Source organism: Nonomuraea sp. NPDC049028 (assembly GCF_043197735.1).
In the GTDB taxonomy this organism is placed as follows: domain Bacteria; phylum Actinomycetota; class Actinomycetes; order Streptosporangiales; family Streptosporangiaceae; genus Nonomuraea.
This window is the reverse complement of the sequence record NZ_JBICTR010000005.1, coordinates 53,882-108,525: the sequence shown is the minus strand read 5'-3', so window position 1 is coordinate 108,525 and position 54,644 is coordinate 53,882. Positions and strand designations below refer to the sequence as shown.

The 54,644-nt window shown below is 69.8% G+C and carries 59 protein-coding genes, 1 tRNA gene and 1 riboswitch (2 of these 61 running past the window's edge); of the genes, 20 read left to right on the top strand and 40 right to left on the bottom strand.

The window, feature by feature from the left end:
* Positions 1-478, top strand: the 3' portion of a protein-coding gene (gene hypF, locus ACGFJ2_RS20055; protein ID WP_393470251.1) for a carbamoyltransferase HypF. It extends 1,886 nt beyond the left edge of the window; 478 of the gene's 2,364 nt are visible here — the last part of the coding sequence; its start codon lies off the left edge, out of view; it ends in the stop codon at positions 476-478.
* 15 nt (positions 479-493) lie between these two features.
* Here the strand turns inward: hypF and hypE are convergent, their stop codons facing one another.
* The 13 genes from hypE to ACGFJ2_RS19990 are packed head-to-tail and all read right to left on the bottom strand — an operon-like array spanning position 494 to position 10,275.
* Positions 494-1,567: a hydrogenase expression/formation protein HypE gene (gene hypE / locus ACGFJ2_RS20050; RefSeq protein WP_393470248.1), complete on the bottom strand. Its 1,074-nt coding sequence runs from the start codon at positions 1,565-1,567 to the stop codon at positions 494-496.
* Positions 1,564-2,691, bottom strand: coding sequence for a hydrogenase formation protein HypD (gene hypD, locus ACGFJ2_RS20045; protein WP_357938466.1), 1,128 nt, complete (start codon positions 2,689-2,691; stop codon positions 1,564-1,566). The genes hypE and hypD overlap by 4 nt, the downstream gene beginning before the upstream one ends.
* A 21-nt stretch (positions 2,692-2,712) precedes the next feature.
* A complete protein-coding gene (locus ACGFJ2_RS20040; protein ID WP_357938464.1) occupies positions 2,713-2,985 on the bottom strand; it encodes a HypC/HybG/HupF family hydrogenase formation chaperone in 273 nt (90 codons plus the stop codon).
* Positions 2,963-3,325 carry a hydrogenase maturation nickel metallochaperone HypA gene (locus ACGFJ2_RS20035; RefSeq protein ID WP_393470243.1) on the bottom strand — a complete coding sequence of 121 codons (363 nt, stop codon included), beginning with the start codon at positions 3,323-3,325 and terminating at the stop codon, positions 2,963-2,965. Before ACGFJ2_RS20035 ends, ACGFJ2_RS20040 begins: the two co-directional genes overlap by 23 nt.
* A 7-nt stretch (positions 3,326-3,332) precedes the next feature.
* A complete protein-coding gene (locus ACGFJ2_RS20030; protein WP_372470685.1) occupies positions 3,333-3,440 on the bottom strand; it encodes a DUF6893 family small protein in 108 nt (35 codons plus the stop codon).
* Positions 3,441-3,491: 51 nt separating this feature from the next.
* Entirely contained in the window at positions 3,492-4,274 is a 783-nt protein-coding gene (locus tag ACGFJ2_RS20025) for a hydrogenase maturation protease (RefSeq protein WP_357938460.1), read from the bottom strand.
* Positions 4,258-5,286, bottom strand: a complete 1,029-nt coding sequence (locus ACGFJ2_RS20020; protein WP_393470240.1) for a hypothetical protein — start codon at positions 5,284-5,286, stop codon at positions 4,258-4,260. Before ACGFJ2_RS20020 ends, ACGFJ2_RS20025 begins: the two co-directional genes overlap by 17 nt.
* 3 nt (positions 5,287-5,289) lie before the next feature.
* Positions 5,290-5,985, bottom strand: a complete 696-nt coding sequence (locus tag ACGFJ2_RS20015; RefSeq protein WP_393470237.1) for a DUF6084 family protein — start codon at positions 5,983-5,985, stop codon at positions 5,290-5,292.
* Positions 5,982-6,194 (bottom strand): hypothetical protein, encoded by a 213-nt coding sequence (locus ACGFJ2_RS20010; protein WP_358176556.1) that lies wholly within the window; start codon positions 6,192-6,194, stop codon positions 5,982-5,984. Before ACGFJ2_RS20010 ends, ACGFJ2_RS20015 begins: the two co-directional genes overlap by 4 nt.
* Positions 6,191-6,886: a DUF5947 family protein gene (locus ACGFJ2_RS20005; protein ID WP_393470233.1), complete on the bottom strand. Its 696-nt coding sequence runs from the start codon at positions 6,884-6,886 to the stop codon at positions 6,191-6,193. Before ACGFJ2_RS20005 ends, ACGFJ2_RS20010 begins: the two co-directional genes overlap by 4 nt.
* 11 nt (positions 6,887-6,897) lie before the next feature.
* Positions 6,898-7,413: a NifU family protein gene (locus tag ACGFJ2_RS20000; RefSeq protein ID WP_357938450.1), complete on the bottom strand. Its 516-nt coding sequence runs from the start codon at positions 7,411-7,413 to the stop codon at positions 6,898-6,900.
* 9 nt (positions 7,414-7,422) lie between these two features.
* Positions 7,423-9,216 (bottom strand): nickel-dependent hydrogenase large subunit, encoded by a 1,794-nt coding sequence (locus ACGFJ2_RS19995; RefSeq protein WP_357938448.1) that lies wholly within the window; start codon positions 9,214-9,216, stop codon positions 7,423-7,425.
* Between the two features lie 18 nt (positions 9,217-9,234).
* Positions 9,235-10,275, bottom strand: coding sequence for a hydrogenase expression protein HypE (locus ACGFJ2_RS19990; protein ID WP_357938447.1), 1,041 nt, complete (start codon positions 10,273-10,275; stop codon positions 9,235-9,237).
* Positions 10,276-10,557: 282 nt separating this feature from the next.
* Between ACGFJ2_RS19990 and ACGFJ2_RS19985 the strand changes: the two genes are divergently transcribed.
* On the top strand, positions 10,558-11,463 hold the full coding sequence (locus tag ACGFJ2_RS19985; RefSeq protein ID WP_357938445.1) for a hypothetical protein: 906 nt from the start codon (positions 10,558-10,560) through the stop codon (positions 11,461-11,463).
* 40 nt (positions 11,464-11,503) lie between these two features.
* Here ACGFJ2_RS19985 and ACGFJ2_RS19980 read toward each other — a convergent pair whose 3' ends face one another.
* Together ACGFJ2_RS19980 and ACGFJ2_RS19975 are read right to left on the bottom strand one after the other, a co-directional pair.
* Entirely contained in the window at positions 11,504-12,466 is a 963-nt protein-coding gene (locus ACGFJ2_RS19980) for a sulfotransferase (protein ID WP_358176562.1), read from the bottom strand.
* A 104-nt stretch (positions 12,467-12,570) separates the two neighbouring features.
* Positions 12,571-13,545 carry a Gfo/Idh/MocA family oxidoreductase gene (locus tag ACGFJ2_RS19975; protein ID WP_358176565.1) on the bottom strand — a complete coding sequence of 325 codons (975 nt, stop codon included), beginning with the start codon at positions 13,543-13,545 and terminating at the stop codon, positions 12,571-12,573.
* A 128-nt stretch (positions 13,546-13,673) separates the two neighbouring features.
* Between ACGFJ2_RS19975 and ACGFJ2_RS19970 the strand changes: the two genes are divergently transcribed.
* Complete coding sequence (locus ACGFJ2_RS19970; protein WP_393470227.1) at positions 13,674-14,291, top strand: TetR/AcrR family transcriptional regulator; 618 nt, start codon at positions 13,674-13,676, stop codon at positions 14,289-14,291.
* Positions 14,292-14,436: 145 nt separating this feature from the next.
* On the opposite strand, the gene ACGFJ2_RS19965 is transcribed toward ACGFJ2_RS19970, so the two are convergent.
* Positions 14,437-14,763: a hypothetical protein gene (locus tag ACGFJ2_RS19965; protein ID WP_393470224.1), complete on the bottom strand. Its 327-nt coding sequence runs from the start codon at positions 14,761-14,763 to the stop codon at positions 14,437-14,439.
* A gap of 664 nt (positions 14,764-15,427) precedes the next feature.
* Here ACGFJ2_RS19965 and ACGFJ2_RS19960 point away from each other — a divergent pair.
* Positions 15,428-16,993 carry a hypothetical protein gene (locus ACGFJ2_RS19960; protein ID WP_393470221.1) on the top strand — a complete coding sequence of 522 codons (1,566 nt, stop codon included), beginning with the start codon at positions 15,428-15,430 and terminating at the stop codon, positions 16,991-16,993.
* Here ACGFJ2_RS19960 and ACGFJ2_RS19955 read toward each other — a convergent pair.
* Positions 16,990-18,270, bottom strand: a complete 1,281-nt coding sequence (locus tag ACGFJ2_RS19955) for a tetratricopeptide repeat protein (RefSeq protein WP_393470218.1) — start codon at positions 18,268-18,270, stop codon at positions 16,990-16,992. The genes ACGFJ2_RS19960 and ACGFJ2_RS19955 overlap by 4 nt on opposite strands.
* Positions 18,270-19,070: an NB-ARC domain-containing protein gene (locus tag ACGFJ2_RS19950; RefSeq protein ID WP_393470215.1), complete on the bottom strand. Its 801-nt coding sequence runs from the start codon at positions 19,068-19,070 to the stop codon at positions 18,270-18,272. The genes ACGFJ2_RS19955 and ACGFJ2_RS19950 overlap by 1 nt, the downstream gene beginning before the upstream one ends.
* Before the next feature lie 138 nt (positions 19,071-19,208).
* On the opposite strand from ACGFJ2_RS19950, the gene ACGFJ2_RS19945 reads away from it, so the two are divergent.
* Entirely contained in the window at positions 19,209-19,577 is a 369-nt protein-coding gene (locus ACGFJ2_RS19945) for a hypothetical protein (protein ID WP_357938432.1), read from the top strand.
* A gap of 155 nt (positions 19,578-19,732) precedes the next feature.
* Entirely contained in the window at positions 19,733-21,547 is a 1,815-nt protein-coding gene (gene asnB, locus ACGFJ2_RS19940) for an asparagine synthase (glutamine-hydrolyzing) (protein ID WP_393470212.1), read from the top strand.
* A gap of 12 nt (positions 21,548-21,559) precedes the next feature.
* Here asnB and ACGFJ2_RS19935 read toward each other — a convergent pair whose 3' ends face one another.
* From ACGFJ2_RS19935 to ACGFJ2_RS19885, 11 genes are all read right to left on the bottom strand, one after another.
* Positions 21,560-23,794, bottom strand: a complete 2,235-nt coding sequence (locus tag ACGFJ2_RS19935; protein ID WP_393470209.1) for a polysaccharide lyase 8 family protein — start codon at positions 23,792-23,794, stop codon at positions 21,560-21,562.
* Between the two features lie 7 nt (positions 23,795-23,801).
* Positions 23,802-24,305 (bottom strand): hypothetical protein, encoded by a 504-nt coding sequence (locus tag ACGFJ2_RS19930; RefSeq protein ID WP_393470206.1) that lies wholly within the window; start codon positions 24,303-24,305, stop codon positions 23,802-23,804.
* 495 nt (positions 24,306-24,800) lie between these two features.
* Positions 24,801-25,538, bottom strand: a complete 738-nt coding sequence (locus tag ACGFJ2_RS19925) for a YcnI family protein (protein WP_393470203.1) — start codon at positions 25,536-25,538, stop codon at positions 24,801-24,803.
* Between the two features lie 68 nt (positions 25,539-25,606).
* Complete coding sequence (locus tag ACGFJ2_RS19920; protein WP_393470200.1) at positions 25,607-26,185, bottom strand: MFS transporter; 579 nt, start codon at positions 26,183-26,185, stop codon at positions 25,607-25,609.
* Positions 26,186-26,187: 2 nt separating this feature from the next.
* Positions 26,188-26,709: a DUF305 domain-containing protein gene (locus tag ACGFJ2_RS19915; protein WP_357938421.1), complete on the bottom strand. Its 522-nt coding sequence runs from the start codon at positions 26,707-26,709 to the stop codon at positions 26,188-26,190.
* 238 nt (positions 26,710-26,947) lie between these two features.
* Positions 26,948-27,772: an anti-sigma factor domain-containing protein gene (locus ACGFJ2_RS19910; RefSeq protein ID WP_393470196.1), complete on the bottom strand. Its 825-nt coding sequence runs from the start codon at positions 27,770-27,772 to the stop codon at positions 26,948-26,950.
* Complete coding sequence (gene sigK, locus ACGFJ2_RS19905; RefSeq protein ID WP_357938417.1) at positions 27,769-28,296, bottom strand: ECF RNA polymerase sigma factor SigK; 528 nt, start codon at positions 28,294-28,296, stop codon at positions 27,769-27,771. The genes ACGFJ2_RS19910 and sigK overlap by 4 nt, the downstream gene beginning before the upstream one ends.
* Positions 28,297-28,707: 411 nt before the next feature.
* Positions 28,708-29,523 carry an SAM-dependent methyltransferase gene (locus ACGFJ2_RS19900; RefSeq protein WP_393470193.1) on the bottom strand — a complete coding sequence of 272 codons (816 nt, stop codon included), beginning with the start codon at positions 29,521-29,523 and terminating at the stop codon, positions 28,708-28,710.
* Between the two features lie 430 nt (positions 29,524-29,953).
* Positions 29,954-30,394 (bottom strand): PaaI family thioesterase, encoded by a 441-nt coding sequence (locus tag ACGFJ2_RS19895; protein ID WP_393470190.1) that lies wholly within the window; start codon positions 30,392-30,394, stop codon positions 29,954-29,956.
* A 422-nt stretch (positions 30,395-30,816) separates the two neighbouring features.
* Positions 30,817-31,539 carry a glycosyltransferase family 2 protein gene (locus tag ACGFJ2_RS19890; RefSeq protein WP_357938411.1) on the bottom strand — a complete coding sequence of 241 codons (723 nt, stop codon included), beginning with the start codon at positions 31,537-31,539 and terminating at the stop codon, positions 30,817-30,819.
* Positions 31,536-31,883 (bottom strand): STAS domain-containing protein, encoded by a 348-nt coding sequence (locus tag ACGFJ2_RS19885; RefSeq protein WP_214635395.1) that lies wholly within the window; start codon positions 31,881-31,883, stop codon positions 31,536-31,538. The genes ACGFJ2_RS19890 and ACGFJ2_RS19885 overlap by 4 nt, the downstream gene beginning before the upstream one ends.
* 325 nt (positions 31,884-32,208) lie before the next feature.
* On the opposite strand from ACGFJ2_RS19885, the gene ACGFJ2_RS19880 reads away from it, so the two are divergent.
* Positions 32,209-32,508 (top strand): hypothetical protein, encoded by a 300-nt coding sequence (locus ACGFJ2_RS19880; protein WP_393470186.1) that lies wholly within the window; start codon positions 32,209-32,211, stop codon positions 32,506-32,508.
* Between the two features lie 22 nt (positions 32,509-32,530).
* Here ACGFJ2_RS19880 and ACGFJ2_RS19875 read toward each other — a convergent pair whose 3' ends face one another.
* Together ACGFJ2_RS19875 and ACGFJ2_RS19870 are read right to left on the bottom strand one after the other, a co-directional pair.
* Positions 32,531-33,643 (bottom strand): HAMP domain-containing sensor histidine kinase, encoded by a 1,113-nt coding sequence (locus tag ACGFJ2_RS19875; protein WP_357938407.1) that lies wholly within the window; start codon positions 33,641-33,643, stop codon positions 32,531-32,533.
* Positions 33,640-34,377 carry a response regulator transcription factor gene (locus tag ACGFJ2_RS19870; RefSeq protein ID WP_393470183.1) on the bottom strand — a complete coding sequence of 246 codons (738 nt, stop codon included), beginning with the start codon at positions 34,375-34,377 and terminating at the stop codon, positions 33,640-33,642. The genes ACGFJ2_RS19875 and ACGFJ2_RS19870 overlap by 4 nt, the downstream gene beginning before the upstream one ends.
* Positions 34,378-34,471: 94 nt before the next feature.
* On the opposite strand from ACGFJ2_RS19870, the gene ACGFJ2_RS19865 reads away from it, so the two are divergent.
* The 3 genes from ACGFJ2_RS19865 (at position 34,472) to ACGFJ2_RS19855 (ending at position 35,569) form a co-directional block, all read left to right on the top strand.
* Complete coding sequence (locus tag ACGFJ2_RS19865) at positions 34,472-34,645, top strand: hypothetical protein (RefSeq protein ID WP_357652817.1); 174 nt, start codon at positions 34,472-34,474, stop codon at positions 34,643-34,645.
* The gene (locus ACGFJ2_RS19860) at positions 34,642-34,863 is read left to right on the top strand and encodes a DUF6412 domain-containing protein (RefSeq protein ID WP_357938401.1); all 222 of its coding nucleotides are present in this window, start codon (positions 34,642-34,644) and stop codon (positions 34,861-34,863) included. Before ACGFJ2_RS19865 ends, ACGFJ2_RS19860 begins: the two co-directional genes overlap by 4 nt.
* A gap of 67 nt (positions 34,864-34,930) precedes the next feature.
* Positions 34,931-35,569, top strand: a complete 639-nt coding sequence (locus ACGFJ2_RS19855) for a YidC/Oxa1 family membrane protein insertase (protein ID WP_393470179.1) — start codon at positions 34,931-34,933, stop codon at positions 35,567-35,569.
* Positions 35,570-35,572: 3 nt separating this feature from the next.
* On the opposite strand, the gene ACGFJ2_RS19850 is transcribed toward ACGFJ2_RS19855, so the two are convergent.
* Complete coding sequence (locus ACGFJ2_RS19850) at positions 35,573-36,004, bottom strand: ATP-binding protein (protein WP_357938397.1); 432 nt, start codon at positions 36,002-36,004, stop codon at positions 35,573-35,575.
* Positions 36,005-36,146: 142 nt separating this feature from the next.
* Positions 36,147-38,015 (bottom strand): PAS domain S-box protein, encoded by a 1,869-nt coding sequence (locus ACGFJ2_RS19845; protein ID WP_357938395.1) that lies wholly within the window; start codon positions 38,013-38,015, stop codon positions 36,147-36,149.
* A 96-nt stretch (positions 38,016-38,111) separates the two neighbouring features.
* Here ACGFJ2_RS19845 and ACGFJ2_RS19840 point away from each other — a divergent pair, with 96 nt between their 5' ends.
* Complete coding sequence (locus ACGFJ2_RS19840; RefSeq protein ID WP_357938393.1) at positions 38,112-38,678, top strand: methylated-DNA--[protein]-cysteine S-methyltransferase; 567 nt, start codon at positions 38,112-38,114, stop codon at positions 38,676-38,678.
* A gap of 9 nt (positions 38,679-38,687) precedes the next feature.
* Here the strand turns inward: ACGFJ2_RS19840 and ACGFJ2_RS19835 are convergent, their stop codons facing one another.
* The 3 genes from ACGFJ2_RS19835 to ACGFJ2_RS19825 all read right to left on the bottom strand — a co-directional run bounded on the left by ACGFJ2_RS19835 (position 38,688) and on the right by ACGFJ2_RS19825 (position 40,914).
* Entirely contained in the window at positions 38,688-40,031 is a 1,344-nt protein-coding gene (locus ACGFJ2_RS19835; RefSeq protein WP_393470174.1) for a purine-cytosine permease family protein, read from the bottom strand.
* Positions 40,022-40,134: riboswitch (TPP riboswitch) on the bottom strand. (Overlaps the previous gene by 10 nt.)
* A gap of 25 nt (positions 40,135-40,159) precedes the next feature.
* On the bottom strand, positions 40,160-40,483 hold the full coding sequence (locus ACGFJ2_RS19830; protein ID WP_357938389.1) for a rhodanese-like domain-containing protein: 324 nt from the start codon (positions 40,481-40,483) through the stop codon (positions 40,160-40,162).
* A complete protein-coding gene (locus ACGFJ2_RS19825) occupies positions 40,480-40,914 on the bottom strand; it encodes a winged helix-turn-helix transcriptional regulator (RefSeq protein WP_393470170.1) in 435 nt (144 codons plus the stop codon). Before ACGFJ2_RS19825 ends, ACGFJ2_RS19830 begins: the two co-directional genes overlap by 4 nt.
* 75 nt (positions 40,915-40,989) lie before the next feature.
* Between ACGFJ2_RS19825 and ACGFJ2_RS19820 the strand changes: the two genes are divergently transcribed.
* Positions 40,990-42,420 (top strand): MFS transporter, encoded by a 1,431-nt coding sequence (locus ACGFJ2_RS19820; RefSeq protein ID WP_393470167.1) that lies wholly within the window; start codon positions 40,990-40,992, stop codon positions 42,418-42,420.
* A gap of 17 nt (positions 42,421-42,437) precedes the next feature.
* On the opposite strand, the gene ACGFJ2_RS19815 is transcribed toward ACGFJ2_RS19820, so the two are convergent.
* Together ACGFJ2_RS19815 and ACGFJ2_RS19810 are read right to left on the bottom strand one after the other, a co-directional pair.
* Complete coding sequence (locus ACGFJ2_RS19815) at positions 42,438-43,316, bottom strand: Fpg/Nei family DNA glycosylase (protein WP_393470164.1); 879 nt, start codon at positions 43,314-43,316, stop codon at positions 42,438-42,440.
* 43 nt (positions 43,317-43,359) lie between these two features.
* Entirely contained in the window at positions 43,360-43,965 is a 606-nt protein-coding gene (locus ACGFJ2_RS19810) for a TenA family protein (RefSeq protein WP_393470161.1), read from the bottom strand.
* 23 nt (positions 43,966-43,988) lie between these two features.
* On the opposite strand from ACGFJ2_RS19810, the gene ACGFJ2_RS19805 reads away from it, so the two are divergent.
* Positions 43,989-44,654 (top strand): GPP34 family phosphoprotein, encoded by a 666-nt coding sequence (locus ACGFJ2_RS19805; RefSeq protein WP_393470158.1) that lies wholly within the window; start codon positions 43,989-43,991, stop codon positions 44,652-44,654.
* Between the two features lie 106 nt (positions 44,655-44,760).
* Here ACGFJ2_RS19805 and ACGFJ2_RS19800 read toward each other — a convergent pair whose 3' ends face one another.
* On the bottom strand, positions 44,761-46,008 hold the full coding sequence (locus tag ACGFJ2_RS19800; RefSeq protein ID WP_393470155.1) for an LCP family protein: 1,248 nt from the start codon (positions 46,006-46,008) through the stop codon (positions 44,761-44,763).
* 260 nt (positions 46,009-46,268) lie between these two features.
* Between ACGFJ2_RS19800 and ACGFJ2_RS19795 the strand changes: the two genes are divergently transcribed.
* Together ACGFJ2_RS19795 and ACGFJ2_RS19790 are read left to right on the top strand one after the other, a co-directional pair.
* Positions 46,269-47,615, top strand: coding sequence for a hemolysin family protein (locus ACGFJ2_RS19795; protein ID WP_357938375.1), 1,347 nt, complete (start codon positions 46,269-46,271; stop codon positions 47,613-47,615).
* The gene (locus tag ACGFJ2_RS19790; RefSeq protein WP_357938373.1) at positions 47,612-48,628 is read left to right on the top strand and encodes a hemolysin family protein; all 1,017 of its coding nucleotides are present in this window, start codon (positions 47,612-47,614) and stop codon (positions 48,626-48,628) included. Before ACGFJ2_RS19795 ends, ACGFJ2_RS19790 begins: the two co-directional genes overlap by 4 nt.
* 501 nt (positions 48,629-49,129) lie before the next feature.
* Here ACGFJ2_RS19790 and ACGFJ2_RS19785 read toward each other — a convergent pair.
* Positions 49,130-49,212: transfer RNA gene (locus tag ACGFJ2_RS19785), tRNA-Leu, on the bottom strand.
* A 199-nt stretch (positions 49,213-49,411) separates the two neighbouring features.
* On the opposite strand from ACGFJ2_RS19785, the gene ACGFJ2_RS19780 reads away from it, so the two are divergent.
* The 5 genes in view from ACGFJ2_RS19780 to ACGFJ2_RS19760 are tightly spaced (at most 17 nt apart) and all read left to right on the top strand, a layout consistent with a single transcriptional unit that may run on beyond the window.
* A complete protein-coding gene (locus ACGFJ2_RS19780) occupies positions 49,412-50,152 on the top strand; it encodes a DUF3662 and FHA domain-containing protein (RefSeq protein WP_214635378.1) in 741 nt (246 codons plus the stop codon).
* A gap of 17 nt (positions 50,153-50,169) precedes the next feature.
* Positions 50,170-50,640, top strand: a complete 471-nt coding sequence (locus ACGFJ2_RS19775) for an FHA domain-containing protein (RefSeq protein WP_214635377.1) — start codon at positions 50,170-50,172, stop codon at positions 50,638-50,640.
* Positions 50,637-51,938, top strand: coding sequence for a Stp1/IreP family PP2C-type Ser/Thr phosphatase (locus tag ACGFJ2_RS19770; RefSeq protein WP_358176599.1), 1,302 nt, complete (start codon positions 50,637-50,639; stop codon positions 51,936-51,938). The genes ACGFJ2_RS19775 and ACGFJ2_RS19770 overlap by 4 nt, the downstream gene beginning before the upstream one ends.
* The gene (locus tag ACGFJ2_RS19765) at positions 51,939-53,357 is read left to right on the top strand and encodes an FtsW/RodA/SpoVE family cell cycle protein (RefSeq protein WP_357938369.1); all 1,419 of its coding nucleotides are present in this window, start codon (positions 51,939-51,941) and stop codon (positions 53,355-53,357) included.
* Positions 53,354-54,644, top strand: partial view of a penicillin-binding protein 2 gene (locus ACGFJ2_RS19760; protein ID WP_357938367.1) — the 5' portion only. 173 nt of this gene lie beyond the right edge of the window; 1,291 of the gene's 1,464 nt are visible here — the first part of the coding sequence; it begins with the start codon at positions 53,354-53,356; its stop codon lies off the right edge, out of view. Before ACGFJ2_RS19765 ends, ACGFJ2_RS19760 begins: the two co-directional genes overlap by 4 nt.

The following is a 54,644-nucleotide window of genomic DNA, read 5'->3' as shown; positions in this document are numbered from 1 at the left end:
GACGTCGAGCGCCGGGCGGCTGTTCGACGCGGTGTCCGCGCTCCTCGGGATCCGGGACACGGTCACCTACGACGGACAGGCGGCGGTGGAGCTGGAGCAGCGGGCGGACCCGGGCGTCCGCGGCGGCTATCCGGTCACCGTCGCCGGAACGGTCATCCGCAGCACCGACCTGATCCGCGCGGTCGTCGGCGACCTTCGCCGGGGCGAGGCGGCAGAGGTGATCGCGGCGCGCTTCCACCACGGGCTGGCCGAGGCGGTGGTGACGGCCACGACGCGGGTCGCGGCCGCCAACGGTCTAAAGGTGGCGGCGCTGTCCGGCGGGGTGTTCTGCAACACCCTCATCCTCGGCGCCGTGGTCGACGGGCTGCGCCGCCACGGCCTGCGCGTCCTGCTGCACCGGCGCGTCCCCTGCAACGACGGCGGTATCAGTCTCGGGCAGGCCGTGGTGGCGGGGGCTCAGGACCGAGCGACCCGTTGAACGGGTCGCCGGGCGTCAGCAGATGCGCGGCAGCGGGTCGCCGACCAGCAGGTCCACGATGCGGGTGCCGCCGAAGGCGGTCCTCAGCAGCACCAGGCCGGGCGGGTCCTCCCCGACCCATCCGATGATCGCGGCCCCGGCGCCGACCGGATGGCCGCGCATGATGTCCACCGCCCGCTCGGCGTGCTCGCCGTCGACGACGGCGACCAACCGCCCTTCGCAGGCGACGTACAACGGGTCGATCCCGAGCAGCTCGCACATCCCGGTAACGGCTGGCTGAACCGGTACGGACTCCTCGTCCATCACCACGGAGACACCCGAGGCGCTCGCCACCTCGTTCAGCACCGTGGCCACCCCGCCGCGGGTGGCGTCCCGCATCGTCCGCACCTGGGTGGGGAGGGCGTCCAGCAGCTCGGCCACCAGGCCGTTCAACGGGGCGGTGTCCGAGACCGTGTCCGCCTCGATGCCGAGCTCGCCGCGCGCCAGCATGATGGCGACACCGTGCTCACCGATCGGCCCGGACACGATGACCGCGTCACCGGGCCGGGCCGCGGAGATGGACGGCGTGGCCGGGCGCTCGACGACGCCGACCCCGGCGGTGGTGATGTAGCAGCCGTCGGCCTTGCCCCGCTGGACCACCTTGGTGTCGCCGGTGACGATCGTGACGCCCGCCGCCTCCGCCGCGGCCGCCATCGAGGCGACGATCCGCCGCAGGTCGCCGACCGGGAACCCCTCTTCGAGGATGAACCCGGCGGACAGGTACAGCGGACGGGCCCCGCACACCGCGAGGTCGTTCACGGTGCCGTTGACCGCCAGGTCACCGATGTCGCCGCCGGGGAAGAACAGCGGGGAGACCACGAACGCGTCGGTGGTGAACACCGCGCGGGAACCGCCCAGCGCCAGCGTGGCCCCGTCCTCCAGCGGGGCGAGCAGCGGATTGCGGAACGCCTCCAGGAAGACCGCGTCGATCAGCGTCCGGGTCGCCTTGCCGCCGGAGCCGTGCGCCAGGGTGATGCGTTCCTCCCGGACCACCGCGCGGCGGCGCCGTACGCGCTCGATCCGGTCGAGGACCTGCTTCTCGGTGGTCATGCCCGGGTCGCCTCCCGCACTCGTTCCCGGCTGAACCGGCCGAAGTTGTAGTACGCCGCGCACGCTCCCTCCGACGAGACCATGCAGGTCCCGATCGGCGTCTCAGGGGTGCACGCGGTGCCGAACACCTTGCACTCCCACGGCTTGAGCACTCCCTTGAGCACCTCGCCGCACTGGCACGCCATGGGATCGGCGATGCGGGTACCGGGGATGTCGAAGATCCGCTCCGCGTCGAAGGCGGCGTACTCCTCGGCCATCCCCAGCGCCGAGTGCGAGATGAAGCCGAGCCCACGCCACTCGAAGTGCGGGCGTACGCGCATCACCGTCCCAATCACCTCCATGGCGATCCGGTTGCCCTCCCACGGGACCACCCGCGCGTACTGGTTCTCCACTTCGCCACGGCCCTCGGCCAGCTGGCCGAGCAGCAGGTCGACCGCGTGGAGGATGTCGAGCGGCTCGAACCCGGCGACCACGAACGGCTGCCGGTAGTCGCGCGCGATGAACTCGTACGGCCGGCAGCCAATGATCGTCGAGACGTGGCCGGGCCCGATGAAACCGTCGAGCCGCAGGTCGGGCGAGTCGAGGATCGCCTTGACGGCCGGGATGATCAGGACGTGGTTGCAGAAGACGGAGAAGTTGTCGATGCCCTCCTCGGCCGCCCGCAGCACGGTCACCGCCGTCGACGGCGCCGTGGTCTCGAAGCCGATCGCCATGAACACGACCCGCCGGTCCGGATTGTCCCGGGCGATCTTGAGCGCGTCGAGCGGCGAGTAGACCATCCGGATGTCGGCGCCCTGGGCCTTGGCGTCGAGGAACGTGGCCGCTCCCCCGGGCACCCGCATCATGTCGCCGAACGACGTCATGATCACATCGGGCTGCCGGGCGATGTGGACGGCGTCGTCCACCCGGCCCATGGGAATGACGCAGACGGGACAGCCCGGCCCGTGCACGAGCGTCACGGCCTCCGGCAGATAGTCCTCGATGCCGTGCTTGTAGATGGTGTGCGTGTGTCCGCCGCACACCTCCATGAACTTGTACCGGCGTCCCGGCTCGCACCGGGCGGCTATCCGCGCGGCCAGCGCCCGGGCCGCGTCGGCGTCGCGGAACTCATCGACGAAGCGCATCGCGCTCCTTGCAGAGGAGGGTCATGAGATGTCCGATTCCTTGAGCGCGTCGATCTCGTCGGTGTACGCCTGCCCGAGGCCGTGCAGCATGTCCATCACGGCCTTGGCCTCGGCCTCGGAGATCTTCGACAGGGCGAATCCCACGTGGACGAGCACCCAGTCGCCGGGCTTGAGGTGGTCGTCGGCGAGCAGCCCCATGTTGATGCGGCGGCGTACCCCGCTGACGTCCACCATGGCGAGGTCGGTGTGCTCCTCGACGTCCCCCACCAGCTCACCGGGGATCCCGAGGCACATCGGCTTCCTCCTTGAACTGGACCGATTCCAGGACCAGCTCGTCGCCGCCGCTGACGTCCACGTCGTCGTCGCCGCACCGCGCGCAGACCGCGAGCACGTCGACGGACTCCGACTGGTGACCGCAGGCCCCGCAGTCCACGGTGACGGGCGTGACGACGAGGTCGAGCGCCGCCCCTTCGGCGGCGCTGCCCTCGGCGGCGAGCGCGAAGGCATGGTCGAACGCCTCGCCCACGACGGCGTGGCGGGCGCCGATCCGGACCCGCAGCCCGGTGACCCGCCGGCCGTCCGCCTGCTGCCGGACCAGGTCGACCAGGCCCTCGCACATTCCTAGCTCATGCATGAAGTGCCTACATCCTTCTCATGTTCAGGTAGCGCTTGATCTCCGGCCATTGCGCGGCGATCATCGCGACGGCCGCGCACAGCGTCACCAGAGCCACCACAGGCCCCTTCCTCATCCGTTTCCACCTCCTCGGTTTTCGGTAACCCCGGTCCATCGATGGCTTCGATCAAGTCTCGACAAGGGATCGGACCGTCTTGAGTGCCGGACCGAGGGCCGCGCGTACCGGCTCGCTCAGCTCGACCAGCACGTCTTCGTCCGGCTCCCCGGTCATCACGGTCTCCGGTTCGCAGGCGACGACGAGCACCCGGCGCGGTATCCGGCCCAGCTCGGCGGCCAGCCGGAGCACGCGTACCGGATCCATGCCGTGGGTCTCCATGGGTACGCCCGCCTCCGGCTCGGCCGGTTCGAGTACGGTCAGCGTCCCGGGAGCCTCCCCACGGGGCGCGGCGTCCACGAAGATCACCGTGTCGTAGTCGCGTTGCAGGGCGTAGGCCAGGTCCATGCCGCGGATCCCGAAGTCCACGACGTCCACTCCGGGCGGCAGGTCCTCGGCCGCCAGCAGCCGCGCCACCTCGACGCCGAAGCCGTCGTCGCCCAGGAAGATGTTGCCGATGCCCGCGACCAGGACGCGGGCGGGCCGGCTCTCCGCCACGATCGGCTCCACCTCCTCGGCGGAATAGAAGAACCGGTGTCCGGGCAGCTTCGCCTCTCCCAGGTCGCGGCCGGGGTCCTCCTCAAGGGTGACGGCCAGGTGGAGGGCGCCCGCCTCGTCCTGTTCGACGCTCTCGACGACGGCCACCCGGCCGCCGAGGGCGAGGTCGAAGACGTCCGCCCGCGATCGTGGGCGCAGCCGCACCCGGCTGCCCGCGCCGAGTGTCACGCCGTCCACGATCACCGTGTCCGGGCCCCGTCGTTCCATCCGGGCCCAGAAGTCATCCGTCGCGGTCATGTACCGGCTCCTCTTCGATCAGCGGACGGATCTCGCGTACCGTGCCGTGCAACCGCATGAGCCGCTCGGGTGTGAGCGAGGCGCATCGGTCGAGGATCTCCCTGGCCCGGGGATCGCCGTCGCGGATCTCCCGCCGCTCCTCCTCGGTCAGGGCGAGCACGCTCAGGGTGAGCAACTGGTCGATCTCAGTGGCGTCGAAGAGGTCACCCGGGCTCTCCGGCGCGATCCGGGGGTAGTCGTACAGGATGATCGGCGCCGAGAGCATGGTGTGCCGCTCGCCCTCCTCGCCCACCAGGACCGGCCAGGCGCCGGCGTTGTCGCAGCCTTCCGCGAGCGGCCGCAGTTCCTCCGGCGGGTCGGTCAGGGAGACGAAACGGCCGCGCGGCGCGTGCAGGACCGTGTGCGCGGAGAGGAACGCCTGTTTCAGCCCTTCGGTACGGCTGCCGCCCGCCCAGCCGGTCGTGTTGACGACCTCGACGGTGATCCGGAAGAGGCCGGGCGCCGGGCGTTCCGCGCTGATCTCGACCCACCCGCGCAGCGCCCGCCAGCTGCGCGAAAGCGCTCCGACCCCCCGCCCGTCCGGGCCGATCAGCCATTCGACGTCCCCGCCCTCGGGTATGTCGATGTCCACCACGGCGGCCCGCTGGACGAGACCCGCGAGGTCGAGCCCGAGCGCGGCGACCTCCCGCTCGGTCGCCTCGTCCCTGGCCACGTGACGCTCGCCCCCGGCCGTCAGCTCCGCGACCGGTACGAGCTCCTCGCCGGTGCCGCGCGCGACCTGGCGGGCGACGGAGTGCAGGAAGCACACCCGGACGTCGATCGTGTCGGCCGGGTCCGCCTCGATCAGCACCTGGGTGCGCATCAGCGAGGAGTCGCCCGTCTCGGCGCACCGCTCCGGGTAGACGCCGCCCAGGGTCCAGCGCTGCGCGTTCTTGAGCGCCGAGGGGCGGTAGGGCCACAGCAGGTAGCCCTCGTACAGGACCGCGCGCGCGACCTTTGTCACCTGGTCCATCGATCAGCCACCGTCCTGCTCTTTTCCCTGACGCTCGCGTACCAGCAGCGCCGACACGACGTCGTCCCAGGTCGCCAGCGTGTGCCGGACCTTGTAGTCGTACAGCCGGTCGAAGGCGTCGCGGTCCAGCCGGAGCCAGGCGCTGCGCGGGAAGTAGTGCTCCATGACGTCCTTCCAGACCTGGACCGGCATCCGGAACGCGACGTCGGTGTCCCACGGGATCCGGGCCGCCCGCAGCAGGCCGGCGTCAAGGTAGAAGATCGTCCCGCTGAACAGGAAGGTCAGCGGGACCTCACCGTCCGGCAGGGAGTGGAAGTACTTGGCGACCGCCACCTCGAAGTCATAGGTGCAGGCCACGTCGATGCTCGCCACCGTGTGCCCGTCGAAGCCGGGTACCTGCGTCACCACCCGCGCCCACAGCAGGCTCCTCGACGTCCGGCCCCAATCCTCGGGCGCGCCGAACAGGTCGGTGAGCCGCCGCCGGGTGGGCGGGTCGTACTGGCGCCGGGCGGCGTCGATGCGGATGTGGGTGTCCAGCGCGACGCTGCGGATCGGCGACGGGCCGGCGCCGTCGATCCGCAGCGTGAACCGCACCGTCGGCACCGCGGCGAACTCCACCGCCTCGGCGCTCTCGATCACGAACCTGAGCGCCGGCGGCGGCGCGTCCTCCCGCGTGGCGAAGGCGGAGTCCGGCCTCATGCCGGGGACAGGTTGGGCATGGCCGGGTCGATCGGGTCATGGTCCTTCGGGTTGATCCCGGTGGATCGCGCCGCCGTCGAGCGGCCGTCGGGAAGGTGACCCGGTTGCTGCTCGTAGTTGCCGACCGAGTTGCCCTCATGGACGCCCTTCAGATGCGCGGTCATGTCGGGCCGCGCATCGGGGCGGCCCACCTTGATGGAGCCGGTCATCGTGGAACTCCTTTCGACACGCCCACGGGCATGGGCATGGGCTTGGCTCGGCGCCGCAGTTCGGCGAAGAAGGCGCCGACCTCGTTCCAGACGTCCTGGCCGCCGGCCAGGCCCTTCCAGTGAGACCTGAGCACGGCGACGAGGGCGAAGCAGTCGTCGATCGGCACCAGCCAGTGGTCTCGCGCGTCGCGCGTCCGGTTGACCAGCAGCGCCTCCACGTCGGGGGTCAGCCGCCGCAGCACGGGGTTGGCCTCCTCCACCGCGGCCCAGGCGGCCGGCTCGACCGCGGCCTCGACCGCGCCGGCCGGGCCGGGGTATCGGATCACGGTCCGGCCCTCGGCCGAGTCGTGACAGGCGAAGGCCATCTGTACGGGAATGTCCAGGGACGCCCAGGTGGCGTCGTCGAGGACGAAGTCCGGCAGATACCACCGGCGGTCGGGCACCAGGCGGTAACGGTCCCCTTCGGCCGGTGGATGCTCGAAGAGCAGCGCGCACGGGCGGCAGGCACAGCGCGGTTCGCGGACCGCCGGTTCGAGCAGGTGCCGGTGGTCGGCGGGGATGGGCGCGGCACACAGCTCACACCGGCAGGGGTTGCCGCCGTGGTCGGCCGCATCCTGGTCAGCCGCCGGCTGGTCAGCCGCGCGTCGCTCGGCCGTCCGGTCGATGAGGCCGCGCAGACCCCCTCGTGCCATGCCGCGCTCCCTCACGACGTCCGCGCGCCGGGGTTGCGGCGCAAGGCGTCGATGGAGATCAAGACGGGTGGCGGGCCGATCTCCTCGATCTCCACCCGGTCGAGCTCCGGGGCCGCGTTGCGGATCGCCTCCTCCAGCAGAGCCGCCCGATCGGCAGTGCCGCAGCCGCCGCGACCGCGCAGGAGCCGTACGCTCGCCACGCCGTCCGCCACGGCCACCGTCTCCACGGCCGCGCCGCCGAGCCGGGGCCGTACACCGCTCACGGCCTTCTCCACCCGGGCGGACACGTCCAGCGGGTGCAGGTCGTGCAGCACCAGCAGGTAGGAGACCAGTTCGTCCTGCGCGAGCGCCGGCCCGAGCCGTTCCCCGCCGATCGCGACGATCCGGGCGAGCGCCTCGCCGTACAGGTCGAGCAGCGCCTGGAGCACCTCGATGGTGGACTCCGGGTCGGGCAGCGACTCGACGCCGTCCAGCAGGGCGTCCACCCGGGCCAGCCGGTCGGCCACCTCACGGTCGGTCAGTGACATCGTCCGCCCCTAACCGGAGATGCTCGTGCCCAGCGTCGGGGAGTGCACCTGCTTGAGCACCTTCCCGTCGCCGAGGTACATGTGGACGCCGCACGGCAGGCAGGGGTCGAAGCTGCGGACCGTACGCATGATGTCGATGCCCTTGAAGTTCTCCGGGCCGTTCTCCTCGAAGATGTGCATGCCCTGGACCGCGTCCTCGTACGGACCGGGAGTGCCGTAGACGTCCCGCGGGCTGGCGTTCCACGGCGTGGGCGGGTACGGGTGGTAGTTGGCGATCTTGCCGTCGCGGATCACCATGTGGTGGGACAGAACCCCGCGTACCGCCTCGTGGAACCCGCAGCCGATGGCGTCATCGGGCACGTCGAAGTCGGCGAAGACCCGCGTCCGGCCGGCGCGTACCTCGGCCATCGCCTGGTCCAGGAAGTGGAAGGCCATCGCGGCGGAGTAGGCGACGAAGTAGATGCGGGCCCGGTTGCGCTCGATCGTGTTTGACCATTTGGGGATCTTCCACTCGAACCGCATCTCCGGCAGGACCGCGCTCTTGGGCAGGTTGATCTCCACGCTGCTGCCGGTCGCCCGGACGCCTCCGGTGTCGACGATGCCGGCCAGCGCCGTCGTCCAGAGCCGCGCGAGGGCCCCGCCCCCGGTGTCGAGCGCGAGGTGATCGCCCGTGCGGTCGTCGTACCAGCGGGGGCTCATCACCCAGCTGTAGTTGCCGCCCGCCAGGTCGCGCTTCTGCGGCTTCGGCAGTGTGGTCTGGTTCCACGGATGACGCCGGTCCACCGGGTTGCCCAGCGGGTCGTGGGTGACGAAGACCTCCTCGTTCACCCAGTCGTCGTAGAACGAGCTGCCCAGCAGGATCCGCATGCCGAGGTTGATGTCCACCAGGCTCGTGGTGCGCAGCTCGCCGTCCAGGACGATGCCCGGAGTGACGAACATGCCCCGGCCCCACTCGCCCATGTTCCGGTAGTCGTAGTCGACCACGGCCGGGTCCTGGAACGAACCCCAGCAGCCCAGCATCGTCCGCCGCTTGCCGACCTCCTCGTACCCCGGCAGCGCCTCGTAGAAGAAGTCGAACAGGTCGTCGTTGAGCGGGACGACCTTCTTCACGAAGTCGAGCACCCTGAGCAGCCGGGACAGGTAGTCGGTGAACAGCTGGGGCGTCGCCACCGTGCCCACGCCACCCGGGTAGATCGTCGAGGGGTGTACGTGCCGCCCCTCCATCAGGCAGAACATCTCCCGGGTGACCCGGCTGACCTGCAGCGCCTCGCGGTACATCGCGCCGGTGAACGGGTTGAACGCCCGCATGATGTCGGCGATCGTCCGGTACCCGTGGATGTCGCCGTGCGGTGCCTCGGTGGTCTCCGCCCTGCGCAGCAGGGTGGGGTTGGTCTCCTTGACGATCTGCTCGCAGTAGTCGACGAAGACCAGGTTGTCCTGGAACAGGGTGTGGTCGAACATGTACTCGGCCGCCTCGCCGAGATTGATGATCCATTCGCCCAGCGGCGGCGTCTTGACGCCGTAGGCCATGTTCTGGGCGTAGACCGAGCAGGTCGCGTGGTTGTCGCCGCAGATGCCGCAGATGCGGCTGGTGATGAAGTGCGAGTCCCGCGGGTCCTTTCCGCGCATGAACACGCTGTAGCCCCGGAACAACGAGGAGGTGCTCTTGCACTCGACGACTTCCTTGTTGTTGAAGTCGATCTTCGTGTAGATCCCCAGGTTGCCGATGATGCGGGTGATCGGGTCCCAGGACATCTCGACCAGTTGCCGAGTCTCCTGAGCCTCCTTGGATCGGATGGTCACCGCGACGTTCCCTCTCCCCTAGCTATGGTCCGGTTGGTAGCCGCTGGTCAGCTCAGGCCGGTTGTGGCGCCACTTCGGCTCCTTGTTGACCGTCCTGTTGGTGATGCCGCGCAGCTTGCGGATGAACGACCCGTACGCCCCGGTGGCGGTGGAGGAGACCAGCGCGCCGGGTGGCTGGTCCATGAACGGCATGAACTTGTCCGGGAAGCCGGGCATCGTGCAGCCGATGCAGATGCCGCCCACATTGGGGCAGCCGCCGATCCCGCCCATCCAGCCGCGCTTGGGGACGTTGCAGTTGACCACCGGCCCCCAGCAGCCGACCTTGACCTGGCATTTGGGGGAGTTGTAGTCCTTGGCGAAGTCGCCCTGCTCGTAGTAGCCGGCACGGTCGCACCCCTCGTGCACCGTCTTGCCGAACAACCAGGTCGGTCGCAACTCCTTGTCCAGGGGGATCATGGGAGCCAGCCCAGCGGCCTGGTACAGCAGCCAGGTCAGGGTCTCCATGAAGTTGTCGGGCTGCACCGGGCAGCCCGGCACGTTGATGATGGGCAGCCCGCCGGCCGAGCGGAAGTCGTGGCCCAGGTAGTCGCCGAGCCCCATGCTGCCCGTCGGGTTGCCCGCCATGGCGTGGATGCCGCCGTACGTCGCGCACGTGCCTATCGCGACCACCGCCCACGCCTGCGGCGCGAGCCGGTCGATCCACTGGTTGACGGTGATCGGCTGTCCGGTGACCGGGTCGTTCCCCATCGACGTCCAGTAACCGTCGCCGTTGATCTGCTCGTTGGGGATCGACCCCTCGACCACGAAGACGAACGGGCGTAGCTGGCCCTCCGCGGCCTGGTGGAAGGGGGCCATGAAGTCCTTGCCCACCTCCGCCGCCAGCACCTTGTTGTGCAGATGCACCTTCGGCAATCCGGGCACCAGGCCGAGCAGCACCGCTTCGAGGCTCGGATTGGAGGCCGCCGTCACCGAGACCGTGTCGCCGTCGCAGCTCATGCCCTCCGAGGTCCACAGCACGTGAACCTCGTCCACAGCGGTTTTCGTCGTGGTTTCGCTCATGTACCCGGCCCTCGTCTCGGCAGCTGGGGGAATGCCGTAGGTATCGCCCCTAATGACAACGAGTAAGCATTCGATGCACATAGTGACCACGTCGATGGAGGAATGCGGACGACCAGGTCACTTCCCTTACCGATTCCTGCATGTTCGGGGAGGCGGTCCACATGATGCGCCCTGCGTGGACCAGGGCGTGTATTATCCATACTATTTAGGTAGGAATAAGGGAATGCAAAGGGTCGGTGAGCAGCGGTGTCGCACTCCACGTCGTGGCCTAGCCTCGAGTCCATGTCGAACCCCACGGACGTTCCCGCTGCCCTGCTCCCCGACCCTGACCGCGCGACCGTCGCGATCGCGCCACCGATCGCGGGCGAAGGGCACTGGGCGGGGGGTCCCAGCGCGGTCGCGGCGGACGGGCTGATCTACCTCGCCTACCGGCTGCGCCGCCCCGTGGGGGAGGGACGCGGGTACGCGGTGGTGGTGGCCCGTTCGGTGGACGGCGAACGGTTCGAGACCCTGACGACGATCACTCGCGAGGAGATGGCCGCCGAGTCCCTGGAACGGCCCACCCTGGTACGCACCGAGGACGGACGCTGGCGGCTGTACCTGAGCTGCGCCACCCCGGGCACCAAGCACTGGCGGGTGGAGGTGCTGGAGAGCGACGACCCCGCCGGGTTCGACCCGCGCTCGCGCGAGACCGTCCTGCCCGGCGACCCCAAGACCGGTGTGAAGGATTCGGTGATCGTCCGGCGCGACGGGAAGTGGCACCTGTGGGCCTCCTGCCATCCGCTGGCCGACTCCGACGAGGCCGACCAGATGGTGACCGACTACGCCACCAGCGCCGACGGCCTGGAGTGGACGTGGCACGGCACGGCGCTGAGCGGGCGGCCGGGGCTGTGGGACGGGCGGGGCGTACGGATCAGCTCGGTACGTTTCGACGGTGACCGGGTGCTGGCCTTCTACGACGGGCGGGCCAGCGCGGCCGAGAACTACGAGGAGCGCACCGGGATCGCCGTAGGGACCGACCCCGGCGAGCTGACCCCGGTGGGGACCGCCCCGGCGGCCATGTCGCCGCACGCGGGCGGCGGCCTGCGTTACCTCGACATCGTCGACCTGCCGGACGGGCGGATCCGGCTGTACTACGAGTACACCCGCGCCGACGGAGCCCACGAGCTGCGCACCGAGCTGCGCTGATCGTCAGGGTGGCCGGTCTTTCTGGGGCTGCCGCTGATCGTCAGGACGGGTGCGGGCGCCCGTTCCTGGACTGCCGCTGGCCGGGCGGCCGGCTGCCGACCAGGCCGCCCGAACGCTCCCTGGGCCTGAGCCAGTCGCTGAAGTCCTCGCCGGTGACCTGCTGAAGGAGCCGGATGTCGTCGGTGAAGTACGGAATGAGCTGGCGCCGCTGCTCCCAGGTCAGAGGGCGGCGCGGGGCGGCCCGCCGCTGGAGCAGCTGCTCGACGGGATCGGCCAGAGCCCCGGGCAGGAGCCGCCGGACCGAGGACAGCACCGCGTGCCGGGGGCTCGCGTCGGGATGCGCCGTCACGTTCTCCCTCGGCATCTCGGTCAGCAGCCCCCGCTCCACCCCGAGGAAGCCGCAGATCCGGTCGAGCGTGTCGGCCGGCCGGTCGACGAGGTCCCGGTAGCGGAAGAGCAGCACCTGCTCGCGCGGGAACAGCTCGTACAGGGCGGCCAGCTGCTCGCCGTACCGGCCGAGTCCCACGTAGTGCCAGAAGTGCGCCCACCCGGCCGCGATCCGTTTACTCTCCGCCTCGCAGGCGCGCACCACGTCGCCGATCGGTTCGAGCCCGGCCGACCACAGGTGGGTCCAGTTGGAGTGGGCGCGCTCGACCGGGTCCCGCACGATCACGATGAGCCTGGCGTGCGGGATGGCCGCCTTGATGCGCCGCTGCGCGTCCCGGTCGTACAGGTAGAAGGGCGTGCACTCGCCGGCCAGCGTCCCCGCGGGCGCCGCGGCGAACAGCGCCTCGTAGTCCTCGCGGCGCCAGACGTGCTCCCGGTACGTCTCCACGTCGCCGGGCCCGCCCTTGGCCGGTGGCGGGCCGTCGGTGAGGAAGTACTTGGGCTCCTTCACCTGTGGCAGGAAGAGCTGCGGATGCCGCTGGAGAGCGGCGTGCAGGGCCGTCGTTCCCGCCTTCGGAACCCCTACGACCAGGAAGTTCGGCATATCCACGGTCATCCCTCCAAATCCCGGCGCCTAACATCCAATTTCCTACCAGTTATATAGGATGTTCAAGTAGGTAATTGGACAGGGGATGCTCACCGTGTGAGGGCCGGGGCCGGCTACTGGATGCCGCGGAGGGGAAGTCCCGCCTTGCGATAGATGTCGTCGATGACCGTCATGTTGGCGACGGAGTCCGCAGGCGGGGTCAGCGGCGGGGTGCCCTGCTCCACCGCCGCCACGAAGGCGCGTAGTTGGCAGGTGTACGTCGCGTCGCCCGCGACGCGCTCGCGGCGCCGCCGGCCGTCGACGGTCACGGTCATCCGGTGGAAGAGCTGCGGGGCGATGAAGTTCGTGATGCGCAGCGACCCGCGTTCGCCGTCGACCCGCGCGGCGATCTTGAGCAGGTTTCCCGACCACATGGAGGCGTGGATCCGCCCGGTCGCGCCGGTGGGGAAGCGCAGGTCGGCGGCCATCGCCCGGTCGACGCCCGGTGATCGCAGCAGGGCCGCCGCGCTCACGACCGAGGGCTCGCCCGGCCCGAGCGTACGCAGGCAGTGCACCGCGTAGCAGCCCGCGTCCATGAGCGCGCCGCCGCCGAGCTCCAGCGAGTAGCGGATGTCGGAGAAATTGGGGAGCGGAAAGCACATCCATGTCTCGACATGCCGGACCTCGCCGAGTTCGGTGGCGACGATCTCGAGAGCCCGTTCCATCAGCGGGTGATACCGGTAGTGGAACGCCTCCATGACCACCACGCCGGACTTCGCGGCGGCGTCCGCGACGGACCGCGCCTCGGCGGCGTTGGAGGTGAACGGCTTCTCGGCCAGCACGTGCTTGCCCGCCTCGATCGCCTTGAGCGTCCACTCGGCGTGCAGGGCGTTCGGCAGCGGGTTGTAGATCGCGTCCAGGGAGGGGTCGGCGATCACTTGCTCGTAGGAGTCGTGGACGAGCCGGATGCCGTGCTTGGCCGCGAACTTCTCGGCACGCGACCGATCCCGGGCGGCCACCGCCGCCACCTCGACCTCGGGCACGGCGCGGGCGGGCTTGACGAGCGCCATGGGGGTGATGCGAGCTGCGCCGAGCGTCCCGATTCGCATGATCGCATGATGCCAGACCGGCGTGCCGCGTGTCGCTTTGCCCGGGCTTGACAGCTGATCTGTTGGAGTGGACGGGGGTTACCTCGCGTATGGAGGAGCGGATCGCGGGCGTTCAGGAAAGGAGCCGCGTGGAAAGGATCATCTCGGCCGCGACGCGGTTGTTCGCGGCCCTCGGATACGACGCGACGACGATGGGGCAGATCGCCGAAGCCGCCGACCTGAGCATCGAGACCGTCATGGAGCTCGCCGGTTCGAAGCGGGAGCTCTATCTGGCGGTGATGGGGCGCGGCTACACCGCGCAGAAGGCCCTGCTGGAGCACGCCCTCGCCCGTTTGGACGAGTCGGGAGCGCCGCAACTGGCGGCGAGTGTCCACGCCCTGGTCGACGACTACCTGAACTTCTGCCTCGACAACCCCGACGTCTCCGCGCTGCTGATGCACCGCTGGCTGGGCGACGCCGCCGATCTGCAGAACCTGGAGCAGATCTACAACGAGCCGTTGGTCCATGCGGTCTACAGCAAGTTCAACAGCGCCGCCGCGGCGGGCCTCATGGACTCCGAGGCCGACGTGGAGCTCTGTGTGCGAGCGATCGCCTGGTCCGTCATCATTTTCGTGCGCTACGCCACGATGAGCACGCCCCTTTCCAGCTTCTCCGAAGGCGAAAGGAGCGTGGACCGCTTCCGCGTCCACCTGCACCGGATCACCACCCGGATGCTCGGCCTGGCGCCTCCGAGCGCGACTTCCTGACTCCCCGCAGGGGCCTGGTTCCGGCCGACGCGAGATTCCGGAATTCACCACCAAGCACGCCGAAGAATGCGCCTTTACATGGGGGATCGCTCCGCGCGATGATGCCGCGCGGAGCGTCCGTTGTGCGTGGGTCGGTGCTGGTGGGTCAGTGGTCGTCGTTCCACCAACCATTGTCGTGGTGATCCCACCAGTGGTCATGGCCGTGACCGTGACCGCCCATGCCGCCACCGCCGCCGCCGCTCTTGCACCACTGCTTGGACCAGTGGCCGTGGCTCCAGCAGAACTTGCACCAGTTGTGGTGACTGTCCCACATCCACTTGCACTTCTTGGCCACGCTCTGCGGCGTGGTGCCCGCGAGCTGGGCGGTGGGCGGGCAGGCGCTCGCGGCGCTGGCGGCCTGCGTGGTGGCCGTTCCGGTGACGATTACGGTGGACGCCGCCAGGGCGGCGCTGAGAAGCAGACGCTTGAGCACCAGAGATCACTCCCTGAATGACGATCGTTCCCCCGATGATGATGGGGATCGGATGAGAGCGCCGGATTCGGTTTCCCGGGATACGCCGATACGGCATGAACATATCCCACCATAATCCCGGCGAGCGGCCCGGTCTCCCGGCGACAGGCAAAGCCTCATTTCACAACATGGGGCCACATAATGCGAATGCATCGGATATGTCGGGAAATGCGGCATCGCGCGAGGAGGGGCGCCCCAAAGCATCATGCCGGGAATTCATCGTCTTCACCGGAGAGGCGATCGGCGCTTCCCCCGGCTCTTCAACGACACACCAGGAAAATGGTAAATGACGGAAAAGGTGATTGCCTGGCGCTCGCCCACGTGCGGCCCTCCCAGACCGGCGCCCCACGCCGCCGTCGCTGTGGCGGCCGGCGCGGCCCGGTATTGGCGCGCCGAACAGGCCGCATCGACGGCTGCCCACGCCGCCGCCTCATCCATCGACAAGACCTCCCGGGGAATGGGCGGCCGCGTACCATGTACGACGGGTTCGCGGCATATGGTGGGCTTTTACTGCGGAATCGGGCCGGTCGGAGTGGTGGTGAGCGGCGAGGGTTGGCTTCGTGTACCGATCGGCGCCGGGTCTCGCCGTTGGCGCACGGTCGGCACCAGCCGGAACATCCTCGCGGTGGCGCGTACGGTCACCTCGGCGAGCCGGCTGCTGGACGTGCTGCCGCTGTTCCGTTCGGATCCTCGCGTCCAGGTGCTGTTCACGGTCGCCGCGGGTTCGGCGTTCGACGACGGGATCGGCGACTATCTGCGGGACGTCGAGGCACGTGTCGTCTCCTGGGCGCAGGCCGTGGACACTCCCTTCGACCTGGCCGTCTCCGCCAGCGCCAACGGCGACCTGCACCGGCTGAGGGCCCCGCTGCTGCTGGTTCCGCACGGCGCCGGGCACAACCGGCTGCTTCCCGCCGCGGGCGGCGTCTCGGGTCTCGCCCGGCGCCAGCTGGTGCACGACGGCCGGCTCGTACCGGCGGCCATCGCCCTGCCGCACCACGAGCAGCTGACCCGGTTGGCGGGCGAATGCCCGGAGGCGGTGCCTCTGGCCGTGGTGACCGGCGATCCGTGCTTCGACCGGATCCTGGCGAACGCCGCGCGGCGCGACCGCTACCGGCGCGCCCTCGGGACCGGCGACCGCAAGCTGGTGCTGATCAGCTCCACCTGGGGCGAACACTCCCTGCTCGGCGCCAACGACGACCTGGTCGCGCGGCTGACGGCCGAGTTGCCGGTGGACGAGTACCAGGTGGTCCTGGCCGCGCATCCGAACGTCTGGTACGGCCACGGCGGCCTGCAGGTCCGGCTGTGGCTGGGGGACGCCCTCGACGCCGGCCTGGTGCTGCTGCCTCCCCGGCAGGGCTGGCAGGCGGCGCTCCTGGCGGCGGACGTGGTCGTGGGCGACCACGGGTCGGTCACCTTCTACGGCGCCGCGCTGGGCCGCCCCACCCTCCTGGCCTCGTCCGGTCGGGAGGCCGAGGAGCTCGATCCGGCCTCCCCCACGGCCGCGCTGTCCCGGGCGCTGCCCCGCCTCGACCCGCGGCGGGACCTGCTGGGGCAGATCGAGCGGATCATGGACACGTACCGGCCGGGTGCCTATGACGAGGTCACCGGGCGGACGCTGGGCGAGTCCGGCCGGGCGGGCACGTTGTTACGGCACGTCGCGTACCGGCTGATGGACCTCGAACCCGGACCCGAGCCCGCCGCCACCGCGCTGCCCGATCCCTTGGGGGAGCGTGGCGAGGTGCTCTCGTTCCTGGTCGAAGCCGAGGTCCAGGACGGCACCGTGTCCCTGCGCCGCTTCCCTGTGGCCGGCGCGGGGCAGCGCTTCCCCGTGACCGGTGAGGGGGAGCGCGTACGAGACCCGCATCTCGTCGTGGACGCCGAGGAGCCGGACCGGCGGCGGTTGGAGACGGCGGCCATCATCGTCCGCGGGGACCCGGCCGACGGCTGGGCGGCGGAGACTCTGCGGTGCTATCCCGGCTGTCTCATGGCGGCCGAGGTGGTCGGTGCGCGGCGGGTCCGTCTGGCGCTACGGGACGGGCGGCGTTTCGACGTCACCGCGTCCGCCGGAGCGCGTGGCGACCTCGACCCCCGGTGCCTGCCGTCCGCGGTGTACGGCTGGCTGGTCAACGGCGACGGCCCCTTGACCACCGTCCGGGTCGGCGACCGGGAAGCGGCCATCGACCTCGCTTAGTCGCCGCTCAGGCGGGCGCGGAGTTCCTCGGCCTTGGGCAGGTTGCCGGAGGCGAGGCAGACCGCGATGGCCTGCCGCAGATAGCCCCCGGCGTCCCTGGGGTCGAGGTCGGCCAGCAGCTCCAGGGCACGCGTCTCCTTGGCCGGAATGCGGCGCTCGCGCATGATGTCCACGGCGATCCGTGCCGAGTGCAGCGCCTGCGCGGAGTGGCCGAGCTCGCGGTGGGCCTCGCCCAGGACGAGGTGGATCTTCCCCTGGCTGAGCCGGTCACCGGCCGAGATCATGAGAGCCAGAGCCCGGTCGAAGGCGGCGATCGCCGCTTCGTGCCGGCCCGCGCGGCTGTGGACCAGGCCGAGATGGTAGCTCTGCAGGCCGATCCCCCGCGTGTTGCCCAGCCCTTCGTGGATGGCCAGCGCGGCGGCGAAGTGGGCGACGGCATCCTCCATCAGTCCCCGGGCCTGGCCGAGGGACTCCAAGGCGGAGGCTTGGGCCAGGGCGGCCTGCCCGAGCGACTCCAGGACGACCGCCTCCATCCTCGGGTCAGCCGCCTCGCGGGCCGCCTGATGCGCGTGGACCAGCTCGGCCTGGGCCTGGTCGGTTTCGCCGAGCTCCAGGTGGGCGCGGGCCACCTGGTTCCGCATCCTGGCCTCCACGGCACGGTCGCCGACGCGGAGCGCCGCGGCCACGCCCAGCCGGTTGGTCTCGATCCAGTCCGCGTAGTGCTTGCGCTCGTGATAGAGCGGCCACAGGGCCTCGGCCAGCTGCCAGACCAGCTCGTCCCATTCACCTGCCGCCGCCGCGCGCAGTAGCGCGAGCACGTTGGGGCGCTCCTTCTCCAGCCAGTCGAGGGCCGCTCCAGGTGTGGCGAACGGCAGGCCGACGGCCGACAACCGCTCCCGATGGTCGGCCAGGCGCAGCCGGGGACCCATGGCGGCGTCGGCGGCGGCCACCTGCCCCAGGTACCACTCCGCCACCCGCCGCAGCGCCGCCTCCCGCGCCTCGGGCGGGTCCACGCGCCGCGCGCACCGGGCCGCGTGCAGCCGGACCAGGTCATGGAAGCGGTACGTGTCGCCGTCGAGCTCCTCGACGAGACTCGCATCGAGAAGCAGGTCCAGCGCGTGGTCCGGCTCGCTCTCCAGGACGGCCCGCGCCACCCCGGCCGAGAAGCCGGGGCCGGGCAGCGTGCCCAGCAGGCGGTAGAGCCGGGCCGCCTGCTCCGGCAGCCCGGTGTACGCGGAGTCGAAAACCGCTTCGACGATCGCTCTGCCCTCCGTCATCAGGTGGTCCAGCCGTCGTTCGGCGTCCCGCAGCTCGCCGACCAGCCGCTCGACCGTCCATGTCGGCCGTTGGACCAGCCGCGCCCGGCCACCCGCAGGGCGATCGGCAGGCCGCCGCACAGCCGTACGAGCTCGCTCACCCGCTCCCGCTCGGCGGCGACCCGGTCCTCGCCGAGCATGCCCGAGAGGAGTCGTACCCCCTCCTCGTCCTGGAGCGGCGCGACTCTGACCGGCCGCGCGCCCGCGACGAGCAGCTCGCCGAGCTGGTGGTGGCTGGTCACGACGACCGCGCTCGCGGCGGAGGCGGGGAACAGCGGCGTCACCTCGGCGGCGTGCTCGGCGTCGTCCAGCAGCACGAGCAGCCGCAGGTCGGCCGTCATGGAGCGGAACATGGCCGCCCGTTCCGGCAGCTCCGCCGGGATCCACTCCTCATGGACGCCGAACGCGCGCAGGAACCCGCCGAGGACGTCGCTGACCTCGGTGCCGCCCCGGTGCCGCAGCGCGCCGAAGTCGGCGTACAGCTGGCCGTCGCTGAACCGCTCGTGGACCTGGTGCGCCCAGCGGCGGCTGACCGCGCTCTTGCCGACTCCCTTGAGGCCGCTGACCACCGCGATCGCGGGTCCCTCCTCAAGGAGAAGGAGGCGGTCGAGCAGCGCCAGCTCAGTGGTCCGGTTGACGAAGCCGGGCGGCGCGGCGGGCAGCTGCCGGGGGATCCGTACGGGCGGCGGAGGCGTGGCGCCTATGGTCACGGACCCTATGTCCCTGGCCTGCACCACCCCGCCGGACACCTGTCCGGACACCTCGTTGCGTATATCAGCGTCGTTCGCCTGCCCAGCGCTCTCCGGCCCAGCCACGGTTCAGTAGTGTTCCCGTCGCACTGGATCGTGGCAAGCGGAGCGCTAGTCTGGGAGAACGTCCTTGACGAAAAGAGCTGCGCGATGGATCCGAGCGTCATTCCCGCTCTGGCGGCGGTCATATCGGCGATTGTCGGCGGCGCCGCGGGCGAAGCCGGCAAGAATGCCTGGACCTCTTTGACGGGCCTCGTACGCCGCCGTTTCGGCGACGACGCCGTAGCCGCCATCGAAACAGCGCAAACCCCGGAGGAAACCGCCAAAAGCCTGGTCGAACGCGCCCAGGAAGACGCTGAATTCGGGCAGAACCTGACGTCGTGGACCACGGAGACGGCCAGACTCGTCCAGACCAAGCACGACGTGTCCAACACGATCAGCGGCGACGCCCGGATCACCGGCCCGGTGCTCCAAGCGGGCGACATTTTCGGGTCGATCAATTTCGGCAAATCCAGTTAGGACTGAAAGGTTCGCCCGATACCGCCATTCCAGCGGTTGAGCGCCTGATTTGTACGAGCCCTTCCGTTCCCGTCCATAGACCAACCGCCTACGCACGGATACGTTGCACGTATCCCGATATGAAGACACCCCCAAACCCTTGGGAGGACTCTCGCATGTGCGGAATCGCCGGATGGGTGGACTTCAGCCGCGACCTGGCCCGTGAACATGGCACAGCCCAGGCCATGACCGAGACCATGAGCTGCCGCGGCCCGGACGATCGGGGGTTGTGGCTGTCACCGCACGCCATACTCGGCAACCGGCGGCTCGCGGTCATCGACGTCGAGGGCGGCCACATGCCTATGACGGCCGAGGGCCCGGTCGTCATCACCTACAGCGGGGAGATCTACAACTTCGTCGAGCTGCGGGCCGAACTGGCGGCCAAGGGGCACCGCTTCCGCACCAGGAGCGACACCGAGGTCGTGCTCCACGGCTATCTGGAATGGGGCGCGGGTGTCGCCGACCGGCTCAACGGCATGTACGCCTTCGCCATCTGGGACGACCACGCCCAGGAGCTCCTGCTGGTGCGCGACCGCCTGGGCGTCAAGCCGCTCTACTACTACCCGCTGCGCGATGGCGTGCTGTTCGGCTCGGAGCCGAAGGCGATCCTCGCCAACCCGCTGGTCGAGCCGGTGGTGGACACGGACGGCCTGCGCGAACTGCTCACCTTGGGCAGGAGCCCGGAGCGGGCCGTCTTCAAGGGCATGCGCGAGCTGCGCCCCGGCCACCTGCTGCGGGTACGCCGGGAAGGGCTGGCCATCCGCCGCTACTGGGCGCTGGAGCCACGCGAGCACACCGACGACCTCGACGTCACCGTCAGCACGATCCGCGCCCTGCTCGAGGACATCGTGGGCCGCCAGCTCGTCTCGGACGTGCCCCTGTGCAGCCTGCTGTCGGGCGGCCTGGACTCCAGCACCATCACCGCGCTGGCCAAGAAGCACGGGCAGATCCGGTCCTTCGCCGTGGACTTCGCCGGATACGCCGAGCAGTTCCAGCCCGACGAGCTGCGCGGTGATCCGGACGCGCCGTTCGTACAGGAGCTCGCGCGCTACGTCGACTCCGACCACACCGACATCATGCTCGACACCGCGGAGCTGACCGACCCGCGCCTGCGCTCGTCGGTGGTGCGCGCCTTCGACATCCCGAACTTCCTCGGTGACATGAACGGCTCCCTGTACATGCTGTTCAGGGCGATCCGCGAGCACTCCACCGTGGCCCTGTCCGGTGAGTCGGCCGATGAGCTGTTCGGTGGGTACGCGTGGTTCCACGCGCCGCAGGCGGTCGAGGCCGACACCTTCCCGTGGCTCGCGATGGTGCTGCGTGACCATGACCCGGCCGATCTGCTCGACAGGGCGCTGTTCGACCGGCTCGACCTGCCGTCGTACACCGCGGACACTTACCGGAGCGCGCTGGCCGAGGTGCCGTACCTGCCTGGCCAGAACGCCCTCGAACGGCGGATGCGGGAGGTCTGCTACCTGCACCTGACCCGGTTCCTGCCGGTCCTGCTGGACCGCAAGGACCGGTTGAGCATGGCCGTCGGCCTGGAGGTCCGGGTGCCGTTCTGCGACCACCGGCTGGTCGAGTACGTCTTCAACACGCCGTGGGCGATGAAGACCTTCGACGGCCGGGAGAAGAGCCTGCTCCGCGCCGCCGCCGGCGACCTGGTGCCCGAGTCGATCCTGCGGCGGGTCAAGAGCCCCTACCCGGCGACCCAGGACGTCGCCTACGAGCAGGCGCTCCGCGACACGTTGAGCGGCCTCGTCCGCGCCGGGACGGCGCCGGTCCTGCCGCTGCTCGACGCGGCGGCCGTCAGGGAGCTCACCGCGGCCCCGGTCGGCAAGACGACCACGACGATGTCGAGGATGAGCCTGGAGCTGGCCCTGGACCTGAACGTCTGGCTCGAGTCCTACGGCGTCCGCCTGGACCTGTAGGCGAGGTCGCCCCTAGCCCAGCCGTACGGTGATCGTCTTCGAGCTGCCGCCCCGGTCCGACAGCCGCCCCCACCGGAGGGTGAGTCCCGCGCCCGTCGTGGCGCTCACCAGGAGCGGATCGCCGCGCAGCACCCGGGTCACCGGCCGGTCCCAGGTCACGGTCAGCTCACTCAGGTCGCGCCGGGGATCCGACACCGTCAGCGTGGCCGTGCCGTCGCCGCACTCCTTGACGAGGACCGCGCACGGAGCGGAGGCGGTCAGGCCACCGACCGCTCCGGCGTTCCAGAAGTTGACGGCGGTCAGGCCGAGCGATGGCACCTGGACACCCTGCTGGCGCGCGGTGTTGGCCAGGACGCGTAACCAGGTCGGGTCGGTGGCGCGGGCGCGGGTCCGCGCCGGGGTCGCGCCCGGGAGGAGCACGTAGAAGTAACCGGCCGCGTCCGGGTCGATCCCGTGGTCGAGCCAGAGGGTCACATAGCTCCGGGTCACCGAGCCGGCGGCGCGGTTCTCGCGCAGCGTGCGCAGGAGGCCGTGGAAGACGTAGCCGCCGTGGCCCGCCAGGTGCGCCCAGCCCGCCTTCTGGTCGAGGGTGAGGAGCGCGCCGGTCCGGCGGTTGTCCACGATGGTCTCGACCGGCACACCGTCCCGCCCGGTGATCCCGGCCCCCAGGCAGATCACGGCGTCATCGAGGAAGAACCACGACTTGAACGCCTCCATCGTGCTCTGGAGGCCGTTCAGGTGCTGGCCGACCGTCGCGTACCTGCCGTCCGTGGCGCCGCCAACCCAGCGGCCCGGCGGGCAGGTGTCGCCCCACGCCGCGCCGGCGCCGTCGGCCAGCCGCTTGGTGGAGACGGTCGTGCCCGGCAGGCGGTAGGGGTCGACGGTGGCCCAGAAGGAGTCGGAGTACTGGTCGCCGTGGCCCTTCGCCCACCAGTAGAGCATTCCCGAGCCGGTGTGCCAGCCGCGTAAGTTCTCGCCGTTGCCGTGCTCGTAGTGGCCGATCCGGTAAGAGGCCATGCTGAGCCCCGCGCACCAGCCCGGCCCCCGGTGGACGGCGCGGGCGCTCATCGGCAGCAGCCTGTGCCCCGCCGGTTCCGGCGCCGCGGGGATCGTCTCGTCGTCCAGGATCGCGGCCAGGCGGGCGTGGAACCCCAGGTCGGCCTCTTCGAGCATCGGCTGGACCGTGTCACGTACCGCCCAGCCCTTGACCATGGCCTGCCAGCGGGTCCGGGCCGCGACGGGCGCCGCGTCCCCGAGCAGCAGGATCGCCGAGGCGATCAGCCGCCCCCTCCTGTGGTCGCCGTACGCATCCCGGCCGATCCCCCGCCCGCTGACCAGGTCCATGCAGAAGCCGTCGTGGATGAACGGCGCGAACGACCGCTCGACCATGTCGAAGAGGTTCGGGGCGGCGATCTCCCACGGAGTGCCGCGCAGCACCGCGAACAGCGTCGCGAGGCCGGACAGCATCACCATTCCGTATCCGCCCTGGTAGGGGATGGAGGTGTGCTGGATGAACGAGCCGTCCCGGTAGAAGCCGTCGCCCTCGGTGACGTACGGGAAGACCGGCTCCAGCGCCGAGACGGCCAGCGCGGCCTTGTCCGCGTCGGCTCTGAGGATGGCGCGCAGCAGCGTCACCGTGCACAGGTCCACCCGGTTGGCTCCGGTGCTGTTGCCGCTGTAGTCGTCCAGGCGCCATTCGGGCACGAAGTGGTCCACGGCCTCGCTCAGCGCCCGGCTCTGCGCGTCCGTCAGGTGCGGGCCGATCAGCAGGGCCACGTCGAGGAGCCGCTTCGGGGTGCCGATCTGCCAGGGCCACCAGTTGCCGACCGGGCGGGCGCCCGCCGCGTACACCTGCCGCCGGTAGTGGTCGAGACCGGTGGCGACGGCCGCGGCCAGGCTCGCGTCGCCGGTCAGGCCGGTCCCGGGTAAGGCGTACGCACGGGCCATGGCCTGCAGCCGCACCGGGGTCTGGACGAAGGACGGGAACGCCAGGCCGGGCCAGAGCGACGTGCCGGTCGGCGCCATGGTGTCCCGGTAGCCGGCCGCCGTGCTGCCCAGTTGTACGAGCCTGGTCCGGTACGGCTCCGCGGTCGCGTCGAACCCCCCGCCCGCCGTCACGTCCCGCCACCGGCGGCGCAGGAGGGCGAAGTCCGCCGAGTGGGCCGATCCCCGCGCGGCGGGGACCAGCCCACCGGCCACGGCGGCACCGCCGAGCCGCAGGAACAACCGCCTGGAGTACTCGTTCACGCAGGGATCAGTGGCCGGAGACGATCTGGATGAGCTGGGTGGCGGCGGAGAAGTCGGCGGTCAGCCGGTTCTTGGTCACCGCGAACGCGCGCAGCCGCTCCGGAGAGATCAGCCGCACACCGGGGACGTCGCCCATGAGCGCGGCGTACACGCGCGCGATGGCGCGGGCCGAGGTCTTGCCGCCCGCCGGGATGTCGGCCGCCAGAATGTCCGCCCGGTTGCCCAGAGCGGCTGACGGGAACGTTGCCGCCGGGCCCGCCCTGAACATCGGCGAGTCCGGCGGCATGCCCGCCATCATGTCCGCGGCGCCCTCCTGGTCCTCCAGCCGGGCCAGGCGGCCGTGCTCGGCGGCCGGCATGCCGAAGTAGAGCTCGTCGGCCACGCCCAGCGGCCCCACGGCGTCCACCACCTGCTCGCCGTGCTGGTAGACGGCGACCTGCACGCCACGTTCGGCTCCGGACTTGACCATCCGGGCGATGGCCTGCTGGACCTGCTGCTGGATGTCGCTCATCACCGCGCCCCTCCGCCTGCTGCTACCGCTGTCGCGGGTGTAGACAGGCTATGAACCGTTGCTAGCGCTCGCTACGCCAACCTGTGGTTGCCAGAAGAACTGTGATCGAAGCTTCCGACCGACCGCTACCGAAAGTAATCGTATGGTAATGTTCAGCAACAGCCGGGTGCCTGACTGGCGCTCGGTCCCCGCCCCCATTGGTGTTCGCACCAACGGGACAGCGTCCGGCGGGGCGGTGGCCCAAGAGCCGCACCCCATCTGGGAATGCGGAATCAGGCCCCGACAACGCGGCTCTCAACCACGGTCCGCCCGGCTCGCCGGACGGACGCGGCATCGGCTTCCACCGGATCGCCTCCCGACCTCGGCCGGAAAGCGACGAGGCTACGCTGATGTCCGTTTTACTCAGGTAAACACAGAGAGTTGAAGACGCTAACGGCCGGAAACTCATCGGGAAGGGCGTGACAGCGGCTTGTCATGCGGCCGGGGAGCGGCGCGTCAGGCGGCCGGGGAGCGCCGTCTGAGGCTCACCAGCCCCAAACCGCCGCCCAGGAGCCCGACGATGATGCCCGCCACGCCCATGACCCGGGCCGTGCCGTCGGACGTCGGCGACGATGAGGCGGACTGCTTCATCACGGCGACCGTCTGCTGCGCGGCGGGCGGAGCCGCCGTGGTCATGGCCATCCCGGCGTGCTCCCCGCCGGACGCCGCCGCCACCAGCTTCAGCGTGGGCAGCGGGTGCTCCGCCTCCGTGCCGTCGCTCTTGGGCGCGTCCGCCCACTTGACGACCTCGCCGCCGGTGTAGGTCTGCTCGGTCGGGAAGGCGATCTCGTCCACGTCCTTGGGCAGGGGCCCGACCGACACCTCGAACTCCTGGAACTGTCCCGGCTCGATCTTGCCACCCGTCCACGTGACCTTCAGGACGGATTCGGTGACCTTGTCCCCGTCGTCGGCGACCACGGGCTCGGGCAGCTTGCCCTCGGTCAGCTCGGCCTTCCAGCCGGGAACCGGCTTGACCGAGACGAAGGGCAGGGGATGGTCGGTGGGGAAGGTGACGACGAGTTTGGTGGTCGAGGCGTCGTCACGCTCGTTGGGCACCCGGAAGGCGAGCTTGGTCCAGCCGCCCTTCTCCGCGGTCCCGGGGTTGATCGTGACATGGGCGAGGGCGGGGATCGCGAGGCCCACCGTGAGGGCCAGGGCTGCCGCGGCTACGGTGCCGATTCGGCGGTAAAGCATGGGAGTCTCCACTTCGTTTTCGGAAATGCCGGACACGACGCGCTCGACTGCTCGCGTCGTTGAGGGGGTCAGGCAGAACGAAGTGGGGGGCCGCGCCGTACGACCGCGTACCGCAACATGCGCTCGCGCGGCCGGTCGGGAACGAGATCCGCGGCCACGGGGGCGGCGGGCGGCCAGAGAGGGCCGGCGACAGGCGTGAGGATCCGTACGGCGCGCGAGGCGAGACGGCGCAGCAACGACCAGAGGGCGGCCTCACCGCCGGCCAGCCACCACGCGGTCAGCAGCGTGGCGACGGCGTGACACAGGAACATGCCGGGCCAGGTGCTCTGGCCATGGACATCCGCCAGGTGCGGGGACTCGCCCGTCGAGGCGAACAGCACGTGCAGGCCCACCTGCCCCGTGCCGAGCAGCCCGATGATCAGCGGCTGGGATCGCTCCCTGCCGGCCATAGCGGTGGCCGCGGCCAGCACGACGGCGCCCGCGCCCGCGACCATGCCAGGCCCTGGGGCGTTGCCGCCCGCCAGCCAGTGCCCGATGGCGGACAGGGCCACGCAGACGACCGTGAACGAGGCCGACCGCGCAAGACGCATCGGCAGCCTGGCGCGCGTCGCGCCCACCTGCCGCCGCGAGTCCTGTGTACGGGTCACGATCAGGCCTGGTGCTCCTTGATCTCCGCGATCTGGGCCGTCTGCTCGGAGACGAGCCGAGTCGCCATCTCGATCGTGGGACCGTGCTTCCCGCCGCTCTGGGCGGACGTGGCCATCATGACGCCGTGGTCGAGGTGCTGCGAGATCAGCGAGAGCCAGAGCTTGTCGAAGGCCTTACCGGACTTCGGGGTCAGCTGGGCGACCTGGTCGGCGACGCCCTTGGTGTCCTCGGCCGGTACGGCCACCTGCCAGGACTTCAGCCACGACGACATCTTCTCGATGTCGGCCTTCTCGTTGGTCTCCAGCTTCTGGCTCAGTTCGCGTACGTACGGCGTGTCCGTGCGCTTGGCGACCAGCTCGGCCAGCTGGATGGTCTGCCGGTGATGAGTGATCATCTCCTGGCTGAAGGTGACGTCCTGCTGGTCGTAGGCGGCCATGGCAGCGGGCGCTCCCGCCGCCGACGCGGCACACCCACCGGCCAGTGTCGCGCAGAGCAGGGCGCCGACGATCGTGGTCCAACGCATGCTTCCCCTTGGGGGGTGTGGGGATGGGTCACGTGGAGATACGCGGTGCGCCGGATAACCGTTCAACAACGGGCCGGTCAGCGCGTCACTCACGAGATGGCCTCGAGTGACGCGCTCGCCGGCGCTGCCGTACCAGGTATTCGCGGCCGACCTCCGGATGGATGGGCAACCGTGGATGAGTGGCGATCGGGGTCAGGTGGTGGGCACCGCGCGGTGACCGTGTCGCGCGGTGACGGGGTCAGGTGGCGGGCAGGTTGACCAGGAACAGCGGCCGGGTGGTCGGCTGTGCGGAGCCGCCGGCCGGTTCGACGGTGACGCCGAGCTTGGCCACTCCGGGTCCCGGCGCGGCGATCACCGGCTGCGTGCGGCCTGCGGCGTCGGCGCTGAGCAGCCCGGCCGACCTGATCCGCCCAGGGGCCAGCTGCCAGAGCTGATAGACCTGGCCTTCCGGCAGATCGGCCAGCCCGGCGGCCAGGAACACCATCTTGCCCCGCGAGCGCGACACGACCACCGTGCCGCGACCGCCCTGCTTGGCCGCGGCCGTGGCGATGCGGGAGTCCGGCGCGGTCAGCACCGCGGCGACCTCCTGGTTCATCCGCCGTACCTGGTCCAGCTCGTCACGGGCCTGCAAGGCGCCGACACCGAACACGACGGCCGCCGCCAGGCAGGCCGCGACGCCCACGCCCGCCACCAGCGGCCGCCACCGCAGCCGCGGCCGAGACCGTTGGGCCCGCCCCTGTGGGCGCCGCCCAGCCCGATGCTCGGGGCGCCGCGGTGTCCCCCAGCTGTCTTCCTGGGCGGGTACGGCGACGGTCGGCGGGACCTGCCGGACCTGGTCGATCTGGGCGAATACCCGCTCCTTGAGGCCGGGCGGCGGCTCGACGGCCACGGCGGAACCCAGCCGGGCCGCGGTCTCGGCGAACGCGGCGACCTCCAGCGCGCACTCGGCGCACCCGGTCAAATGGTCCTCGAAGTGGCGCCGCTCCAGCTCGTCGTCGACGGCGTCCAGCGCGTACGCGCCGACCAGCGTGTGCGGATCGGGCCCGCCGGTCATGCCTCTCATCGCTCCACCCCCAGGCAGTCGCGCAGCCGGATCAGCCCGTCGCGCATCCTGGTCTTCACCGTCGCGAGCGGGACTTTGACCAGCTCAGCGACCTCACGATAGGAATATCCGCCGTAATAGGCGATGGTGACCGACTCTCGCTGCAACGCGGTCAGGCCCTGCAGGCAGCGGCGCAGGCGCTCGCGTTCGAGCCGGGTTTCGACGGATTCGGCGACCTCGTCGAAGGGCCGGTGCACGTCCATCCGGGCCGCTCGCTCCTCGCGATCCATACTCGCCTGAGCCGAACGGACCCGGTCGATCGCCCGGCGATGCGCGATCGTCAGCACCCAGGCCATCCCCGAGCCCCGGCCCGACTGGAAGCGCGCGGCGTTACGCCACACCTCCACCAGGACCTCCTGAGCCACCTCCTCGCTCTGGGCCCGATCCCGGAGCACCCGCAGCACAAGCCCGAACACGCGCGGCGCCACGACCTCGTACAGCCGCTCGAACGCCGCCCTGTCCCCCCGCGCGACGTCCTCCAGCAACTCCTCGACCCCAGGGACCCGCTCGCCTCCCCAGCCCGGCTCACGTCCCGCTTCGACGCGGCCCGAGGCACGTCCTGCCTCGCCACGGCCCGAGGTACGCCCCGTCTCGCTGCGGCCCGGCGACGCACGCCGGGCGTCAAAACCGCCCGACCCACGTCCCGCCTCACCAGGACCCGACGACCCATACCGGGCCTCGAAATCCCCCGACCCACGGCCCTCGCCGCGACTCGATGGCCCATACCGGGCTTCGAAACCCCCCGACGCACGTCCCGGTTCGATACGGCCCGACGTGGGTCCCGGTTCGATGCGGCCCGGTTCGCGTCCCGCTTCCATGCACCCTCCCGCCGTGACCGACGTGGCGCCGGTCACAGGTGGTTCGGATCAGAGAGCGCGATGGATGTCCTGGAGCTCCTACGGCTTTCGCGCGACCCCGCACACCGCGCTCACCAGCTTGGACGGCTCGTCCCACGCGTCACTGCGCCGCCGCCACTGGGGAGTGGGTACGACGCCGGGCTCGACAAGCTCAAGCCCCTCGAAGAACGTACCCATCTGGGCGGGACTGCGCAGGTGATAGGAGTTGGCGGCCGCCTTGTTGTAGGCGCTGACGGCCTCCATCAGGGCCGGGTTGGTGTTGGTGCCGTCGCTGAGCACGAGGTAGCTGCCCGGCGATAACGCGGCCATCAGCCGGTCGACGATCCCCCACGGGTCGTCCTCGTCGGGCACCTGCCCGGCGATGCTCAACATCACCAGGGCGATGGGCTGACTGAAGTCGAGAGTCTTGGCCGCGCCTTGGAGGATGACGTCGGGGTTGCGTACGTCGGCGTCGATGTACGCGGTGACGCCCGGCTCGGTGCTGGTCAGCAGGGCACGGGCGTGGACCAGCACGATGGGATCGTTGTCGACGTAGACGACCCGGGTCTCGGGGGCGGTGCGCTGAGCGACCTCGTGGATGTTGTTGGCCGTCGGCAAGCCGGTCCCGATGTCCAGAAATTGCCGGACTCCGGCCTCTTCCACCAGGTACGTGACCGCGCGGATGAGGAACTCCCGCTGCAGCCGAGCAACCTCGGCGAAGTCAGGAAATGTCCGAAGCAGCAGCTCACCGGCCTCGCGATCGGGCGCGAAGTGATCTTTGCCGCCCAGCAGATAGTTCCACACGCGGGCTGAATGGGGGATGGTCGTGTCAATGCGTTCCCATGCGGACTGGCCGGTGGGGCTGTCATCGCTCATGACACTCCATTCCTGAGGTTGACCGCGGCCCCCGGCCACGCTCGTCCAAGAGCCACTTTAGTGGTCTCTACGGGCATAACACGTACGAGATTTCGGCCAGCAACCACCGTCCACCACGCGCACGTCCGCACTCCGGACGTCGCACTGCGGACGTCACACTCCGGACGCCGGACGCCGGACATCGCACTCCGGACGTCGCACTCCGGACGTCGCACTCCGGACGCGTGTTCGATCTACACGCGCCAACCCCGCGAGCCCAATCCGCCCACCCGGCACCCCGCATTCCGCGCCCGGTATCCCACGCCCGGCACCCGGAACCCCGCACCCGGCACCCGGCACCCGGCCAAGCGATCACACGCCCGTGGGCAGGCGCAACGCGAGGCGGCGCGCCCCCGGCCACACGTGCTCACCACACGAGGTCCACATCCCCTCAGCCCCGGCGGGTCTGGAGGTGAGCGGTCGCGGTCGCCACGGCCACGGTCTTCCCGTCGGGCGCGATGAGCTCGCCGGACAGGAAGCACACCTCTCTGCCGCGCCGCACCACCCGCCCCCGGCCGGTGAGCCGCCCCGGCCGCGCCGGGCGAAGGTATTGGACGTGCAGGTCGAGGGTGACCGCGAACTGGTCTTCCGGCAGCGTCGCGACCAGCGCCGGCCCCAGTGTGTCGTCGAGCATCGCGGCGAGGAAACCGCCCTGGATCACCCCGACGGGATTGACGAACCGCTCGCTCGCCTCGAACGCCACCTCGATGGTGCCCCGCTCGGGATCCACCTCGATCAGCTGCCAGCCCAGGGTCTCGGCCGCGGCCGGCGGCGGGACCCGCCCGGCCAGCACATCCCAGAATGGCCCGCGCCGCCGCGGTTCGGTGTCCATGAACACAGTGAACAGACCCGCACCGACAGTTCCGCCACTGTTCCGCCACGGCCCCGCGGTCGGCAGCTCGAACAAGCCATCCGACAGCTCCAACAGACCGTCCGGCAGCTCGCACGAACCATCCGGCAGCTCGCACGAACCGTCCGGCAGCTCGCACGAACCGTCCGACAGCTCGAACAGGCCGTCCGGCAGCTGAACAAGCCGTCCGGCAGCTCGAAGGCAGCGCACATCACGCCGTCAGCGGCCACCAGCACGTCGCCGGTCACGGCGCTGCCGTCGATCACGGTGCTGCCGTCGGCGAAGCCGGCGCAGCGCAAGCCCGATGCCCCCCAACCACCGATGCCCACAAACCGGGAAAACCGCCCATTTCCCGGTCGATCAGGAAAGTTGGGGAAGTTTGCCAGGTAAAGGAGCGGAGGGGGCTAGCGCTTTGGGCGGATTTTGTCGAGGTTTTGGGTGATTAGCGGCTCCCGAGTGGCGAGCGCGCGTGCCACATCCCGTAGCTGCTTGGCCCGATGCACCTGGGCCCGCCAGTCCGTGCCGGAGGCCCGATGGGCCATCTCCACCTCGACCTCCTCCACCCGATAGCCCTTGCGCAGCAGGTCGATCGTCAGCGCCGTCTCCACGCCGAACCCGTGCGCCAGCGGCCGGGCGGCCTCGAAGGCGTCTCTGGTGATGCAGCGCTGGCCGTTGAGCGGCTGAGCGGGCTCGAAGCCGGTGGCCCTGCGGATGCCGTCCCTGGACAGGCGGACGACCAGGCCGTGGCCGCCCAGCTTGACGCGGGTGGCGAAGACCGCGATGGTCATGTCGGCCGTGCCGGCGCGCACCGGTTCGATCAGGGGGGAGGCGGCCCGGGCGGTGTCGCCCAGGTCGGCGTCCAGGAAGAGTAAGTGGTGCGGCGTCTCACCGTCGAGCAGGCGCACGGCTTCGGCGCCCGACTCCATGGCCGCCGCCTTGCCGCGGTTGCGGCTGTGCCGGACCACCCTGGCCCCCGCCGCCCGCGCCACCCGGCCGGTCTGGTCGGTCGAGCCGTCGTCGACGACCACGACCAGATCGACGCCGGGCAGCGCGAGGGCCGCGGTGACCGTGGCACCGATGCGGTCGGCCTCGTCCTTGGCCGGGACGATAACTGCCGTATCCTTCATGACCCCTCGGAGATGAGGAACTCCTGCGGCACCTCGTCATGCACGGTGAAGACCGAATCGAGACCGGTGACCTGCAGAATCTTGCGTACGGCCGGCCGTGGGGCGGCGACGTCGAGCGCCCCGCCCTGCTCCTTGACGCGTTTCAGCGCGGACAGCAAGACGTTCATCCCCGTGGAGTCGCAGAAATCCACGCCGGACATGTCGATGACCACGCGGCTGGGCCCGTCCTGCAGCAGCCGAGCGAACTCCGCCTGCAGGTGGGGTGCCGTATAGAGGTCGATTTCACCGGTGATGGCGACTAGCGCATGGCCGGCATGTGATCGAGTCGAGACCTTGAGCTCCACATGGGCAGGCTAGCGGCGCGGAGGCTTCCGGTCACGTTGTCACGCCGATAGGGCAACCTCAGGATTTTGTCCTCCGTTTGGACTCCATGAAAACAGAGAGTACGCGAAGCTTGACTGTGTGACACCGGCATGGCCGGAGAGGGGGGCGGCCCGGCACCTCGCTTCTGGTCACTACTTCACTTGAGAAGGAGGGGCCGGGCGAGACCCACGGGCCCGAGCATTCATGAGAACAGAGAAACCCGAAGACCCGCACCGACGACGGCTCCGCGAACGACTGGAAGCCATCCTCATCCGCACAGAGAAGGCCACCTCGTGGCATGACAGAGTGGGGCGCCTGCGTAGTCTGATCAATCACGAAGGCTTCGTCCCCGTACACACGAAACTCGCCGGCGAGGACCTCGACTTCCTCGCCGACGCCCGCGACGACCTGCTCAGATTCTCCGAGCTCGGGCTGCGGCTGTTCGACCTCCACCAGCCGCGCGACGCGGGCGGCATCACGAGCGACGCCGAGCACCCCATCCTGCGGTGCCGGAGTTGCATGTGGCGCTGGCCGTGCCCGACGTTCCGCGCGATGTCGGAGTCGTTCGGCGCCGGTCACGACAGCGCACTTCCGGAGTCCGGTTGAAGTCCCAAACCTGACGGGCGCGCTATCCCGAGACCAGCGGCAGCCGGATCTCGAAGCGGCAGCCCGGCCCGTCGTTGACCACACCGATCACCCCGTCGTGCGCCTCCACGATGCCCTGCGCGATCGCCAGGCCGAGCCCGGCCCCGCCGTCTTTGGTCGGGGTCCGGGCCGCCTCGCCCCTGAAGGCCACCTCGAACACCCGGTGCAGGTCCTCGTCGGGGATCCCCCCACAGCAGTCGCTGACCGACAGGCAGGCCATGCCCGAGTCGACGGCCGCCCGCAACACGACCGTGCGGTCCGATGGCGTGTGCCGGATCGCGTTCACGACGAGGTTGCCCAGCGCCCGGCTCAGGGCGTTCGGGTCCGCCCGCACGGGGACCGCCTCGGCCGCCTCGGCGGTCAGTCGCACCCCCTTGGCGCGGGCCAGTGGCTCGGCCCCGGCGAGCGTGTCGGCGACCAGGTCGGCGAGCCCGATCCGGGCAGGGGTGAGCCGCAGCGCTCCGGCGTGGATCCGCGACAGCTCGAACAGGTCGTCGACCATCGCCGAAAGCCGCTCCACCTCCAGCTTGATCTGGCCGTGATAGCGCGCGACGGTCCTGCGGTCGGACACCACGCCGTCTTCGAGCGCCTCGGCCATCGCCCGCAGCCCGGCGAGCGGGGTGCGCAGGTCGTGGCTCACCCAGGCGACGAGCTCGCGCCGGGCCCCTTCCAGGGCGCGCTCCCGTTCGTACGCCTCCTCCAGTGTGTTCGCGATCGTCTGCAGCTCCGACGGCAGCCCTTTGGGCGCGGTGAACGGCAGATCGCGTACGGCCGCCACCAACCGCCTGCTCTCCCCCACGACCCGTCTGGCCAGCACGAACGCCACCCCCAGCCCGACCAGCCCGCCGACGGCCACCACGCTGAGCACGATGTCCCTGACCGCGCCCTCGATGATCATCTTGAGTGTGATCGCCACCACGCCGGCCAGCGTCGCCACGATCGCGACCACCATGACGACGGCCAGCATGACCCCGATCGAGCGGGTACGCAGCCGCCACATGACGGACACGCCCAGGATCCCGACCAGCAGCCCCAGCCCCGCCGTGACCGCCACGATCATCCCCAGATCGCTCATCACCGCGGGATGGGGAGTCACGACGCACCGTCGAGTGGGTCGCCAGCGATATGTGGGTCACCGGCGAGTTCGAGCGGTTCGTACCGGTATCCCACGCCCCAGACCGTGACGATCCGCCGCGGCGCGGTCGGATCCGGCTCGATCTTCTCCCGTAGCCGCCGGACGTGCACGGTCACCGTGGAGGAGTCCCCGAACGACCATCCCCACACCTGGTTGAGCAGCGCCGACCGGCTGAACGCCTGCCGAGGGTTGCGCACGAGGTAGGCCAGCAGGTCGAACTCGCGGGCGGTGAGCAGCACCTCGGCCCCGCCCAGCCGTACCTCGTGGGCCCCGACATCGACCACCAGGTCGCCGTCACGCAGCACGCCCGTGCCACCCGTGACAGAGGCCCCCCGGGCGCGGCGCAGCACCGACTGGACGCGCAGCGCCAGCTCACGCGGGCTGAAGGGCTTGGTCACATAGTCGTCGGCGCCGGTTTCGAGCCCGACCACCCGGTCGATCTCCTCACCGAGCGCGGTCAGCATGATCACCGGCACCGGCCAGCGCTCCCTGAGCTTCCTGCACACCTGCAGCCCATCGATCTTCGGCAGCATCAGGTCGAGCACCATCAGATCCGGCGGGCTGGCCAGCGCCCGCCGCAGCGCCTCGGCGCCGTCGCCCACGCACTCGACCTCGTGCCCGTCGCGCTCCAGATATCGCGCCACGACTTCGGCCACGGTCGGGTCGTCGTCGACCACCAGGATGCGCGTGTTCACCCTTTCACCGTACGGCGGGAGCGTGCCGAATCGACACTTACGTCATTGCTTCGTAAGCCTCGCGGATCATGCTCGCAGGACGTACGGTGGGCGCATGAGTCGCGTCGTCATGCTCGTGCTGGGGGCCCTCCTAGGCCTCTTCGTGCTGTTCAATTTCGTGATCCCCATGATCATGGGCCTGCTCAAGGTCGCCCTCATCATCGGTGTGGTCGCCCTTCTGGTGTTCATCGCCGTCACCTTGGTCGGGAAGTCGTCCTCGTCACGGTGACGCTTTTCCTGTTCGACCCCTGGCTCATCGGCGTGACCATGGTGGCGATCCTGCTGCTCGCCACCTGGGCCGCCCGGCTGCTGCCCGCCATCGGCGGCGACGCGCCCGGGTTCCCGCTGATGTACGCCCGGCGCACGGCCTTCCAGCGCCAGCGCCATCCCGCGGCGGCAGGCCGGCCACGGCCACGAGCCCCGTCATCGCGCCCCGCTTCCGGCTAAGCGGGGCTCTCTTCAGTGAGCCCTGATCCATCTCTCTTTGATTGAAGGGCTCATGTTCGACTCTTTCGTGTCATTTCTGCTGGCCGTGTCCGGCGACAACGCCGCCGTGGCCATCGTGCTGTTCACCGTGGCCGTACGCCTCCTGTTGCTGCCGCTCAGCATCCGCCAGGCCCGCGCCGCACAGGTCCAGAAGCGCTTGGCGCCCAAGCTGGCCGAGCTGCGGAAGCGGTGGTCGCGCAACCCCGAGCGGCTGGCCAAGGAGACCACCAAGCTGTACGCGAAGGAAGGCACCTCACCTTTCGCCACGATCCTCCCGGGATTGGGGCAGCTTCCGTTCATCTGGGTGATGTATCGGGTCGCCACGCACCCAACCGCTTTCCTGGGCCATGACCTGCTGGGCGCCCCTTTGGGGCAGCATGTGGCGGGAATCGTCACCAATTACGGTCTGGTTAGTGTGCCATTTTCGGTCTTCGCCGTGGTCATCGCGCTGATCGCGGTCGTGGCGTGGATTTCAGCCCGCAAAGTCAGTGCCACACTGCCCGACGAGCAGCCCGCGCTGATCCGCAGGATCATGCCGCTGATGCCGTTCGGCACGGTGCTGGCCGCCGCGGTGCTGCCGCTGGGCGCGGCGCTCTACCTGTTGATCTCCACGGCGTGGACCGTGGGAGAGCGCGCGATCCTGGCCGGCCGGCCGCTGAGCGCGTAGCCGCTATCCGGCCTCTCGCAGTGCGTGGACCTGCCCGTTCATCAATCCGTTGGGGGCGTGCAAGATCGCCCACACCGTCGTGATGTCACCGTCGTGGCGGACTCCCCAGCTCTCCGCGACGTACTCGACGATGCCGAGTCCCCTGCCCCCGAGCGACGACAGAGTCGGCCGGCCGGCACGGGGCTCGGTGGCCGCGCCGCCATCGCTCACAGCGACCTCGATGTGTTCGTCGCTCCGCAGCCAGGCCACCCTGACCATGCCCGACGGCAGCGGATGCGCATGCCGTAGCGCGTTGCTCAGCAGCTCGCTCACCACGAGGACGGCATCGTCGATCGCGGTGGCGAAAACACCGCGATCCTGCAGGTCAGTGCTCAGACGCTGGCGGGCGACGGCGACACTGGACGGCGCGTACGGCAGTAGCACCACGCTTGACACACCCACCTCCCCGCTCCCAGTGCCCCCCACGGGAACACTCCCCGGTACGACCGAAATGCCCCGTTACTCGATCCCAGAAACCGCATCTCGATCACAGCTTGTACACATCGGACGATAGATCAGCGTAACCGTTACCACCTCGTTACCGCATCGGTGTGTCGGATCGGATAGGGGAAGCGTTGCCCAACACGAGCCGCATTCGAGTGCCTCCACCGGGTCGCGGATGGGCACTCACATCGCCGCCCTGAGCCCTGGCCAGACTGCGGACAATGTAGAGCCCGAGGCCGACTCCGCCGAACCTGCGGCGGTCACCGCTGTCGACCTGGACGAACCGCTCGAAGACCCGCTCCCGGTCCGGCGCGGCGATGCCGACGCCCTCATCGTCCACGACCACGACCACGGCGTCGTCCTCGGGCCAGGCGCCCACGCTGATCAGGCCGCCCGTCGGCGAATACTTGAAGGCGTTCTCCAGCAGCTGGCCGAGGATGATGTCGGTGGCGAGCGCGTCGCCTCTGACGTACGGCAGCGCGTCGGGGATGGCCACCTCCACCCGGTGCCTGTCGGACAGCACGGGCAGCCCGAGCGTGGCCGCGTGGATCCGCTCGGCCAGATCGAACGCCTCGATGCGCACCGGCGGCTCGTCGGCGCCCGCCCTGGCGCCGAGCAGCAGGTGGTCCATGAGCTGGCCGAGCGACCTGGCCCGCTCGGCGATCGTGTGGACGGCGGAGCGCCGCTCGGTGTCGTTCAGCTTGTCCCAGCGCGCGTCGAGCGTGCTGGCGAACCCGCGCACGATCGTGATGGGCGTGCGCAGCTCATGACTGGTCGTGGCCAGGAACAGGTCCTTGGCCTCCTCCAGCTCCTTGGCCGTGGTCACGTCGCGGAAGTCGACGACCACCTCTCCGGTCTCCACGATCTGGGCGCTGACCACGTCCAGCCAGCGCCCGCTCTCCAGCTGGTAGGTGAGCTTCTCTCCCGGGCTGGGCAGCGGGAAGGGCAGCGGCCCGCCGATGACGGCCTCTCCCGGCGTCGCGGTGAGCTCGGCGGCGGCCGGGTTCCACTGGCTGACCCGCCCGGCGCGGTCGAGCACGGCGATGCCGTCGGCGCTGGCGTCGAACACCGCCCGCTCGTGTGCCCGCTGGCGTACGGCCTCCTGATAGGCCACCGCGTTGCCGACCGCGATGCCGGCGTGCCCGGCCAGCAGCTCCAGGAGTTCGAGCTCCAGATGGCCGGGCTTGTGCTCGGCGAACAGCGCGTACAGCGCCCCGTAGGGACGGCCACCGACCGCCGCCAGGCCGAGCGCGATCGTGTGCAGCCCGTCGAGCTCGGCCCACACCAGGTCGCCAAGCCCCTGCGACTCCAGCATCACCGTCTTCCCGGTACGTAAGAGCTTGCCGACCAGGCTGGTACGCAGCTCGGCCGTCACGTCCTTGAGCGAGTCGGGCAACTGGTGCGCGCTCACCAGCCGCAGCCGCTCGCCCTCGATGAGCACGAAGCCGCCCGCGTCGGCGCCGGTCAGCTCGGTCAGGCTGGCCGCGATGCGGTCGAGCACCGTGGACAGCTCCAGCTCGGCGTTGATGTCGCCGACCACGTCGGTGAGCCGGCGCACCAGCCGGGCCCGCCGCGCCATACGGTTCCTGGCGGCCTCGTCAGCCTCGGTCAGATGGTGCACGAAGACGTAGCCCGCCACGGCGCTGCCCGTGAGCAGCGCGCTCGTGTCGACCCTCAGGTCGAGCACGGTGCCGTCCCTGCGCAACCGCTTGGTGCGCAGCGACACCTGGCCGCCCGTGCGCACCCGTTCGAGCACCGCGTTGTGCTCCGCTGTCAGCTCCCCCGGCACGATCGGCGCCCTGCGGCCCAGCATCTCCTCGGCCGACCAGCCGAAGAGCCGCTCCGCCGCCCGGTTCCAGACGAGTACGGTCTGGTCCCTGTCGAGCGCGACCACGGCGTTGGGCGAGCTGGCGAGCACCGCGCGAGCGATCTCATCGTCACTGCCTGCTCTGTCGTCACCCACACCTCCATAGTGCCTGTGGCGTGCGGCGTTCGTCGGGCGATCCGTCCGATACGCTGCGGGCACGGCCTTTCAGGGCGGCGGAAGAGGGTGGCGGGTATGTCCAGTGGAGACCTCGATGCCCTGCTGCGGGTGACTTCCGCCACCTATCGCGGCGAGGTGCCGCCCGATGTGGCGTTCGGCACCTATGACGGCGCGGTCGGCCGGCTGGTGCTGGCGGTGAGCGGCAAGGGCATCGTGGCGTGCAGCTTCGAGTCGGAGGACACCGTCTTCGAGTTGGTCGTCCGGCATGTGGGCGCGTTCGTCGGGCCCGACCCCGGGCGGCTCGATCCGGTGCGCAGGGAGCTCGACGCCTACTTCTCCGGGCGCCTGCGGGCCTTCGCCACGCCGGTGGACCTGTCCATCGCCACGACGTTCGCCCGTACGGTGCTGCAGAAGACCATGGCCGTGCCCTACGGGGAGACGGCGACCCTCGACGAGATCGGCGAGAGCATCGGCCGCCCGCGCGCGCTGCGCGCGGTCGGCAACGCGCTCAACGCCAACCCCGTCTGTGTGGTCGTGCCGTGCCACCGGATCGTGCCGGGCGACGGCGAACTCGGCGACTACGCGGGCGGCCAGGCCGCCAAGCGTCATCTCCTCAACATCGAGAAACGCTCGCGGGCCTGAGGTACGTACTCAACGACGCGTGATCGACGCGCGCCTGGTCGCCCAGCCGATCGCCAGCGTCACCAGAGCCGCCACGAGAGCCGCGCCCAGGGCCCCGTTCATCCACGGCTGCCTGGTGAACCCGATGGCCTCGCGTACGGCCGCCCAGAGGCCGTCCCACTGCGCGACCGTGGGCGTGGAGGTGGTCAGCCAGTAGGCCACGAAACCGAGCGCCCAGGGCACCAGCATGGACCAGCGGGCGGGCGCGTCCTCGTCGGTGTTCCACCCCGAGGATCCGCCGAGCAGGAAGTAGTCGACCGCCAGCACCGCGAACATCGGCACGAACACCGCCCCGATCACGCCCAGGAACGCCCCGTACGAGTTCACGTCGACCACCAGCGCGATGGCGGTGGTCAGCACGCCGATGGCGATCGAGAAGACCCGCCGGTCGACGCGCGGCATGAGGTTCTGCAGGGACATGGTCGTGGAGTAGACGTTCGCGAACGACTGGTCGGCCTCCCGCAGCACCAGGATCGCGAAGAACAGCGCGCCCAGCGGCACCGCGACGAACGCCCCGAACACGGCCGTGCCGTCGGCGGCCACCGCGGCGGACCCGGCGATGGCCACCGCGTAGACGCCCAGCCCCAGGCAGGCGACCTGGGCCAGCGTGTAGCCGCCGACCACGCCCGCGAAGGCCGCCCGGCTCGACCTGGAGTGCCGGGCGAAGTCGGCGGCGATCGGCACCCACGAGACCGACAGCGCGATGACGTAGTCGACCGCGGGCGCGAAAGCCGTCCACGACCCGCCGCCCTGCGGGGGAGCCTTCGACAGGAACGCCACCGCGAACCAGACCAGCGAGATGATCACCCCGATGGTGACGTAACGCCGCAGCAGCCGGACCGACCCGAGCGGCCAGATGGTCAGCGACGTGGTCAACGCCCCCGCCACCACCACCCACACCTGGTACGGCACCACGTCGCCGAAGATGGCCATCGCACCCTTGGCGATCACCCACAGCTCGAAGGCGCCCCACCCGATCATCTGGACGATGTTGAGCACGGTCGGGATGTAGGACAGCCGCGCCCCGAACAACCCGCGCAGCAGCACCATCGCCGGCCGCCCGGTCTGCGTGCCCGGGATGGCCGACAGCCCCACCATGGCCGTGCCGACCAGACTGCCGACGAGCGCGGCGAGCAGGGCGGCGGTCAGGCTGAGCGGGCTGCCGCCGAGCGGGTCGAGCAGGAACAGCGCGCCGCTGAACCCCAGCAGGCTCACCGCCAGGTTCGCCCACAGGGCCCCCTGGTCGAGCAGCCCGAGCGTCTTGGGGGGCGTCCCTTCGAGGGTCAGCGGGACTTCGTCGACGACATGCGTCATCTCACACTCCCTACGCCGGCATTACCCGGACAGGTTCATGCGGTCGGCGACAGATCAGTCGCCCTCTCAGCCCGGTGCACCCCGAGCTCCCGCGGTTTGTGTAGTTGTCGAGCGGATTATGCCATCCGTCAGGCGACGAACGGCGGGCGCCCCGTCTCACTGACCATCGGGCGGCGCGCGCCCGCCCAGGACTGCATGCCACCGTCGACGTTGACCGCCTCGCGCCCGAGCTGGTTGAGCCAAGCCGCGACCTGGAACGACCGGCCGCCGACCCGGCAGACCACGTAGACGGTCCGGTCGCCCGGCACCTCCTCGACCCGCCCCTGGATCTGCGTCATCGGGATGTGCACCGCCTCGGGGGCGTGCCCGGCCACCCATTCGTCCTGTTCGCGCACGTCGAGCAGGTAGGCGTCAGCGGGAACGTCGCTTGCCGGAATCTCTGGAACCGTCATGCCTCCATCATCTCGCGTCGCTCATCGTAGGCAGCACGCGCCGTGGCGATCTCCTGCCGGTGCTCCTCGGTCCAGGTGACCAGGCTCTTGATCGTCTGGTGCAGCGTCCGGCCGAGCGGCGTGAGCGCGTAGTCGACCCTCGGGGGCGCGACGGGGTGGACCGTACGGCTGACCAGGCCGTCGCGCTCCAGGTGGCGCAGGGTCACGCTGAGCATCCGCTGGCTGACCCCGTCGATCTCGCGGCGCAGCTGGGTGAAGCGCAGGCTCTGGCAGTCGAGCAGCGCGATGACCAGCAGCGACCACTTGTCGGCGACCCGGTCGAGTATCTGCCGGACCTCGCAGTCCTCCCTGGTGTCCCACTGCCACACGTCGTAGTCGTCGTCCACGGTGCTCTCGCAGTAACCGGGTGACTTAGAAGTGCCGTCTTCCATGACATTTCATACTGCCGGATGATTTGGATGGTTACCAGAGATAACCGAATGCCGATAAGTAACCAGGAGTTGACCATGTCCAAACGCGCTTGGGGCATGTTGATCGTGCTGTGCGGAGCCATCTTCATCGAGGGCACCGACGTGGCCATGCTGAACGTGGCCCTGCCGTCGATCAGGGCGGATCTGGGGCTGTCCACGGGCATGCTGAGCGGGGTGGTGAGCGCCTACGTCCTGGGCTGCGGCGGTTTCATCCTGCTCGGCGGCCGGGCGGCCGACCTGCTGGGCAGGCGCAGGATGTTCCTGCTCTGGCTCGGCGTGTTCGTGGTGTTCTCCGGGCTGGGCGGGTTCGCGACCGAGGGGTGGGTGCTGCTGGTCGCCAGGTTCCTCACCGGGGTCGCGGCCGCCTTCATGATGCCCGCCGGGCTGTCGCTGATCACCACGAGCTTCCCCGAGGGCAGGCAGCGCAACCGCGCGCTGCTGGTGTACGCGGGGACGGGGGCCGCCGGGTTCGCGCTCGGGCTGGTGATCGGCGGTCTGCTGAGCTCGATCGGCTGGCGCTGGGTCTTCTTCGCACCCGTCCTCTTCTCGCTGGCGATCCTGATCGCCGCCGTCCCGCTGCTGAAGGAGCAGCGGACGCCCCGGCCCGCCGGCGGCGTCGACCTGGCCGGGGCCGCGACCATCACCGGCGCGATGACGCTGCTGGTCTATGGCCTGGTACGGCTGGAGCACCCCACCGACGGCCCGGCCTGGACCGTCGGCGCGTTCGCGGGCGGCGTGGCGCTGCTGGCGGCGTTCGTGGTGATCGAGCGGCGGTCGGCCACTCCGCTCGTCCGCCTGGGCATCCTGCGCTCCGCGCCACTGGTGCGCGCCAACCTGACGGCGCTGCTGCTCACCGCGTCGTTCTTCGGCTTCCAGTTCCTCGTCACGCTGTACCTGCAGGAGTTGCGCGGCTGGTCCACCGTCCAGACCGGGCTGGCCCTGCTCGCCGCCGCCGCCGACGTGGCGCTCGCGCCCACGCTGACCCCCTGGCTGGTGCAGAGGTACGGCAACGCCCGGGTGATCTTCGGCGGCCTGCTGTCCGGGCTCGCGGCTTACGGCCTGTTCGTGGGGGTCGGGATGGACTGGTCGTACGCGGCCATGCTGCCGTCGATGCTGCTGATCGGGCTGATGTTCGCCTTCGTGTACGGCCCGCTCACGATCGTCGCCACGGAGGGCATCGCGGAGGACGAGCAGGGCTTGGCCGGTGGGCTGCTGAACTCGGCCTTCCAGTTCGGCGCGGCGCTCGGGCTGTCCATGGTCACGGCGGTCAGCGTGGCGGCACTCGGCGACGCGACCTCCGCAGAGGCCGGACTGGCGGCCATCAGGACGGCACTGCTGGTACCGCTGGCCGCCACGGCAGTCGCCGCGCTCATCATGGCCACCGGCCTACGCCGACGCCCGCCCATCCCCACGCAGGGGACCGACAGGTCCGGAGAGCCCGAGGAACCCATCATCGTCAGAGCATGACCATAGGCACGGAGGCGTTACTTCAGCAGGCGGGACAGGCGGCGGTCGGCCAGCGGCTTGCCGCCCGTCTGGCAGGTGGGGCAGTACTGCAGCGAGGAGTCCGCGAAGGACACCTCGCGGATGGTGTCACCACAGACGTCGCACGGCTGACCGGCGCGGTTGTGGACACGAAGGCCGGACTTCTTCTCCGCCTTGAGGTCCTTCGCGGCCAGGCCGTGCGCCCGCTCCACCGCCTCGCGCAGCGTGGTGACAATGGCCTCGTGCAGGTCGGCGATCTGGTCGTCGGTGAGGGTCGAGGCGATCTTGAACGGGGACATCTTGGCCGCGTGCAGCACCTCGTCGGAGTAGGCGTTGCCGATGCCCGCGATCACCTTCTGGTCGCGCAGCAGGCCCTTCACCTGGGTACGGCTGCCGTTCAGGATGGCCTTGAGCGTGGCCACGGTGAAGGCGTCGTCGAGGGGGTCGGGGCCGAGGGCGGCGACACCCGGCACGTCTTCAGGATTTTTCGTGACATAGACGGCTAGGCGCTTCTGAGTCCCCGCCTCGGTCAGCTCGAACCCGGGCGCCAGGCCCTCGTCGTCGGGCGCCAGGCGTACCCGTACCGCCAGCGGGCCCTTGCCCGGACGGACCGGCTTCGCGCCCGAGAGGTCCTCGCGCCAGCGCAGCCACCCCGCGCGGGCCAGGTGGATGACCAGGTGCAGGCCGTCGCAGTCGAAGTCGAGGAACTTGCCGTGCCTGGCCACGCCCGTGATGGTCAGCCCGCCGAGCGCGGTGACCGGCGGGTCGAACGTCTTGAGCGCCGAGAAGGCGACCACGTCGACGCCCAGGAGCGTGCGACCGACCGCCCGCTCGCGCAGGAAACCGGCGAGCGATTCCACTTCGGGGAGTTCAGGCATGCCACCAGGGTACGACGCACCGTCATCCACAGCCTGTGGATAACTACGGGACGTCCCAGAACGCCAGCTCGTGCGCCATCCCCTCGCGGAACAGCGCCTCCGCCCGCGCGGGCTCGGGATCGGCCTGGTCGATCATCTCGGCGATCCGCACAGTCAGCGCCGCAAATCCCGGATCGGCGTACGTCTCCACCCATCTCCGATAGCGCGGCTCGGCGGGCAAGTCCTCCGCCAAGAGCCGACCAAGCTGCGAATATCCCCACATGCACGGATAAAGCGCGGCCAGCCCTTCGCCATAATCGGCGGCCGACTCCAGCAGGAACGTCGTGTAGGCCGCGCACGCCGGCCCCTTCCGTGCGCCTTCCAAGGTCGCCCCGAACGAGGCCGACAGCTCCCGGTGCAGCCTCAGCTCGTCATGGAAGGTCGTGTGCGCCAGGTCGACGAGATCGCCCAGATGCGCGGCCGGCGCCTGCCAGGCCAACCGCGAGAACACCCGCACATAGTCCAGCAGGAACAGATAATCCTGCTCCAGCCACGACCGGAACACCGGCTCCGTCAGATCGCCGCGCCCGATGCCGACGACCGTGGGATGCGCGAGCTGCGCCTCGAGGAGGGGGCGCCCGGCCGCGTGCAACTTCTCGGAGATACCCATGAGCGGCAGGTTAGTGTCAGGGAATGAGTGTGACGATCGCGGAAGAACTCCTCTTGCTCGCGTACAGCGAGAAGGAGGGCAAGCAACTCATCAGCGCCAGTCAACTGGATCCGGCGCTCGGCGGCGCGATCCTCGCCGAGCTGGCGATCAACGAGCGGGTGGCCCTGACCGGCAAGAAGGTGTCCCTCGAGGACGCCACGCCGCTGGGCGACGACGAACTCGACGCCGCGCTGGCCCGCATCGCGGAGGAGCGCAAGGAGCGCAAGCCCGACTGGTGGGTCCAGCGGTTCCACTCCACCAAGCTGCGCCGGCGCCTGCTCGTCCGGCTCGCCGAGACGGGCGTGCTGGCCGAGGAGCGCGGCAAGGTGCTCGGTATCTTCCCCACCACCCGCTGGCCGGAGGCCGACGGCAGCGTCGAGGCGGAGGTCAGGCAGCGCGTGAGCGGCGTCCTGGCGGGCGCCGAGCCCGACGGGCGTACGGCGGTGCTCATCGCCGTCATGCACGCCGCCAAGCTCGACCGCAAGGCGTTCCCCGGCGCGGACAAGGCCCGCATCAAGGAGATCTCCGAGGGCGACTGGGCGGGCGACGCGGTGGCCAAGACGATCGCCGCGATCAACTCGGTCATGGTGATCGCCGCCACCACCGCCGCCATCGGCGCCAGCACCGGCGCCACCACCGCAGGAAGCTAGCTACAGCAGGGGTTGACGGCCCGTCGTGGCAGGACTCTCCCCCGAAGGGATTCCACCTTCGGAGGAGAAGAAGAAGGACAGCAAGAAGACCAGAAAGAAGACGGGATCAGCCGGCGTCGAGGATCTCCTTCGGCACCGGCTTGTCCTCCTTGATCGCGTTGAACAGGGCGGTGGCCTTCTCCCTGTCCCACTTGACCGCGCTGCCGCCGCCGGCGATCTCGTTGCCGCCGAACGGCACGACCGTGGTCACCGGGCTGTCGCCCATGGCCAGCCCCAGCGAGAGCATGTCGAACGCGCCCGTGCTCGAATCGACCGCCACCGCGTCGGTGGCGCTCATGGCCAGCGGGATCGAGGTGAACGGATTGATCAGCGTGCCGGGGCTGGCCGCCTTCTTCACGACCGCGCCGAGGAACTGGCGCTGGCGCTTGGTCCGCTCGAAGTCGGGCAGCGCGCCGCCCTTGCGGGTACGGACGTAGCCGAGCGCCTGGGCGCCGGTCAGCGTCTGGACGCCCTTCTTGAGCTTCAGCCCGGCCTTGGGGTCGTCGACCGCGGCGCGGACGTTGATCTCGACGCCGCCGACCGCGTCGACGATGTCCACGAACCCGGCGAAACCAATCTCCATGTAGTTGTCGATGCGCACCCCGGTGACGGACTCGATCGTCTGGGCGAGCAGCTTGGGGCCGCCGATGGCGTACGCGGCGTTGAGCTTGTTGCGGCCCTTGCCGGGGATGGTGACCGCCGAGTCGCGCGGCAGGCTGATGAGAGTCGGTTTGTCGCTGCCCGCCGGGATGTGCAGCAGCATCATCGAGTCGGTGCGCTGGCCGGCCGCCTTGCCGGTGGCGAGCTTCTTGCGGTCGGCTGCCGACAGGCCCTTGCGGCTGTCGGAGCCGACGAGCAGCCAATTGGTGCCCGGGGTGTCGGCGGGGTGACCCTCGCCGTCGAGCACGCCGGGGATCCCGGTCAGCCGAGAGTCGATCCAGAAGAACAGCCCCACTGCCGCCACGATCAGCAGTGCCACCACGGCGGCGACGATCTTCAGGATGGTCCGGCCCTTGATCCGCCTGCGCGGCGGCTTCGGCCCCGACGGGGCCGGCTCCGCCTTGGGCGTGAACGGCTTCATCGGGCTGCCGCCTGAGCGCTCGCGGCCGTACACGCGCGAACCACCGGCGCGCGGCGCGTCGGAGGGCGACTGGTTCGTCGGCGGCGCCTGTTGAGCCGGCGGAGGGACCTGCTGCGTCGACGGAATCCGATGCGCGGGGGCACCACCCGACCGCGGCCCGTCGCCGTTCCTGCCCGGCAGCGGGCGACCATCGCCCGGCGAGCGCATGGCTCTCGTCCGGTCTTCCTCAGACACTTGGCCTCTTTCCCCTTCGGTTGTCATAGACGCTACGTCCAACCCCCCACCAGTGAAGACGTCTCGCCAAGGTTTTCCCACGGAAAAGTACGCAGAACTAGCGGAGCGTCACGTCGGAAACATTGCTGCCATCTGCATCGTTACGGTTTATGGACTTCCGCCATCGAAAGGATGATCGTGTCCGCCCCGGACCCTTGGAATATTCGCCCGTGCGGACGCACGGGATCCCCTGATCGCTCACCTCTTCGGAGCTCGTCCCGGTGAGCGCGTACCTCGGGCTCATCGCCCTCTTCCTGCTCACCGCCGCGACAGGTTACTTCGTCGCGCAGGAGTTCGCCTTCGTGGCCGCTGACCGGGGCCTCCTGCGCGAGCAGGCCGCCGCCGGCGACCAGGCCGCGGAGAAGGCCCTCCAGGTGACCTCCCGCCTGTCGTTCATGCTCTCCGGCGCGCAGCTCGGCATCACCGTCACCGCGCTGCTGGTCGGCTTCCTGGCCGAGCCCGCCATAGCGACGATCGTTCGTCCGTGGTTGACGGACACCGGCATGCCCGACGGCCTCATCACCGGCCTGTCCGTGGCCATCGGTGTGTTCGTCGCGACCATCGTCCAGATGGTCCTCGGCGAGTTGGCGCCCAAGAATCTCGGCATCGCCAGGCCGGAGGCCGTCGCCAAGTTCCTCGCCGGATCGACGCTGGTCTACCTGGCCGTGGTCGGCCCGGTGGTCCGCCTGTTCGATTCGGCGGCCACGGGACTGCTCAGGCGCATCGGCATCGAGCCCGTCGAGGAGGTGGAGCACGGCGCGACCCCCGAGGAGCTCTCGCGGATCATCGCCGAGTCCACCCTGGCGGGCGAGCTGCCGCCGCGGCTGTCGGAGCTGCTGGAGCGGGCGCTGGAGTTCGGCGACCGCAACGCGGAGGAGATCATGGTCCCGCGCCCGCGCGTGGTCGTGCTCCGCGACTCCCAGCCGATCTCCGACCTCGTGGAGGTCATACGCGAGTGCGGCCACTCCCGCTACCCGGTGCTCGGCGCCGACGGCGACGTGGTGGGTGTGACGGGCGTACGCGAGCTGATCACCTCCGGTCTCGAAGACGGCTCGATCATCGGCATCACCCGCCCCGCGGTGCTGGTGCCCGACTCGCTGCCGCTGCCGGCCGTACTGAATCAGATGCGCTCAGCCAAGGACGACTTGGTATGTGTGATCGACGAGTACGGCGACCTCGCCGGCGTCATCACCGTCGAGGACCTGGCGGAGGAGCTGGTCGGCGAGCTCATCGACGAGAACGACCCGGAGCCGGACGGCGCGGTCGCGCAGCCGGACGGTATCTGGGAGGTGCCGGGCCGCTTCAGGCTCGACGAGGTCGAGCGGGCCACCGGCGTCTCGCTGCCCGAGAGCGACGACTACGACACGCTCGCCGGGCTGGTCCTCGCCAGGCTGGGGCGTATGCCGGAGCCCGGTGACACCGTGACCGTGCCCGTCATCCCGGAGACGGACCCGTTCGCCGAGGACGAACAGGAGCACCAGGCCGAACTCACCGTCCTGTCCCTCAACCGCCGCGTCCCCGAATGGGTACGGCTGGCACCGGTCCAGCACGCGGAGGCCGTCCGATGACGATGATCCTGATCAGCCTGGCCCTACTACTGCTGAACGCGCTGTTCGTGGCGGCCGAGTTCGCCTTCGTCTCCGCCAAGCGGCACCGCCTGGAGGAGATGGCCGCCAACGGCAACCGCCTGGTGCGGATCACCGCGAAGTCGGCGGTGGGCGGCGGCCGGCGACTGTCCCTGATGCTGGCCGGCGCCCAGCTCGGTATCACGCTCTGCACGCTGGGCCTGGGCCAGGTCACCGAGCCCGCGATCGAGCACTACCTGGAGCCGGTCTTCGCCGCAGTAGGCGTGCCCGAGTCGATGCGGATGCCGATCGCGCTGACCATCGCGCTGGCATTGGTGACGTTCCTGCACATGGTGGTGGGCGAGATGGCCCCCAAGTCCTGGGCGCTGACCCACCCCGAGCGGGCCGCCCTGCTGCTGACGCTGCCCTTCCGCGGCTTCACGTCGCTGATGAGCCCGCTTCTGTCGGCGCTCAACGGCCTGACCAACGTGATCCTGCGCCTGTTCGGCGTGGTCCCACGTGACGAACTGGCCACCACCAGAACCCCGCGCCAGCTCGCCATGCTTGTGGGCGAGTCGGGCCGGATGGGCCTCCTGGACAGAGAAGAGCATGACCTGCTCACCAGAGCCCTCCGCCTCCAGGCAGAAGGCATCGAGCGCCTCATGGTCCCCATCGACCAGGTGGTCACCGTGCCGGCGTCGGCCAACGCCACGCGCATCAAGCAGGCGGCGGCGGAGAGCGGCCACCTACGCCTCCTGGTGGGCGCTCCAGGGGACGTACAGGGCGTGCTGCATGCCCGAGACGCCCTGATCAATCCCAACCGCGCAGCGGGCGACCTGGCCCGCCCGGTCCCCCGCCTGCCCTGCGTCACCCAGGTCCCCGAGGCGGTGACCGCACTCCAGGAGGCCCACGCCCACCTGGCGCTGGTCACGGGCCAGGGCGGCACGGTCATCGGAATGGTCAGCCTGACCGACCTGGTGGGCGAACTCCTCGACACCCGAGCAATGGCCGCCTAACCCCACAAGTGTGGGCAATAACACACGCCCGGCCGGAAAGCCATCCGAAAGCGATCTGCAACCGGCCGGGCCTACCGTTCCCAACGCGGGCCCACAAGGTTCCAAAAACAGGAGTCCCCGCCCCTTGCGATCCGGCCCCTCTTTCGCCACTGTGGGTCTGCCGCGTACACAAGGATTCAAGCCCCAAGAGCACGACATGCGGTTCAACGCAAGAACCCGCCCGATGACCACCAAGGCGGGTGAAGGCGAGGAACCGACTGAAGACCACCAGAGACGGGTTAACGCAAGAAACCGCCCGAAGAGCACCACCAGCGGGCAAGGCAAGAAACCGGCCGGTGAACAACCACCATCGGGTTAAGGCAAGGAACCGGCCGGTGAGCAGCCACCAGCGGGTTTCCTGCTGGGGGTCCGGGGGTCGCCCCCCGGTGTAAACGACGAGGGGACCCGAGGGAAGCAAGCCCCCCGGAGGGGGCTGGCGACCATAGGGTCCCCGTCAACGAGTGGGCGAGGAGGGATTTGAACCCTCACGTCCTTTCGGACACACGGACCTGAACCGTGCGCGTCTGCCGTTCCGCCACCCGCCCTTGTGGGTGCGGAGAAACAGTAGCACGGAACAGCCGCTGGTACTGAACCCGGATACGATCGCATAAGACACGGGAGCGGAGGAGCTGGGCGCGACAGCCGACGAGCGCCGGGACCACCCGCGACGTGGGAGGAGCGGAGGCCAGGCGCGGTGCGCGTTTGGTGGCCGCGATCATATGCACGGAGGAAGGGAGGTACCCGGTGGGAGTCCTTCAGCGCTTCGAGCGAAGGCTCGAAGGCTTGGTTGAGGGGGCCTTTGCGCGGGCGTTCAAATCTGACCTTCAGCCGGTCGAGGTCGCCAGCGCGGTTCAGCGGGAGATGGATGAGCGTGCGGCGATCGTCGCTCAAGGTCGGACGCTCGTGCCCAACGACTTCGTGGTTGAACTGTCCACGACCGACAGCGAGCGGCTTGAGGTCTATGCCGACAGCATCAGCCACGAGCTGGCCAACCTCGCCAGGGAGTACGCCAAAGAACAGGGCTACTCCTTCGTGGGACCGGTCCGGGTTCGTTTCGAAACCGCCGCCGACCTGGCTGTGGGGTTGTTCCGCATCAGGTCGGGAGTCATCCGCGGCGCGACGGTGGAGCAGGACGAAATTCGCCAGCCGGCGAGTGATCTGCCACCATCCAGGCCCAACGCGTTCAACGGGCGGCCCCGGCTGCTCGTGTCCACTCAGGACGATCCGCAGGGCGACCGCTCCTACGAGCTCACCACTCCGGTGACCTTGCTGGGCAGGGGCACCGACTGCGATCTTCGTCTCGTCGACCCCGGCGTCTCTCGCCACCACGCGGAGTTGCGCGTCGAGGGTCAGCTAGTCGCCCTAGTCGATCTCGGATCGACGAACGGCACGTTCGTCAATGGCCAGCCGGTACGCAGAGTCGAGCTCCAGAACGGCACGCGAGTGACCCTGGGGCGTACGACACTGGTGTTCCGGCGCGATTAGGGGTAGACAGACGGTCCATGTCCGAGCTCACGCTGCTGCTGATCCGGCTCGCCTTCCTGGCTGTGCTGTGGTTCTTCGTCATTGCCGCAGTCGGCGTGATCCGGACAGACTTGTTCGGATCACGTACGGCCCCCGCGGGTCCACGCAAGGGCATCAAGCCCACCAAACCGGCGGCTAAGCCGAAGAATAAGAAGGGCGAGCCACGCCAGCTCGTTGTGACGGGTGGCCCGCTGCAAGGCACCACCATTAATCTCACGGAGACGCCCATCACCATTGGCCGGGCGAACGACGCCACGCTGGTAGTCACCGACGACTACGCTTCCAGCCGGCATGCCCGGCTCTTCCCTCAGGACGGTCAGTGGATCGTGGAAGATCTCGGTTCGACCAACGGCACATATCTCGACCGCTCAAAAGTCACCCGCCCGACCCCGGTGCCGCTCGGTGTTCCGATCCGCGTCGGCAAGACAGTCATTGAATTGCGCAAATGACCATCGCACTCCGCTACGCCGCCCGCTCGGACGTCGGCCTCCTCCGCGAAGGAAACGAGGACTCGGCGTACGCAAGCGGCCGTCTGCTAGCCGTCGCAGACGGTATGGGCGGACACGCACACGGTGAGGTGGCGAGTTCTGTCGCCATCGCCGCAATGGCCTCTCTCGACGAGGCCCAACAGGGTGGTGACCTGCTCAACGCCATCGAGGCAGCGGTACGCGACGCCAACCGCAAGCTGCACGAGATGGTGGGCCGGGATCCCAGCCTCAAGGGCATGGGCACCACGCTGACCGCCATGCTCTGGAACGGCACCTCGGTGGCCCTGGTGCATGTCGGCGACTCGCGCGCCTACCTGCTCAGACGCGGGGAGCTCTACCAGATCACCCACGACCACACGCTGGTGCAGCAGTTGGTCGACGACGGGCGCATCACGCCTGAGGAGGCCGCGACGCACCCGCAGCGCTCGATCCTGCTGCGGGCACTCGACGGGAGCGGCGAGGTCGATCCCGACCTCACGTTGCGCGAGGCGCAGGTGGGCGACCGTTATCTCCTCTGCTCCGACGGCCTGTCCGGAGTGGTGAGCGCGGAGACCCTGCATGCCACGCTGACCAACATCGACGACCCGGAAGAGGTCGTGCGTCAGCTGATCGACCTGGCCAACCGGGGTGGTGGGCCCGACAACATCACCTGCGTCCTGGCCGACGTGCTGGAGCTCGCCGAGGGGCAGCAGGCGCCCACCACCGAGTCGGCGACCGTCGGGGCGGCGGGCATGACGCGCCTGCGGCTCGAAGCGCACGACACCTCGCCGGGCCGGCCGGGCGCGGTGACCGCGCCCCAGCCGGTGCTCACCGACGACGACTTCGACGAGCCGGGCCCGCAGGCGGCCCGGCGGCCGGTCAAGCGGCGCCGGGCGTGGCCCATGCTGGTCTCGGTCCTGGGTGTGGCCGTCGTCGCCATTGGCGCCGGCGGCTATTTCGGCTGGCAGTGGACCCAGGACCAGTTCTTCGTCGGGGCCAAGGGCGACGAGGTGGTCGTGTTCCGGGGCATCCGCCAGGAGGTGGGGCCGTTCGAATTCTTCTCGGTCGCCCAGCACACCGGCAAGCCGCTCTCCCAGCTCTCCGAGCCCGACCAGGCACTGATCAAGGGCGGCATCGAGGTCAAGACCCTGGCGGAAGGCATGACGAGGATCAACGGTTTCAAGGCCACCGCGGAGCCGACTGACCAGAAGGCCGCCACCCCGACCGCGACCGCCTCGCCCTCCGCGAGCGCGACGAAGACGAAGGCGAAACCGCAGTAGATGAGTGAAGTGGCGGAAGCCCCCGTCCTCATGCCGGCCAAGCGGCGTGGGGCCCAGCTGGCCATGCTCGCGTTCGCGGTCGTGATCGTCATGGGCGCCTATGCCAATGTCGGGCTGGCTCTCGACGGCGCGATCCCCTCGGGCATGCTGACGTACGGCCTGGGGCTGGGCGGTCTGATGCTGGCCGCCTACCTCGTCCTGGCCAAGTTCGCGCCCTGGGCCGATCCCCTGATCCTGCCGCTGGTGACCCTGATCAACGGCCTCGGCCTGGTCACGATCTACCGCCTCGAGGCCTCCGGGATGCGCGGCGCGTCCACCGCCAACCAGATCATGTGGACCGGTCTCGGCGTCGTCATGTTCTCGATCACCCTGATCGTGCTGCGCGACCACCGCGTGCTCCAACGGCTGACCTACACCGCGGGCGCCGTCGGCCTGGTCCTGCTCGCCATCCCCGCGATGCTGCCCGGCAGCCTCAGCGAGGTGCAGGGCGCCAAGATCTGGATCCGCATCGGCGGCTTCTCCATCCAGCCCGGCGAGTTCGCCAAGCTGGCGCTGGTCGTCTTCTTCGCCGGTTACCTGGTGGCCAAGCGCGACGTGCTGGCCCTGGCCGGGCGGCGGCTGCTCTTCATCGACCTGCCCAGGGCCAGGGACCTCGGCCCGATCCTCGTCACCTGGGGTTTCAGCCTGCTGGTGCTGGTCTTCGAGAAGGACCTCGGCACCTCGCTGCTGATATTCGGCACGTTCATCGCGATGCTCTACATCGCGACCCAGCGCACGTCGTGGGTGCTGATCGGCATCCTGCTCTTCGTCGGCGGCGCCTTCCTCGCCGGGCAGGTCTTCGACCATGTGGGCGCCCGATTCGACGTCTGGCTCGACCCCGCCAACAAGGTCTACTACGGCAACGCCGACATCTGCCAGCAGGATCCTCCGGGCGACCCGATGTGCGGCAAGAGCTACCAGACCATGCAGGGCCTGTTCGGGTTCGGCGCGGGCGGCATCCTGGGCACCGGCTTCGGCCAGGGACACCCCTACCTGATCCCGCTGGCGTTCTCCGACTTCATCTTCGCGGCGACCGGCGAGGAGCTGGGCCTGACCGGGCTGATGGCGCTGCTCATGATGTACGCCCTGCTGGTCCAGCGCGGCCTGCGCACCTCGCTCGCGGCCCGCGACCCGTTCTCCAAGCTCCTGGCGGGCGGCCTGTCGTTCATCCTGGCCTGGCAGGTCTTCATCATCGTCGGCGGCGTGACGAACCTCATCCCCCTGACCGGCCTGGTCACCCCGTTCATGTCCCAGGGTGGCTCGGCGTTGCTGGCTAACTGGATCCTTATCGCACTATTGGTACGCATGTCAGACTCGGCACGGCGACCTCCGCCCCAGGCGATCCAGAACGAGGGAATGACGCAGGTGTTCCAGCGATGAACGGCACTCTGAAGCGTGCGGCCGTGGCCTGCCTGGCCATGTTCGCACTTCTGATGATCAACGTGAACTACGTGCAGGCCGTAAAAGCGGAGCAATACAGCGCAGACTCCCGTAACCAGCGCAACTACTACGCGCGCTACGCCGTGGAGCGGGGTCGCATCACCGCCGGTGGCAAGGTAATCCTGGCGCAGTCGGTGGAGAAGAAGGACGGCGACTTCCGCTTCCTCAGGGAATACCCCGACGGCAAGCTCTACGCGCACATCACCGGCTTCTTCTCGCCGGAGAGCGAGTCCAACATCGAGCGGTCCGAGAACAAACTGCTCGATGGCTCCAGCCCCGACCTGCTACTGCGCCGGAGCATCGACCTGTTCACCGGTGAGCCCACCAGGGGCGCCAACGTCGACGTGACGATCAACCCCAAGGCCCAGCGGGCGGCCTACGACGCGCTGCGCGAGAGCGGCAAGCGCGGCGCGGTCGTCGCGCTCGACCCGAAGACCGGGGCGATCCTGGCGATGGTGTCGCTGCCCACCTACGACCCGACCGAGCTGTCGGGCACCAACAAGGGCGAGGTGTTCCCCCTCTACGACAAGTTGGCCAAGGACAAGGGCCAGCCGCTGCTCAACCGCAACATCGACCGCACCTACCCGCCCGGCTCCACGTTCAAGGTGGTGACCGCGGCGGCCTACCTCGAAGACGACTCCAGCCGCGGCCCCCAGACGGTCGTGGACGCCCCGCAGCGCCTCCCGCTTCCCGGCACCAACATCAGCCTGCCCAACTACGGCGGCGCGGCCTGCGGGGCCGGGAAGGTCCCGCTGGTCTACGCACTGGAGAAGTCCTGCAACACGCCGTTCGGCCAGATCGGCATGGACCTCGGCTACGACAAGATGCAGCAGCAGGCGGAGAAGTTCGGCATGGGGACCCAGATCGGCATTCCGATGTCGGTGGCCCAGAGCTCCTTCGGCCCCAAGGAGGACAAGGCGGCCATCGCCATGTCCTCCATCGGCCAGCGCAGCAACCAGATGACGCCGCTGCAGATGGCCATGATCGCCGCGGGCATCGCCAACGACGGCAAGGTCATGAAGCCGTACCTGGTCAACAAGATCACTGACTCGAAGGGCGACTCGGTCGAGGACGCCAAGCCCGAGGAGCTGTCGGAGGCGGTCAGCTCCGAGACGGCGGGCAAGCTGCGCGAGATGATGGTCAGCGTCGTCAACAACGGCACCGCCAACCTGGCGCAGATCCCCGGCGTCGACGTGGCGGGCAAGACCGGCACCGCCGAGACGTCCG

Coding starts and splice junctions, on each gene's coding strand:
- hypE (WP_393470248.1), bottom strand. CDS start 1,567: ATGACCACCGAGAAGCAGGTCCTCGACCGGATCGAGCGCGTACGGCGC.
- hypD (WP_357938466.1), bottom strand. CDS start 2,691: ATGCGCTTCGTCGATGAGTTCCGCGACGCCGACGCGGCCCGGGCGCTG.
- ACGFJ2_RS20040 (WP_357938464.1), bottom strand. CDS start 2,985: ATGTGCCTCGGGATCCCCGGTGAGCTGGTGGGGGACGTCGAGGAGCAC.
- ACGFJ2_RS20035 (WP_393470243.1), bottom strand. CDS start 3,325: ATGCATGAGCTAGGAATGTGCGAGGGCCTGGTCGACCTGGTCCGGCAG.
- ACGFJ2_RS20030 (WP_372470685.1), bottom strand. CDS start 3,440: ATGAGGAAGGGGCCTGTGGTGGCTCTGGTGACGCTGTGCGCGGCCGTC.
- ACGFJ2_RS20025 (WP_357938460.1), bottom strand. CDS start 4,274: ATGACCGCGACGGATGACTTCTGGGCCCGGATGGAACGACGGGGCCCG.
- ACGFJ2_RS20020 (WP_393470240.1), bottom strand. CDS start 5,286: ATGGACCAGGTGACAAAGGTCGCGCGCGCGGTCCTGTACGAGGGCTAC.
- ACGFJ2_RS20015 (WP_393470237.1), bottom strand. CDS start 5,985: ATGAGGCCGGACTCCGCCTTCGCCACGCGGGAGGACGCGCCGCCGCCG.
- ACGFJ2_RS20010 (WP_358176556.1), bottom strand. CDS start 6,194: ATGACCGGCTCCATCAAGGTGGGCCGCCCCGATGCGCGGCCCGACATG.
- ACGFJ2_RS20005 (WP_393470233.1), bottom strand. CDS start 6,886: ATGGCACGAGGGGGTCTGCGCGGCCTCATCGACCGGACGGCCGAGCGA.
- ACGFJ2_RS20000 (WP_357938450.1), bottom strand. CDS start 7,413: ATGTCACTGACCGACCGTGAGGTGGCCGACCGGCTGGCCCGGGTGGAC.
- ACGFJ2_RS19990 (WP_357938447.1), bottom strand. CDS start 10,275: ATGAGCGAAACCACGACGAAAACCGCTGTGGACGAGGTTCACGTGCTG.
- ACGFJ2_RS19985 (WP_357938445.1), top strand. CDS start 10,558: ATGTCGAACCCCACGGACGTTCCCGCTGCCCTGCTCCCCGACCCTGAC.
- ACGFJ2_RS19980 (WP_358176562.1), bottom strand. CDS start 12,466: ATGACCGTGGATATGCCGAACTTCCTGGTCGTAGGGGTTCCGAAGGCG.
- ACGFJ2_RS19975 (WP_358176565.1), bottom strand. CDS start 13,545: ATGCGAATCGGGACGCTCGGCGCAGCTCGCATCACCCCCATGGCGCTC.
- ACGFJ2_RS19955 (WP_393470218.1), bottom strand. CDS start 18,270: ATGACGGAGGGCAGAGCGATCGTCGAAGCGGTTTTCGACTCCGCGTAC.
- ACGFJ2_RS19945 (WP_357938432.1), top strand. CDS start 19,209: ATGGATCCGAGCGTCATTCCCGCTCTGGCGGCGGTCATATCGGCGATT.
- asnB (WP_393470212.1), top strand. CDS start 19,733: ATGTGCGGAATCGCCGGATGGGTGGACTTCAGCCGCGACCTGGCCCGT.
- ACGFJ2_RS19930 (WP_393470206.1), bottom strand. CDS start 24,305: ATGAGCGACATCCAGCAGCAGGTCCAGCAGGCCATCGCCCGGATGGTC.
- ACGFJ2_RS19925 (WP_393470203.1), bottom strand. CDS start 25,538: ATGCTTTACCGCCGAATCGGCACCGTAGCCGCGGCAGCCCTGGCCCTC.
- ACGFJ2_RS19915 (WP_357938421.1), bottom strand. CDS start 26,709: ATGCGTTGGACCACGATCGTCGGCGCCCTGCTCTGCGCGACACTGGCC.
- ACGFJ2_RS19910 (WP_393470196.1), bottom strand. CDS start 27,772: ATGAGAGGCATGACCGGCGGGCCCGATCCGCACACGCTGGTCGGCGCG.
- ACGFJ2_RS19900 (WP_393470193.1), bottom strand. CDS start 29,523: ATGAGCGATGACAGCCCCACCGGCCAGTCCGCATGGGAACGCATTGAC.
- ACGFJ2_RS19895 (WP_393470190.1), bottom strand. CDS start 30,394: ATGGACACCGAACCGCGGCGGCGCGGGCCATTCTGGGATGTGCTGGCC.
- ACGFJ2_RS19890 (WP_357938411.1), bottom strand. CDS start 31,539: ATGAAGGATACGGCAGTTATCGTCCCGGCCAAGGACGAGGCCGACCGC.
- ACGFJ2_RS19865 (WP_357652817.1), top strand. CDS start 34,472: ATGAGTCGCGTCGTCATGCTCGTGCTGGGGGCCCTCCTAGGCCTCTTC.
- ACGFJ2_RS19840 (WP_357938393.1), top strand. CDS start 38,112: ATGTCCAGTGGAGACCTCGATGCCCTGCTGCGGGTGACTTCCGCCACC.
- ACGFJ2_RS19835 (WP_393470174.1), bottom strand. CDS start 40,031: ATGACGCATGTCGTCGACGAAGTCCCGCTGACCCTCGAAGGGACGCCC.
- ACGFJ2_RS19830 (WP_357938389.1), bottom strand. CDS start 40,483: ATGACGGTTCCAGAGATTCCGGCAAGCGACGTTCCCGCTGACGCCTAC.
- ACGFJ2_RS19825 (WP_393470170.1), bottom strand. CDS start 40,914: ATGGAAGACGGCACTTCTAAGTCACCCGGTTACTGCGAGAGCACCGTG.
- ACGFJ2_RS19820 (WP_393470167.1), top strand. CDS start 40,990: ATGTCCAAACGCGCTTGGGGCATGTTGATCGTGCTGTGCGGAGCCATC.
- ACGFJ2_RS19815 (WP_393470164.1), bottom strand. CDS start 43,316: ATGCCTGAACTCCCCGAAGTGGAATCGCTCGCCGGTTTCCTGCGCGAG.
- ACGFJ2_RS19810 (WP_393470161.1), bottom strand. CDS start 43,965: ATGGGTATCTCCGAGAAGTTGCACGCGGCCGGGCGCCCCCTCCTCGAG.
- ACGFJ2_RS19805 (WP_393470158.1), top strand. CDS start 43,989: ATGAGTGTGACGATCGCGGAAGAACTCCTCTTGCTCGCGTACAGCGAG.
- ACGFJ2_RS19790 (WP_357938373.1), top strand. CDS start 47,612: ATGACGATGATCCTGATCAGCCTGGCCCTACTACTGCTGAACGCGCTG.
- ACGFJ2_RS19775 (WP_214635377.1), top strand. CDS start 50,170: ATGTCCGAGCTCACGCTGCTGCTGATCCGGCTCGCCTTCCTGGCTGTG.
- ACGFJ2_RS19770 (WP_358176599.1), top strand. CDS start 50,637: ATGACCATCGCACTCCGCTACGCCGCCCGCTCGGACGTCGGCCTCCTC.
- ACGFJ2_RS19765 (WP_357938369.1), top strand. CDS start 51,939: ATGAGTGAAGTGGCGGAAGCCCCCGTCCTCATGCCGGCCAAGCGGCGT.